This window comes from Pseudoalteromonas sp. CST2, from assembly GCF_028599385.1.
GTDB classification, from domain to species: domain Bacteria; phylum Pseudomonadota; class Gammaproteobacteria; order Enterobacterales; family Alteromonadaceae; genus Pseudoalteromonas; species Pseudoalteromonas atlantica.
The window spans coordinates 1-57,671 of record NZ_JAQREO010000001.1 but is presented as its reverse complement, the minus strand read 5'-3'; the positions used below and the strand labels follow the sequence as shown (position 1 = coordinate 57,671).

52 protein-coding genes, 1 tRNA gene and 2 rRNA genes (1 of these 55 running past the window's edge) are annotated in these 57,671 nt (G+C 41.5%); 22 read left to right on the top strand and 33 right to left on the bottom strand.

What is annotated here, in order from left to right; all coding sequences use genetic code 11:
• The 6 genes from PSH41_RS00275 to PSH41_RS00250 form a co-directional block, all read right to left on the bottom strand.
• A protein-coding gene (locus PSH41_RS00275; RefSeq protein ID WP_273589343.1) for an efflux RND transporter permease subunit crosses the window boundary here: on the bottom strand, positions 1-1,033 show its start. Its footprint begins 2,090 nt before the window's first position; 1,033 of the gene's 3,123 nt are visible here — the first part of the coding sequence; the start codon lies at positions 1,031-1,033; its stop codon lies off the left edge, out of view.
• Positions 1,030-2,565, bottom strand: coding sequence for an efflux RND transporter periplasmic adaptor subunit (locus PSH41_RS00270; RefSeq protein ID WP_273589342.1), 1,536 nt, complete (start codon positions 2,563-2,565; stop codon positions 1,030-1,032). The genes PSH41_RS00275 and PSH41_RS00270 overlap by 4 nt, the downstream gene beginning before the upstream one ends.
• A gap of 4 nt (positions 2,566-2,569) precedes the next feature.
• Positions 2,570-3,892 carry a TolC family protein gene (locus PSH41_RS00265; protein ID WP_273589341.1) on the bottom strand — a complete coding sequence of 441 codons (1,323 nt, stop codon included), beginning with the start codon at positions 3,890-3,892 and terminating at the stop codon, positions 2,570-2,572.
• 262 nt (positions 3,893-4,154) lie between these two features.
• Positions 4,155-4,520 (bottom strand): hypothetical protein, encoded by a 366-nt coding sequence (locus tag PSH41_RS00260; RefSeq protein ID WP_024031447.1) that lies wholly within the window; start codon positions 4,518-4,520, stop codon positions 4,155-4,157.
• Positions 4,521-4,583: 63 nt separating this feature from the next.
• On the bottom strand, positions 4,584-5,192 hold the full coding sequence (locus PSH41_RS00255) for a paraquat-inducible protein A (RefSeq protein ID WP_064386994.1): 609 nt from the start codon (positions 5,190-5,192) through the stop codon (positions 4,584-4,586).
• 2 nt (positions 5,193-5,194) lie between these two features.
• The gene (locus tag PSH41_RS00250; protein ID WP_248451767.1) at positions 5,195-6,466 is read right to left on the bottom strand and encodes an EAL and HDOD domain-containing protein; all 1,272 of its coding nucleotides are present in this window, start codon (positions 6,464-6,466) and stop codon (positions 5,195-5,197) included.
• 145 nt (positions 6,467-6,611) lie between these two features.
• On the opposite strand from PSH41_RS00250, the gene PSH41_RS00245 reads away from it, so the two are divergent.
• The 3 genes from PSH41_RS00245 to PSH41_RS00235 all read left to right on the top strand — a co-directional run bounded on the left by PSH41_RS00245 (position 6,612) and on the right by PSH41_RS00235 (position 8,938).
• Positions 6,612-7,370, top strand: coding sequence for a substrate-binding periplasmic protein (locus tag PSH41_RS00245; protein ID WP_273589340.1), 759 nt, complete (start codon positions 6,612-6,614; stop codon positions 7,368-7,370).
• Between the two features lie 69 nt (positions 7,371-7,439).
• Positions 7,440-8,006: a PhnA domain-containing protein gene (locus PSH41_RS00240; RefSeq protein ID WP_273589339.1), complete on the top strand. Its 567-nt coding sequence runs from the start codon at positions 7,440-7,442 to the stop codon at positions 8,004-8,006.
• Positions 8,007-8,122: 116 nt separating this feature from the next.
• A complete protein-coding gene (locus tag PSH41_RS00235; protein WP_273589338.1) occupies positions 8,123-8,938 on the top strand; it encodes an META domain-containing protein in 816 nt (271 codons plus the stop codon).
• Positions 8,939-8,981: 43 nt separating this feature from the next.
• Here PSH41_RS00235 and PSH41_RS00230 read toward each other — a convergent pair whose 3' ends face one another.
• Complete coding sequence (locus PSH41_RS00230) at positions 8,982-9,821, bottom strand: 23S rRNA (adenine(2030)-N(6))-methyltransferase RlmJ (RefSeq protein WP_273589337.1); 840 nt, start codon at positions 9,819-9,821, stop codon at positions 8,982-8,984.
• A 238-nt stretch (positions 9,822-10,059) separates the two neighbouring features.
• Between PSH41_RS00230 and zapB the strand changes: the two genes are divergently transcribed.
• The 8 genes from zapB to PSH41_RS00190 all read left to right on the top strand — a co-directional run bounded on the left by zapB (position 10,060) and on the right by PSH41_RS00190 (position 15,774).
• Entirely contained in the window at positions 10,060-10,290 is a 231-nt protein-coding gene (zapB, locus tag PSH41_RS00225; protein WP_024031454.1) for a cell division protein ZapB, read from the top strand.
• Positions 10,290-10,592: a cell division protein ZapA gene (locus PSH41_RS00220; RefSeq protein ID WP_004587640.1), complete on the top strand. Its 303-nt coding sequence runs from the start codon at positions 10,290-10,292 to the stop codon at positions 10,590-10,592. Before zapB ends, PSH41_RS00220 begins: the two co-directional genes overlap by 1 nt.
• 62 nt (positions 10,593-10,654) lie before the next feature.
• Positions 10,655-11,677 carry an MBL fold metallo-hydrolase gene (locus tag PSH41_RS00215; protein ID WP_273589336.1) on the top strand — a complete coding sequence of 341 codons (1,023 nt, stop codon included), beginning with the start codon at positions 10,655-10,657 and terminating at the stop codon, positions 11,675-11,677.
• 36 nt (positions 11,678-11,713) lie between these two features.
• Positions 11,714-13,192, top strand: coding sequence for a LysM peptidoglycan-binding domain-containing protein (locus tag PSH41_RS00210; protein ID WP_273589335.1), 1,479 nt, complete (start codon positions 11,714-11,716; stop codon positions 13,190-13,192).
• A gap of 67 nt (positions 13,193-13,259) precedes the next feature.
• Positions 13,260-13,748 (top strand): FKBP-type peptidyl-prolyl cis-trans isomerase, encoded by a 489-nt coding sequence (locus PSH41_RS00205; protein ID WP_273589334.1) that lies wholly within the window; start codon positions 13,260-13,262, stop codon positions 13,746-13,748.
• A 26-nt stretch (positions 13,749-13,774) separates the two neighbouring features.
• Complete coding sequence (locus tag PSH41_RS00200) at positions 13,775-14,503, top strand: SDR family NAD(P)-dependent oxidoreductase (RefSeq protein ID WP_054983248.1); 729 nt, start codon at positions 13,775-13,777, stop codon at positions 14,501-14,503.
• 10 nt (positions 14,504-14,513) lie between these two features.
• On the top strand, positions 14,514-15,356 hold the full coding sequence (locus PSH41_RS00195; RefSeq protein ID WP_273589333.1) for an amidohydrolase family protein: 843 nt from the start codon (positions 14,514-14,516) through the stop codon (positions 15,354-15,356).
• A gap of 46 nt (positions 15,357-15,402) precedes the next feature.
• Positions 15,403-15,774 carry a hypothetical protein gene (locus PSH41_RS00190; RefSeq protein WP_064386990.1) on the top strand — a complete coding sequence of 124 codons (372 nt, stop codon included), beginning with the start codon at positions 15,403-15,405 and terminating at the stop codon, positions 15,772-15,774.
• A gap of 139 nt (positions 15,775-15,913) precedes the next feature.
• Here PSH41_RS00190 and PSH41_RS00185 read toward each other — a convergent pair whose 3' ends face one another.
• From PSH41_RS00185 to PSH41_RS00170, 4 genes are all read right to left on the bottom strand, one after another.
• Positions 15,914-17,089 carry a mandelate racemase/muconate lactonizing enzyme family protein gene (locus PSH41_RS00185; RefSeq protein WP_054983246.1) on the bottom strand — a complete coding sequence of 392 codons (1,176 nt, stop codon included), beginning with the start codon at positions 17,087-17,089 and terminating at the stop codon, positions 15,914-15,916.
• Positions 17,090-17,114: 25 nt separating this feature from the next.
• A complete protein-coding gene (locus tag PSH41_RS00180) occupies positions 17,115-17,882 on the bottom strand; it encodes a class II aldolase/adducin family protein (protein WP_024031462.1) in 768 nt (255 codons plus the stop codon).
• Positions 17,883-18,048: 166 nt separating this feature from the next.
• On the bottom strand, positions 18,049-18,372 hold the full coding sequence (locus PSH41_RS00175) for a c-type cytochrome (RefSeq protein ID WP_273589332.1): 324 nt from the start codon (positions 18,370-18,372) through the stop codon (positions 18,049-18,051).
• 160 nt (positions 18,373-18,532) lie between these two features.
• A complete protein-coding gene (locus PSH41_RS00170) occupies positions 18,533-19,072 on the bottom strand; it encodes a DUF2058 domain-containing protein (RefSeq protein WP_004587650.1) in 540 nt (179 codons plus the stop codon).
• A gap of 199 nt (positions 19,073-19,271) precedes the next feature.
• Here PSH41_RS00170 and PSH41_RS00165 point away from each other — a divergent pair, with 199 nt between their 5' ends.
• Positions 19,272-20,417: an MFS transporter gene (locus PSH41_RS00165; protein ID WP_273589331.1), complete on the top strand. Its 1,146-nt coding sequence runs from the start codon at positions 19,272-19,274 to the stop codon at positions 20,415-20,417.
• On the opposite strand, the gene PSH41_RS00160 is transcribed toward PSH41_RS00165, so the two are convergent.
• Together PSH41_RS00160 and PSH41_RS00155 are read right to left on the bottom strand one after the other, a co-directional pair.
• A complete protein-coding gene (locus PSH41_RS00160) occupies positions 20,384-20,884 on the bottom strand; it encodes a prolyl-tRNA synthetase associated domain-containing protein (protein WP_273589330.1) in 501 nt (166 codons plus the stop codon). The two genes, PSH41_RS00165 and PSH41_RS00160, sit on opposite strands and share 34 nt — an antisense overlap.
• Before the next feature lies 1 nt (position 20,885).
• Positions 20,886-21,287 carry a hypothetical protein gene (locus tag PSH41_RS00155; protein ID WP_024031465.1) on the bottom strand — a complete coding sequence of 134 codons (402 nt, stop codon included), beginning with the start codon at positions 21,285-21,287 and terminating at the stop codon, positions 20,886-20,888.
• Between the two features lie 164 nt (positions 21,288-21,451).
• Between PSH41_RS00155 and PSH41_RS00150 the strand changes: the two genes are divergently transcribed.
• The 4 genes from PSH41_RS00150 to PSH41_RS00135 all read left to right on the top strand — a co-directional run bounded on the left by PSH41_RS00150 (position 21,452) and on the right by PSH41_RS00135 (position 28,445).
• Positions 21,452-21,527, top strand: a tRNA-Ala gene (locus PSH41_RS00150).
• Positions 21,528-21,681: 154 nt separating this feature from the next.
• The gene (locus PSH41_RS00145; protein WP_273589329.1) at positions 21,682-22,944 is read left to right on the top strand and encodes an ABC transporter substrate-binding protein; all 1,263 of its coding nucleotides are present in this window, start codon (positions 21,682-21,684) and stop codon (positions 22,942-22,944) included.
• Positions 22,944-26,162: an ATP-binding protein gene (locus PSH41_RS00140; protein WP_273589328.1), complete on the top strand. Its 3,219-nt coding sequence runs from the start codon at positions 22,944-22,946 to the stop codon at positions 26,160-26,162. Before PSH41_RS00145 ends, PSH41_RS00140 begins: the two co-directional genes overlap by 1 nt.
• 57 nt (positions 26,163-26,219) lie before the next feature.
• A complete protein-coding gene (locus PSH41_RS00135; RefSeq protein ID WP_096042390.1) occupies positions 26,220-28,445 on the top strand; it encodes a two-component system response regulator in 2,226 nt (741 codons plus the stop codon).
• A gap of 45 nt (positions 28,446-28,490) precedes the next feature.
• On the opposite strand, the gene PSH41_RS00130 is transcribed toward PSH41_RS00135, so the two are convergent.
• Both PSH41_RS00130 and proB read right to left on the bottom strand, forming a co-directional pair.
• Positions 28,491-29,738 carry a glutamate-5-semialdehyde dehydrogenase gene (locus tag PSH41_RS00130; RefSeq protein ID WP_096042391.1) on the bottom strand — a complete coding sequence of 416 codons (1,248 nt, stop codon included), beginning with the start codon at positions 29,736-29,738 and terminating at the stop codon, positions 28,491-28,493.
• The gene (gene proB / locus PSH41_RS00125) at positions 29,735-30,841 is read right to left on the bottom strand and encodes a glutamate 5-kinase (protein WP_004587658.1); all 1,107 of its coding nucleotides are present in this window, start codon (positions 30,839-30,841) and stop codon (positions 29,735-29,737) included. Before proB ends, PSH41_RS00130 begins: the two co-directional genes overlap by 4 nt.
• Positions 30,842-31,692: 851 nt before the next feature.
• On the opposite strand from proB, the gene PSH41_RS00120 reads away from it, so the two are divergent.
• Positions 31,693-33,543 (top strand): cation:proton antiporter, encoded by a 1,851-nt coding sequence (locus PSH41_RS00120; RefSeq protein ID WP_024031470.1) that lies wholly within the window; start codon positions 31,693-31,695, stop codon positions 33,541-33,543.
• An 81-nt stretch (positions 33,544-33,624) separates the two neighbouring features.
• Here PSH41_RS00120 and PSH41_RS00115 read toward each other — a convergent pair whose 3' ends face one another.
• From PSH41_RS00115 to cutA, 15 genes are all read right to left on the bottom strand, one after another.
• On the bottom strand, positions 33,625-34,263 hold the full coding sequence (locus tag PSH41_RS00115) for a tetratricopeptide repeat protein (RefSeq protein WP_029772606.1): 639 nt from the start codon (positions 34,261-34,263) through the stop codon (positions 33,625-33,627).
• 112 nt (positions 34,264-34,375) lie between these two features.
• Positions 34,376-35,689, bottom strand: coding sequence for an adenylosuccinate synthase (locus tag PSH41_RS00110; protein WP_004587661.1), 1,314 nt, complete (start codon positions 35,687-35,689; stop codon positions 34,376-34,378).
• 216 nt (positions 35,690-35,905) lie between these two features.
• On the bottom strand, positions 35,906-36,784 hold the full coding sequence (gene hflC, locus PSH41_RS00105) for a protease modulator HflC (RefSeq protein ID WP_004587662.1): 879 nt from the start codon (positions 36,782-36,784) through the stop codon (positions 35,906-35,908).
• 5 nt (positions 36,785-36,789) lie between these two features.
• A complete protein-coding gene (hflK, locus tag PSH41_RS00100) occupies positions 36,790-37,962 on the bottom strand; it encodes an FtsH protease activity modulator HflK (RefSeq protein WP_004587663.1) in 1,173 nt (390 codons plus the stop codon).
• Between the two features lie 100 nt (positions 37,963-38,062).
• On the bottom strand, positions 38,063-39,352 hold the full coding sequence (gene hflX, locus PSH41_RS00095; protein ID WP_273589327.1) for a ribosome rescue GTPase HflX: 1,290 nt from the start codon (positions 39,350-39,352) through the stop codon (positions 38,063-38,065).
• 15 nt (positions 39,353-39,367) lie between these two features.
• Positions 39,368-39,631 (bottom strand): RNA chaperone Hfq, encoded by a 264-nt coding sequence (gene hfq, locus PSH41_RS00090; protein WP_004587665.1) that lies wholly within the window; start codon positions 39,629-39,631, stop codon positions 39,368-39,370.
• A 77-nt stretch (positions 39,632-39,708) separates the two neighbouring features.
• The gene (gene miaA, locus PSH41_RS00085; RefSeq protein WP_029772607.1) at positions 39,709-40,626 is read right to left on the bottom strand and encodes a tRNA (adenosine(37)-N6)-dimethylallyltransferase MiaA; all 918 of its coding nucleotides are present in this window, start codon (positions 40,624-40,626) and stop codon (positions 39,709-39,711) included.
• Between the two features lie 10 nt (positions 40,627-40,636).
• Positions 40,637-42,499: a DNA mismatch repair endonuclease MutL gene (gene mutL / locus PSH41_RS00080; protein WP_273589326.1), complete on the bottom strand. Its 1,863-nt coding sequence runs from the start codon at positions 42,497-42,499 to the stop codon at positions 40,637-40,639.
• A 34-nt stretch (positions 42,500-42,533) separates the two neighbouring features.
• Positions 42,534-43,877, bottom strand: coding sequence for an N-acetylmuramoyl-L-alanine amidase (locus PSH41_RS00075; protein WP_031289362.1), 1,344 nt, complete (start codon positions 43,875-43,877; stop codon positions 42,534-42,536).
• A gap of 170 nt (positions 43,878-44,047) precedes the next feature.
• On the bottom strand, positions 44,048-44,524 hold the full coding sequence (tsaE, locus tag PSH41_RS00070) for a tRNA (adenosine(37)-N6)-threonylcarbamoyltransferase complex ATPase subunit type 1 TsaE (RefSeq protein WP_054983237.1): 477 nt from the start codon (positions 44,522-44,524) through the stop codon (positions 44,048-44,050).
• A gap of 125 nt (positions 44,525-44,649) precedes the next feature.
• Positions 44,650-45,990: an acetyl-CoA carboxylase biotin carboxylase subunit gene (accC, locus tag PSH41_RS00065; RefSeq protein WP_024031477.1), complete on the bottom strand. Its 1,341-nt coding sequence runs from the start codon at positions 45,988-45,990 to the stop codon at positions 44,650-44,652.
• Positions 45,991-46,015: 25 nt separating this feature from the next.
• Positions 46,016-46,477, bottom strand: a complete 462-nt coding sequence (gene accB / locus PSH41_RS00060) for an acetyl-CoA carboxylase biotin carboxyl carrier protein (protein ID WP_004587671.1) — start codon at positions 46,475-46,477, stop codon at positions 46,016-46,018.
• Positions 46,478-46,509: 32 nt separating this feature from the next.
• A complete protein-coding gene (aroQ, locus tag PSH41_RS00055; protein WP_024031479.1) occupies positions 46,510-46,962 on the bottom strand; it encodes a type II 3-dehydroquinate dehydratase in 453 nt (150 codons plus the stop codon).
• Between the two features lie 228 nt (positions 46,963-47,190).
• Positions 47,191-49,005, bottom strand: coding sequence for a protein-disulfide reductase DsbD (locus PSH41_RS00050; protein ID WP_273589325.1), 1,815 nt, complete (start codon positions 49,003-49,005; stop codon positions 47,191-47,193).
• Positions 49,005-49,325, bottom strand: coding sequence for a divalent-cation tolerance protein CutA (gene cutA, locus PSH41_RS00045; RefSeq protein WP_029772613.1), 321 nt, complete (start codon positions 49,323-49,325; stop codon positions 49,005-49,007). Before cutA ends, PSH41_RS00050 begins: the two co-directional genes overlap by 1 nt.
• Before the next feature lie 188 nt (positions 49,326-49,513).
• On the opposite strand from cutA, the gene PSH41_RS00040 reads away from it, so the two are divergent.
• From PSH41_RS00040 to PSH41_RS00020, 5 genes are all read left to right on the top strand, one after another.
• Entirely contained in the window at positions 49,514-49,990 is a 477-nt protein-coding gene (locus tag PSH41_RS00040; RefSeq protein ID WP_004587675.1) for an FxsA family protein, read from the top strand.
• A 109-nt stretch (positions 49,991-50,099) separates the two neighbouring features.
• Positions 50,100-50,387, top strand: coding sequence for a co-chaperone GroES (locus tag PSH41_RS00035; RefSeq protein WP_004587676.1), 288 nt, complete (start codon positions 50,100-50,102; stop codon positions 50,385-50,387).
• Positions 50,388-50,435: 48 nt separating this feature from the next.
• Positions 50,436-52,085, top strand: a complete 1,650-nt coding sequence (groL, locus tag PSH41_RS00030; protein ID WP_004587677.1) for a chaperonin GroEL — start codon at positions 50,436-50,438, stop codon at positions 52,083-52,085.
• Positions 52,086-52,221: 136 nt separating this feature from the next.
• The gene (locus tag PSH41_RS00025; protein WP_084554425.1) at positions 52,222-52,488 is read left to right on the top strand and encodes a hypothetical protein; all 267 of its coding nucleotides are present in this window, start codon (positions 52,222-52,224) and stop codon (positions 52,486-52,488) included.
• 224 nt (positions 52,489-52,712) lie between these two features.
• Complete coding sequence (locus tag PSH41_RS00020) at positions 52,713-53,105, top strand: VOC family protein (protein ID WP_273589324.1); 393 nt, start codon at positions 52,713-52,715, stop codon at positions 53,103-53,105.
• A gap of 4 nt (positions 53,106-53,109) precedes the next feature.
• On the opposite strand, the gene PSH41_RS00015 is transcribed toward PSH41_RS00020, so the two are convergent.
• The 3 genes from PSH41_RS00015 to PSH41_RS00005 all read right to left on the bottom strand — a co-directional run.
• Positions 53,110-54,582, bottom strand: a complete 1,473-nt coding sequence (locus tag PSH41_RS00015; protein ID WP_273589323.1) for an NAD(P)H-hydrate dehydratase — start codon at positions 54,580-54,582, stop codon at positions 53,110-53,112.
• 484 nt (positions 54,583-55,066) lie between these two features.
• Positions 55,067-55,181, bottom strand: a 5S ribosomal RNA gene (gene rrf / locus PSH41_RS00010).
• A gap of 202 nt (positions 55,182-55,383) precedes the next feature.
• A 23S ribosomal RNA gene (locus PSH41_RS00005) occupies positions 55,384-57,671 on the bottom strand; the annotation flags it as partial.

Below are 57,671 nucleotides of genomic sequence, written 5' to 3'. Positions count from 1 at the left end.
CTTCAAACAATTTACTACTTAGGTTATCGACCGCGCTTTTTATTAACGTGGAGCGGTCATAAACCGGAATTACTTCAACCCCTTCGGGTAACCCTTGTTTTAAAGACTCAAGTTTTGCTTTTACCCGAGAAATCGTTTCTTGGGCGTTTTCGCCATAACGCATCACCACAATGCCACCCGCAACCTCGCCTTCGCCATTTAGCTCTGCAATGCCTCTTCGCATTTGAGGACCTAAGCGTACATTTGCTACATCTCGTAATTGTAATGCACTTCCTTGGGCGTTAATTCCTAATGGAATGGCTTCTAAGTCGGCGACACTTTTAATATAACCTGTGCTGGTTACCATGTATTCGGCTTCAGCCATTTCGATTACTGAGGCGCCAGTTTCTTGATTACCTTGGCTAATTGCAGTTTGTATCAAACTAAGAGGAAGGCCATAAGCACGCAACTTAACGGGGTCTACAACCACTTGGTACTGCTTTATCATGCCACCTACAGCGGCTACCTCAGATACACCTTCAACGCTTTGCAGTTCAAATTTTAAAAACCAGTCTTGCAAGCTACGAAGCTGGCTAATATTGAGCTGATTTGTTTTATCGACTAACGCATATAAATAAACCCAACCCACTCCTGTGGCATCGGGCCCAAGTTGTGCCTTTGCACTTGCCGGCAAGCGGCTTTCTACCTGACTTAAATACTCTTGAACGCGGCTTCTTGCCCAGTAAATATCGGTATTTTCATCAAAAATAATATACACATACGAGTCGCCAAAAAACGAAAAACCACGCACTGTTTTAGCGCCAGGCACAGACAGCATTGCCGTGGTGAGCGGGAAGGTAACTTGGTCTTGCACTACTTGGGGTGCCTGGCCTGGGTAGCTGGTTTTAACAATTACCTGTACGTCCGATAAATCCGGAAGCGCATCAACGGGTGTCTGTTTAACACTGTAAATACCCGCGCCAAATACAATAATACTCAGTAACAATACGAGAACACGATTAACGACCGACCAGCGAATAACAGCAGCTATCATAATGACTCCCCATGCATTGAATGATGAACTGCGCCTTCGTCAGTAGGGTGCTCAGCAATTTTGCTTATTACAAATTCGCCCTCAATAATGCTAAACGTAAAATGAACCTGCTGTTCAGGGGAAAGCGCACTAATATCAAGCTCTTTAGCAAGTATAAAGTCCATAGTAGCAGGGCCTCTGTTCCATTTAGCGATAGCCTCTCTGCTAATATTAATAACCCGCTGCGCTGCGTTTATATTATTTATGGTTCCCATTACTGTAGCTGTTTGAACCGCTTCAGCCTTGTCCATTCCCATGTTAGGCATGTCGCTCATGGCGTGAGTGCTTGGCGCGCTCATACGCTTAAAGTCCGAGTCTTTACTCGATTCAGAGTCTATTAAAAACTGCGCAGCAGTCACAACATGGTCTTCTTTAGTAATGCCCGATAGAATAGCCACCTCATGTTGGCTAATTTGCCCTACTTTTACCGCCACCGATTTAAAACGCCCATCGCCTAGAGCAAGTACTACTCGGTTTTGTGCACCTGTACGAATAAGCGCTTGCTTAGGTATAACGAGTTGCGGTGAATCACTGTGAGTGTGAATACTTACTTGGGCAAACATATTAGGCTTAAGTAGTCCTGCGGTATTTTCAAAACGCAGCCTTACACGTAAAGTGCGATTTTGAGCATTAAGCGCTGGATAAATGTAATCTACTACGCCCTGCCACTGCTTACCTTTAATGTAATCAAGGGTCATTGTAACGGGGAGCCCTTTGCTCACTAAAGCTGCTTGGCGCTCAAATACTTCTGCCTCTACCCATACTTGATCTAATTTAGCGATGCTCATCATTGAGGTGCCGGGCTTAACATAAAAACCTTCACGTATATTAAGCTCATCAAGCACTCCACTTTGGCGCGCGTAAAATGTAATGTTTTGCATCACTTTTTTATTTTTTTCTAAGCGCTTAATAAAGCCATCAGACACATTTAGCGACTCTAAACGCGCTTTAGCAGCACGAATCAATACGCTGTTTTTTCTATTTACTGCGAGTAAAAATTCTTCTTGTGCGTTCACAAGCTGAGGAGAGTAAAGCGTGTAAAGAGGCTCACCGGCACTAACGGGCTCTCCTTGCGCTTTTACAAATAAAGTTTCTATCCACCCTTCTACGCGAGGATGAATATGGGTTAACTGATCTTGATTGTATTGCACATAACCGATTGTTTGGATATCACTTTGCAGTGTTTTAACTTGCACTTTACTGGTTTTAACGCCTAAGTTGTTAACCACTTCAGGTGATATTTTTATAGTACCTGGGCTGTCGTTTTCAGCGTTTGCATATACAGGCACCAGCTCCATCCCCATTGGTGATAGCCCTGGTTCATCGCGCCTATAGTTACTGTCCATTGGCGCAACCCAATACAGCGGCTTCGTTTTTTTATTATCAGCGGTTGTGGCTAAGTGCTCAGTGTCATCAATCAACCAGCGATTAGCAATAAACATTAACGCGGCACCAATAAGCAGCGCTACAAGGTATTTTAAGTTAGTTTTCATTGTTTTATCCTTGTAACTCAGCCATTACTAGCGAGTCTAAACTGGCTGCGTAATAATTTAAGCGAGCAATAATTATGTGTTTGTCTATTTGAATATTAAGGGCATCTATTTTGGCGTTTAGCTCACTAATACGCGCGCGCATAACATCAGAAAAGTCGCCATCGTCACGGGTATACGCGTTTAAAGTAGCCTGAGCTTGTTGCGACATTTGCGGTAATAACGTGTTTTGATAAAGCCTATTGCGCTGCTCAATTCGCTCAAGCTGACTAACCTCTTTAAAGTACTGTCCTTTTAGGTTTTGTAGCGCCACGCGTTTGTCGGTTTTAATGGCCTCTGCATTAGCAATAGCCGCATTAACTTGCTGATCTTGCCTGTTGTCGGTGAATAAAGGTAAGTCAATACTCACCCCCACCGAAAGCAAATCAGCACGCGATTCACCAGCTTGGTTATCAGCGCGGTAGCCATAACCCATATTTACGCCAAGTTGTGGCTTATAACTTTGTTTAGCAAGGCTCACTTGTGTGCGTTTAGCGGCTATACGTTGATCTATAGCCACTATAGAGGGATGCGCCATAAGTAACTTAATGAGCTCATCAAAGTCTAAGCTATTAAATTGGGTAAGCGGGGCTGGCGCTGTAAAAGTTAGGCTTAATGGTTGGCGTAATATGCTCTGTGGTAACCACTGGGCTAACCCTTGTTTAGCGGCATCTAGCTGCTGCGCTAATACAATCAGTTTATCTTCAAGGCGTGTGAGCTCCAATTGTGAGCGAATAATATCTTGCTGACGGGTTTTACCTAAACTACTGGAGTAACTGGCTTCGGTAACTTCAATTAACTGGCTAAACAATGCTTTATCTTGTTCAATTAACGCAATACTTTGCTGCGCTCTGTAGGCATTTAACCACAGCTCCATTACCCTCGCTTTTACTTGCGCTTTTCGCTGGGCCCTAAGCCACGGCTGCTCAAGTGCTTCTTCTTTTATTGCTTGTTGGCTAAGTGCTAGGCTATTACCACGGCTAAAGCTTTGGCTTATACCCACTTTTAACTGCGTCATGTTTTCTTGATCAAACGCAAAGCCATCTACGGGTACACTTTGCAAACCTATGCTTAATACGGGGTCTGGTAGAGTACCTGCAGCAATACTTTGCGCTGTGGCGGCGGCTTGCTTTTGCTCACTGGCGCTCAGCCACGGCTCGTTATTGAGCGCCAGGTTTATGGCATCCGTTAAATTAAGGGTTGATGCTTTTGCTATGGCATCACTATTAAATACAGCACCAAATAAGGTGGCGCTCAGTAATACAGCTTTAAAAATTACAGTGCGGGTCATTGCCTGCTCCATCTAAAATTAAAAATAAAATCTTAAATTAACAAGCAGAACAGGCGCTTTGAGCGAATATAGCTAAATTTCACTCATACCAATGGTGTTAAATTAGTCGTTATTTATAGCGACAGTTAAATAGAGTGATAACAAGGCATAAATATTGGCATGTAGTTGTTCTACATAAGATATTTATAACGCTGTTAACGCTTTATTTGGCACGCTAAATGACTAAATAATCAAGTCGATTGGTATCACACCTATCCTGCGTTTAAGCAAACATAGGAGGGCGATATAAAGTATTACTAGGTGGGGAGGAAATACCGCTATTAAGCTGGGTAACTTTTTCACTCGATAACGAAAAAGCAGTAAATAAGGCCGGGGACGTTAAAATAGAGCTGCTTCCACAGCCATTTATTGGGCAATGACAATCATTTTGAACATCTGCTTCATCACTGCAGCAATCCATTTCCATCATACCTGTATGCAATTTACTCTCGCTCATTACATGCGTGGCATGCTTTGCTGATAGGCTCATATGTGGCATTTCGCACTGCTGATTTACAGACGCAACGGCTTGCCCCACAAACGTGAGTAGCATCACGACAACGAGTAAATTTGAGTAAAAACGCTGCAAAACAAAGCCTATTAAGTAAATTACCCAGTAATAATATTTGAGTTATTGAGCTAACTCAAATAATTAATTTTCTTTTTTAGGTGGTGTAATTAAGCTACTCGCTAAAATAGCAAAAATACAATAAGCACTAAAATACCAAAATCCCTCACCAAAAGTGCTATGCATAATTAGTAAATCGCTACTTTGGCCATGTGCATTGCCTGCCAAATAAGTCACTATTAACGCAATAACAAACACATCCACCATGCTCCACTTGCTCAGTGCGCAAATAACCACAGCTAACTTATTTTTAAATCCGCTGGCCGACAAGCAGCAATACAGTAATTGCAGCAGTAATTTTAAGCTTGGGATCACAATAGAGAACAACCCAACTAACGCCGCTACAAATAAATTATTATTATTAGCTAGCTCGTTTACGGTTCCCCAAATGCTTTGTGTTTTGCTATACGCGTTTATTTCACCCTCTAATTTATCAAGTCCTAACATGCTAGAGAACATCATTAACATACTGCGGGTACGGCCATCGCCTTCCTCAGCCAGCATTTCTATGCCTGCTTTGGCGAGTTGCGATTTATCAATGTTGCCCTCAATCGATAATACAGGTTTGGTAACACCAGGAAATAACAGCCCTAATGCAACCACAATACTTAAAATAGATAACCAATTACGCATATTTATTCTGCAATAGCCTCAATAATTTCGTCACTATACAACAGTGCATCAAGAACATAATTAAAAATATGGCCTATGTGCAAATCACTGTTTATTGCTGGCATTAACACCGCTATTTTATCCATTTCATCTATTTCAAACGCCCTAATAAGCGCAAGGCTTTGCCCTAAAATGCCCTCATTGTTTAATAATGCCTGAGCAATACTTTCATCTAGCGAAAACTCTTTAACAATCGCTTCAAGGTTTGTATCTAAAATTGCATCCATCACAGAAAACAACCCAACCAAGTAGCCCTGACCAACCAGTTCTGCGTGGTTTTGCCCTAGCAATAGCGCAATAAACTGCGCTCTGGTTAAGGCAAGTTTTGTGAGTTCTGAGGGCTTATCGGCGCCTAATTCGCTCAGCGCCAGCACGCGTACCAGTTGCCTTATGCTGTCCTCTCCTAAATACACAACCGCTTGCGAAATAGAGGTAATGGTTAATTTAGTACTGCCCGAGCGTGCGTTCGCTAATTTCAATACACGTGCTGTAATTGCCACATCTCTGGCTACTTGTTTTTGTATTTCATCAAAGCATAAAGATTCTTTTGCAGTAAAACGCAGTAAATCAAACACAATCACCTTACCCGGCTCCACATCTTTGTAAGTGATCATCTCTGGGCGGGCAAAAAAGTAACCCTGAAATAAATCGCAACCCGCTTGTTTTAACGAGTGAAATTGGGCATGGGTTTCTATGCGCTCAACAATAATTTTTGCATGCGGATTAGCGCGTTTAATTTTTTTTATGCGCATATTGGTTTTAATTATTACATCGTCCATTTCAATTTTAATGTAATCTACATGCGCAAGTAATGGCGCCCATTTATCGTCGCCATCGTAATCATCTAGGGCAAACTTGTATCCCTCTTGCTTAAGCGCTTTCACGCGCTGAGTTACCTCAGCTATTTTGTTCGTACGCTCAACGATTTCTAACACACAACTTTGTGGTACTAACAATTTAGGAAAATTTTCTAAAATAGTGGCTGAAGAAAGGTTAATAAACGCTAAATGATGCGCTGTAAGTTTGTCTGGCCCTAGCATCATCAGCGTATTAAAAAACAAACGGCTGGTTGCTTGCTCATCAGATGTTCCCACAGGAAATGCATTCTGGGCTGAATCACGATAAAGCAGCTCATAAGCAAACACATTCTGCTGCGCATCAAAAATAGGTTGCCTTGCAACAAACTGTGTTAGTGTTAGCTTTTGCCCGTTCTGTAAAATATTTGTGGGATTCACTTAATAAAAGCCTATCTAATTTGACGTTGTTTATTACAATTAGGTTATACACTGTAATTCAACTGCTATGAAGATTCTAGAATCATTGCAAGCGGAGTTAAATTACATAATACACAAGGTTAAAAGTTTAGCAGAGGTTGCGTATTTGTTTTTTTTAAAGTTGTTTTTATCCTTATTTATTTTGCATCTTGCTACGTTTGCTCATGCCCAGCAAAACCAGCCAGAACTAAATTACAATGTCAGTGCGTCAGGTAGTCACTACCCTTTTTACACCAGCAACCCTGAAAAACCCGGCATTTTGCCAGAAATAATCACCGCTTTAATGGCGCAAGCAAATATTACCGCCAATCACGTTGAGCTTCCCACTAAGCGAATTACCAAATATTTAGAAAACGGCTTTATTGATTTTGATGTAATTTCTTTAAAATGGTTAGCGCAAAGCGAGCGAGATAACCCTTACTATATTTTTTCAGAGCCGCTGATCCCCGCAACCGAAATGATTGTTGCACTGCCTGATAACGTCGCGCAGTATCAAACTAAGCAAAGTTTATACTCTAAAGAGGTTGGTACAGTACTTGGCTACTACTACCATGATGATGCAAAATTTAACCGCGTCGATTTTCCCTCTGAAAAAGAGCTAATGATTGCATTATCTAAAGCGCGTATTGATATTGCCATTATGGGTACTCATACCGCAGCGTATTGGTCTAAACAATTAAATATTAATGCTGAGTTTGGCGCCCAGCATTCGCATGGTTATTTAAGAGTGCGTTTACTTGCTAAGCACAAAGCGTTACTGCCTAAAATTAACCAAGCCCTTGCGCTCTTACATAGTAGTGGTTACATAAAACGCATAGAAGATAAATACATTAACCCAATACCCGCACAAAATTTAAGGGATTAGTATCGCCGCCTACCTTTGCTAGGGTATAATACGGCCAAATGTAAACCTCTTCCTATATAAGAACGCCTTATGAGTATTGAAAAAGCCTTAATCGAGCGCAGTAATAACCAGTGTGAATTATGCAGCGCAACCGAACACTTATCTGTTTACGAAGTGCCTCCTGTTACCGAAACCCATTCAGACAAATGCATTTACACCTGCCAAACCTGTAAAGATCAAATAGAAAACAACAGCGAGCTTACCCCAACACATTGGCACTGTTTAAACGACAGCATGTGGAGCCAAACACCTGCCGTACAAGTAGTGGCTTACAGAATGCTAACGCGCTTAGCTGTTGATAATGGCTGGGCACAAGATGCGCTCGACATGATTTACCTAGAAGAAGACACCCTTGCTTGGGCCAAAAAAACCCCTGCTGAAGATGACGATATAAAACACGTAGACAGTAACGGCGTAGTGCTACAAGCTGGCGATACGGTTACTTTAATTAAAGACTTAGACGTTAAAGGTAGTAGCTTGACCGCCAAACGCGGCACAGCAGTACGCAATATAGGCTTAACAAATAACCCTGAACATATTGAAGGGCGAGTAGACGGCCAACGTATTGTTATTTTAACAAAGTTTGTAAAAAAATAGCGTTAAAGCATTATATTAAGGCGCATTAGCGCCTTTTTTGTGCCTAAAAAAATTAAGCCATGATTAAGCTCCTCCCCCCTACACTTACCAGCAATATAGGAATAAGGAGCGCAAGCATGGCAAAGCAGCAATTTAGGTTTCAAAAACGTACATTTACTGGCTTAGGTTTATTAGCCCTAAGTGCACTCACATTAGCGGGCTGTGAAAAACCAGCTAACGAATCACAATCCACAGTACAAGAAAAAAGCGTTATGGGTTTAACCACGCAAGTGAGCTATAAAGATCGCAGTATGCCACGCCCTGGCTCACAACTAATTGTAACGCTATCTGATGTGTCAAAAGCAGATATAAAAGCCGAAATAGTTACGCAACAGGTAATTGATATAAATAAAGCGCCGCCGTATACCGTGGAGCTAGCTTATGATGACAACAACATTGTTGATAAACACCGCTATAACCTCACCGCTAGAATCATTAATAAAGACAAGGTTCTTTATACCAGCACAATGCAATACGACCCTTTTAAAAATGCAAACTCGGGGATTCTTCACGAAATTGAGCTTGAAAAAGTCGCCTCACCTAAAAGCGATGTTACCCTTACAAATACATACTGGAAAGCCGTTACAATTAACGCGCAAACTGTCAGTATAAGAACAAAAGAGCCATTTATACAATTTGATAAAGATAACCGCGTTAACGGCTTTTTAGGGTGTAATAATGTCAGTGGTAGCTATAGCACAGAGCAACATTCAATTTCGTTTAGCCAATTGGCAAGTACAAAAAAAATGTGCTCACAAAGCATGGAGCAAGAAGCGGCTATGTTAAATATGCTCAATAACACGCAAAAGTGGGCTATAGAAGGCGAGTCTTTAGAATTAAAAGATAGCAGTGGCAACACACTTGCCACCTTTAATGCGGTTTATTTTAATTAAGTAAATGCCCAGCTGGGCTTTTAATTTACATAATGGCAGGCAGTTATTCGTCGACTAACTGCTCGCTTCTATAAAATCCGCTAGGCTCACTTAAAAGCTCAACTAATTCAGGTAATATGCTGTCCATAGTTTGTTTTAATTTCCACGGTGGGTTAATAACAATCATGCCTGATGCCGTCATACCGTGTACGTCAGTATCCGCTTGCGTGCCTAACTCAAATAATTGAATATTACGCATTCCCGAGTCAATCAACCCTTGCTCCATTGTATTGATTCGCTCTCTATCAACAACGGGATACCAAATCATATATGTGCCGGTTGCAAAGCGCTGGTGCGCCTTAACTAGTGTGCTTACTACAGTATCGTAATCGTCTTTTATCTCATAAGGTGGGTCAATAAGTACACATGCACGGCGCGAAGCTGGCGGAAGTAGCCCTATTAATCCGGCAAAACCGTTTTCACCACGTACGCGAATAGAGCGCTTACCTTGCATGTTTTGCTCAAGTAACTGCAAATCGCGCGGGTGTAATTCAAAAAACCAGCCTTTGTCTTGACGACGTAAGTAATGCTCAGCAATTTTTGGCGAACCGGGGTAAAACACCAGTTCATCCCCATCATTAAACGATTTAATTAATGCAATATAATCGTTTAGCGCCTCGTGTTTACTGCTATGTTGCCAAAGCTTAGCAATGCCCTCTTTGTATTCTTGTGTTTTTTGGGCATCAGATGAACTTAACTCAAAAAATCCCGCACCAGAGTGGGTATCAATATAATCAAGAGGTTTATCTTTAATGGTTTGATATTGAAGTACCTGTGCAAGTACTAAATGTTTAAGCACATCGGCAGGGTTACCTGCATGAAAAGAGTGTCTGTAACTAAGCATTGTTAATTTTCGCTATACGCAATTTAATATCGGCAGTGAACCATAAGCTCTGTATTTTGGCAACCTATACACCGCTTTGCGAGCAGTTAAGTGAACCATTTATGAACAAAAAAGCCGCCACCCTGAATTATCACTTAATAAACAATAAAATTGTGCTAAAACCACCGTAAATGCTGGCAAAACAACACACTTTGCTTTACATTTGCATGACATTAATTACAGTTATATGAGCGCCTTTATGAACAACACAACTCTTCAACAACTCGAACAACTGATTGACTCGCTTATCGAGCGCAACAACCAATTACAAACAGATGTTGCTAGCTTAAAAGAGCAAAACGCAAAACTAAGCGACGAAAACGAAATTTTACAACTAGAAGCCCTTGAAAACGAAGAAAAGCAAAAAGATGCCAGCTCTACGTTAACAGGCTTACTTGATAAACTACAAAGCGCACAACAGGCAAGCTAATGTCTGAGCTGCAAAACCAGCGGGTCACAGTTGAGTTGCTAGGTAAAGAGCAGCAGTTTGCATGCCCGGTTGGGCAAGAAGATGCATTAATAGCAGCAGCACAAAATTTAAATGACTTGGTTGAGCAAACAAAGCAACGCTCATCAGTTCGCAACGAACAACAGGCGATACTTTTAGCAGCACTTACACTTAGCCATGAGTTGCTAGAAGCTAAAACGCATGCCAGTGTAGAGCAACAGCAACAAGATCAACTCATTGATAAACTCAGCCAATGCTTGGCGAGTGACCCAATAAAAAAATAAAAAGCGCCCCGTGCGCTTTTTGTTTATTATAAGGGTAAATAAATGCTGCGCAGAGACACACAATGACATTAAAACCCCTTTTAGTAACTGTAATCCCCGCCCTTTTTATTACCCTTAGCCTATTTTCTCACTCTAGTAAGGCAGCGGTTACTTGGCAGCAAATAAACGAAAATGTACAATTTTTAAAACAACAAGATAAGTTACGTTTTTACGATTCAAACCAAGTGCTCATAGAGGGCGAGCAATGCGCACTCATGGTAGATGCAAGCGGAAACTTTGCAGCCGTTGAAGCACTGGCAAAACAGTTAAAAAAACACCTTAAAACCCCGCTCTGTTATTTAGTTGCAACTCACTTTCATGACGACCATTTACTCGGCATGGCCGTATTACAAAATGCCTTCCCAAAAGCGCAGCTAATAGTGCATAAACAGGTAGCCGATAATTTTGCCACATACCAACAGGCTTATGATGATAAGTTAGCAGGCTATGAAAAAAGTATAGAGCTGAGCTATCAGCGCTTAGCCACATTACCCGAGCAACAGCAAGCACAGTGGCGCGAAAAGCTCTCTTTAGCTAAACAACGTTTTTTACGTTGGAAAAACTATCACTTAAAATCACCTAGCACCGTAATCAGCGAGCAACAAAGTATTGATTTAGGTAGCTTTGCGGTACAAATAATACCCGAAAAAGCCCACACAAACGGCGATTTAACACTTAGTACCAATAATGGCACGCTGCTAATAGGCGGCGATATTGTTGACTGGCTACCCTACCCAGGCCACGGCCAGTTACAAAATTGGCAAGCCTTGCTCAAACGCTATATTAATCAGCCTAATTTGCGTACAATACTTCCCGGCCACGGCGGGGCGCTTGAAAAAGCACAACTTAAGCAGCCTTTATTGTTTTTAACAAATTTAATAACCCATGTGAAAAACAATAAAAAACAAACGCTTGAGCAACTTACTGAGAGTTTCCCTGCGGATGTTTTAGCACCATATAAACAAGAAGCGTTAAATACAAAGTCGAGCCAGTTATTTTTACAGGCTGGGCTTAAGCGCGCCCAGTTAATTGAGCACGCGCAGTAGTGTTATAAAATAAAGGATTGTAGATAAGAGATGAAGATGCGTGGATTGCTTGTCATTTGTGTAATTATTTTTTTGTATGGCTGTAACAGCACACAAACACAACCCGAAACAGACGCACCACAAATTTTTACTCACTTTGAGCCAAGCTACGAAAATCAAATAGAGCTTGAGCCTGTACAGCCAAAACAATTACAGCAAGCCAATACTGCGCCGCCGGTAAAGGCAAAAAAAACAATTGTAAAAAAGCGCCCCGCCAAAGCTAAAAACCTATGGGTGCATATTGCCAACAACCTACATTTTACGGTGTATCAAAATCGCGCCTTAAAAAAGCGTATTAACTGGTATTTAAAACAACCTAACTATTTACCCACGGTAAATAAACGCGCCGCGCCTTATTTGTATCATATCGTAAAAAAAATTGAGCAAAAGCGCCTGCCTATGGAGCTGGCTTTACTGCCCTTTGTAGAAAGTGATTTTAGACCCACCATTGCCTCATCGCAGCAAGCAGTAGGTGTTTGGCAGTTAGTGGCCGCCACAGCGCATCATTTTGGCATTAAATCCGATCAGTGGTATGACGGCCGACAAGATGTACTTGCCTCCACCGATGCCGCACTTGAATACCTCAGCTATTTACACAAACGCTTTGATGGCGACTGGCTACACGCCCTAGCGGCTTATAATAGTGGTGAGGGGCGTGTTAAACGAGCCATTGAGCGAAATAAAAAACGCGGTAAAAGTACCGATTACTTTTCTCTAAAGCTGCCAAAAGAAACGGCCGACTACGTACCTAAACTGTTAGCGCTAAGCTACTTAGTTAAACACCCGCAAAAAGGCTTTAAGCGCCCTAAACTGGCTAATAGACCAATAACAACGCAAATGAATGTTGGCCAACAGTTTGATTTTTCGGTCATCGCTAAGCTCTCTGGGGTTGGCTCAAAACAGTTGCACGCGCTTAACCAAGGCTATTTAAAAAATCAAAGCTCACCGAATGGTCCCCACTCATTGCTTTTACCTATCGGCCAAGAGGCACTGTTAAAAAGTCAGTTTTTTAAGTCTAATTTTGCAGGCGAATACATCGTTAAAAAAAATGATACGCTATACAGCATTGCAAGGCGCTTCAGCATGTCGGTAAGAGCGTTAAAGCAGCTCAATGGCAAACAAAATAATATGATAGGCATAGGTGAAAAGCTGCTGGTTGGACAGCCTAAAACGCTCCCCAAATCGCTCACTATAGATTATCAAATTAGTCCTTATTTAGAGCCACAAGAAGTCGTGATCCCTACTCTTGAAATAGACTATGAAGTAAAACAAGGCGATAGCTTGTGGAGCATTAGTCAGCTTTACGAAGTACCGCACAGTGATTTAGCTAAATGGAACAACTTAAGTGCCTCAAGCATTTTAAAGCCCGGTACGCAATTAACGCTATTTATTCCCCAGGCAGAAAAACCCAAACAGCCGCAGCAAAAACAAGATTTACTGCAAGATCTACAAAAATCACTTATTCAACCACGCTGAGTTTATAAAGCTCGGTATTTCGCGTAAAATCGGCTTTTAACTTAGTCAAAAACTTAAAGAGACAAGCATGCAAATTAGCAAAAATTCAGCAGTTGAATTTCATTACACATTAAGCGAAGCGGGCGAGCAACTAGAAAGCAGTTTAAACCACGCGCCTCTTAGCTATATTCATGGCAGCGAAGGCATGCTTCCTGGCTTAGAAAAAGCCCTTGAAGGCAAAGCCGCAGGCGATAAGTTTAGCGTAACACTTGAGCCAAGCGAGTCATACGGTGAGCGCGTTGACGATTTAATTCAGCGTATTCCGCTTAAGCACCTACAAGGTGACGTAAAAGTGTGGAAACCAGGTATGACTGCGATGGTGCACTCAAACCAAGGCCAACACCAGGTAACATTAGTTAAAGTAGGCCGCTTTAATGCAGATTGCGATTTAAACCACCCGTTTGCAGGCAAAACGCTAACGTTTGATTTAGAAGTGGTATCGGTTCGTGAAGCAACCAGTGAAGAGATTTCGCATGGCCATGTTCACGCTGAAGGCGGCTGTGGTCACTCTCACTAATCACACACCTTAAATTAGGAGCAAGTATGTCTAAGGTTGCTATTGTTACAGGCGGTACAAAAGGCATTGGATTAGCGGTTGTAAAACGCTTTATTGAAAATGGCTACACGGTGCACAATCTGGATATTGAGTACAGCGAGCTGGGGGTTTTTCACCAATGCGATGTGAGCAATGTTAGTGCTGTAAAAGCATGTATTACGGCCATTTGTAAACAAAGCCCACGCATAGATGTACTTGTTTCTAACGCTGGTAAACACCTCAGTGCTAGCATAGAGGATACCGATGAGCATACTTTTGATGCATTATTTGCATTGAACGTTAAAGGGGCCTATGCGGCTGTACAAAGTGTACTACCCAGCATGAAAGCGCAAAACAATGGCGCTATTATTTTAATAGCCTCAGATCAGGCAATAATTGGTAAACCTAACTCGTTTGCCTACAATCTGACAAAGCATGCTCTTGCTTCTATGGCAAAAACTACAGCACTTGATTACGCCCAATTTAATATTCGCGCGAATGCGGTATGCCCAGGGACAATAGAAACCCCTCTATTTCATAATGCGATAGATGCTTATTGTAAAAAAAGTGGGGCTAACAAGGCCGATATAGTGGCAGAAGAGGCAAGCCTTCAACCGCTAAACCGCTTAGGACAAGCTGATGAAGTTGCCGCGTTAGTTAGCTTTTTAGCAAGTGATGATGCAAGCTTTATAACCGGTAGCCTACAAAATATTGATGGCGGCTATACCACACAATGAGCACATGCCGATGAGCCTGAAAATTATTGACCCCCACGTGCATTTTTTTAACCTTGCCGAGGGGCAATATACTTGGCTGCAAGGCGAAAACCCACCAGCATGGCCAAATTTAGAGTTAATAAAACAACCTATTAGTGAAAAAAAGCTACTAGAGAGCAGTGACTTTACCCTCGCCGGCATAGTACATATAGAGGCAGGTTTTGATAACAACGCCCCCATTAACGAACTTAATTGGCTAACGGCGCATTTAAAAAAGCTTCCCTTTAAAGCCATTAGTTACGCTCAGTTAGATTGCGCACCTGTGCAATTTGCAAAAGCAATAAACGCCCTTGCCCACCCGCATTTAATAGGCATACGGGATATCACCGAAGGCGCAGATGCACAGCGATTATTAAACCCAATGTGCTTTAGTAATTTGCAAACCCTTTGCCAGCAAGGACTGCATTATGAAGCCCAGTTTGAGCTTGAAAATACCGCAATAGCCGCTCAGCTTGCTCGTTACGCTAAGGCGCTGCCTCAGCTAAAAATAATAATAAACCATGGCGGCCTACCTAATAATATTAATAACTGGCAGCAAAGCATTCGCATGCTAAGTGCGCACAATAATATAGCGATTAAGTTTTCGGGTTTTGAGCTTTTAGCGTTGAATTTACAACAGCAACAAGATTGTTTTGAAACTATGTTCTCGTACTTTGGCGAGCAGCGCATTATGTTTGCGAGTAACTTTCCGGTTTGCCAAATTAACGCAAGCTATAATGATGTTTGGCATAGCCATCAAGCCTTGTGTAAAACAAATAAAATATGGCACAACCTTAGCTACGCAAATGCTAAGCATTTTTATAACATACCCTAGATAAGCTATATTAAATTTAACCACTTACGTAAATGCGGCAATGATTATGACATTACATTCGCGATTATCAGCCCTTGGCATTTTAACTATTTTAAGTGGTTGCGCATCTAACACGCAGCCTACTCCTAAGCTGCATCATGCCTTACTTACCGAGCCAAATAGCCAAGCGGTAGAGCGTGTTATAGAACGCTTAATGCATATAAAAAACGTAACGCTTGCTGACGATATCTTTATTCACACCAGTACCTTTACTCTTAAAAACACAAACCGTAGCGATATAACGGCCAATCACCAGCTTAACTTTCCCGATCAATTTGAGTTAATGATAAACAATAATCGCTGCTATATACGCCACCTTGATAGTAAAGCCACCGCTGAGATAAAAGGCGTTACGTGTACAATTAATCTTGCCAATTAAACCCACTAACTATTCAAATGGTATTGCTCATCGGTATTAGAAAAACACAGCTATAAAAAAGCCGGTAAGTGAGTTATCACTTACCGGCTTTTACTTTAAACAATAGTATTTAAATAACGCTCTTTAAATAAAGCTTAAATTATTTAATTTCTACACGCTGCGAACGCATAACAATCTCATCATTTAATTCAATGCCTAAGCCTGGCTCTTCTGATACTTCAAAAAAGCCATTTTTTGGTTGTGGATCTTGTAAGCACAGCTCTCGGTTCCACTTTTTAATGGCATAAGTATGATGCTCATGAATCAAGAAGTTAGGAATAGCGGTTTCTAAATGAAGCGATGCAGCTGTAGCAACAGGCCCGCCACATACATGCGCCTGAATACGCACATCAAAAATATCGGCGTAGTCACATACTTTTTTAGTTTCAGTAAAGCCACCACATAAACCGATATCGGGTTGTAGTACATCAATGCTTTGATCTTCTAAATAAGGACGCACACCCCAGCGGTTGTATAAACGCTCACCGCCTGCAATTGGCACTGCCACTTTATCTGCTACTTTTGCATGTAAAGAATGGTTTAAGTAGTTAACTGGCTCCTCGTAGTACATGCAATCAAACTCTTCGGCTATTTCACCAATTTGTATTGCAGAGGTCGCGCCAGGTAAGCTGTGGCACTCAAAAATAATATCCACTTCATCTCCAACTGCTTCACGTATAGCTTGCATACGAGCACGGTATAGCTTCATTTCAGCGCGAGAAATTATTTTAGTACGGTCGTAATACGTATTGCCGTCTTTATCGTATTGGATAGGGTCAACTTTTACTGCATCATAACCTTCGCCAATCGCTTTTAACGCAGCTTCTGCGTATTCTTGCGGTTGTACTAACGCTTTAAATTCGCTGTCCCAATCAAACTGTAACTGCGATGCGTAAGTACGTAGCTTATCGTTTACTTTGCCGCCCAGTAATTGGTATACCGGTAAACCAAGTGCTTTACCTTTTATATCCCAAAGTGCTGTATCTATGGCGCTCATTGCTGCATAAACAACAGGGCCGCCACCTAAACCCCAAAAGCTTTCGCGTAACATACGCGACCATAACTTTTCGGTTTGAAACGGGTCGTGCCCAATTAAAAAAGCATCAGCCATTTCTTTTATCATTGCTGCTGCTGCGCTGTGGCCTAAATCGTAAGCTAAACCAGCTTCACCTACACCACTAATACCTTCATCGGTATGAATACGTACAAAAACCGGCGTCCAAGCTGGACGCTCTGGGCAATGAATATCAAATACTTCTACGCGATTTACTTTCATTAAAATTCCTTATTAGCCACGCAGGCTATTGTGCAAAACTGGGATCAAGGCGGTACGCTTTTCGCAGCATGGCAGGCCACGCTAATTGCCCACCTGTGCTGCCGCTATGTACCACATTAGCTTGGTTATAAATATTGTCGATAATTGGCTGCGGCACCGGAATAACCTCTTGTGAGCTGGCTTGTAATGCAAGCTGAATTTCGCAGGCACGTTGCAAGTCATAAAAACGCATAAAGGCATCGCCTACGGTTGGACCTACGGTTAAGCCACCATGATTTACCAATAGCATATGATTGGTATTGCCTAAATCATCTTGTAATACTTTGCGCTCGTCATCATTTACAGCCAGCCCTTCATAGCCATGGTACGACAGTGAAGGGAGCGAAAACATAGAGTATTGGCTTAGTGGCAATAGGCCATTTTTTTGTGTAGCAACGGCAATGGTTTCTTTTGTATGTAAGTGAATAACACAATGAGCATCTTCACGCACTTCGTGAATTGCGCTATGGATAGTAAAACCTGCCGGGTTAATGCTAAAGGGGGTGTCGTCAATAATATTGCCGTGCAAATCAACCTTTACTAGGTTTGATGCAGTTACTTCGTCAAATGTTAAGCCAAACGCATTTACAAGGTAGTGATCAGTGCCAGGTAAACGTGCTGATAAATGCGTGTATATTAAATCCCCCCAACGAAAATGCTCTACTAATCGGTAGCAAGCTGCTAAATCTACACGCAATTGCCACTCTTGCTCCGACACTTTATTTTTTAAATCTAGTTGGGGTAAATCAATCATAATCAGCCTTTTAAAATACGTACAACAACACAAGTACGAATAGATGTTTAGAAGTCTAAAGCAGTATTAATTTTATAGCAAACACAAACAAAACAGCCACACAATTGTGTGGCTGTTTACGCTGCGCTTTAATTTAAAACGATAATACGTTTTTAAACGCGGTGCTTTATTTTACCTTTGAAAGGTAGTCAGCAATTGCTTCAAACTCTTCGTCCGTTACCGTTGCAACCATTGCTTTCATTGCGGCAGTCATACCATTGCTACGCGCGCCCGATTTAATATCTTTCATTTGGGCCACTAAATAGTCTTTGTTTTGACCATTAATTTTAGGGTATACGCCCATAATAGGTGCTTTACCTTCTGCACCGTGACATGTTTGACACATTTTTTGGGTGTAAAGGGCTTCGCCATCAGCAGCGGCGGCGTTAAACGAAAAACTTGCGGCTAAACTAATACCCGCGCCTACTATTAGTGCTTTCATCTTGCTCATTATATTCACTCTTCTTTTTGACGGTTAGAAAATAGTCTATTGATTGTAGTAAACAATCTAGTAAAAAGCATACGTATCAATTTACGTTAGGCGATCAAACAAACATGACTACGTTTTCAGCCATTGTTGTTAACTTTAGCAAACAATACTGAACAGACACTTACCATACTAAATCATCTGGTACTTCAAAGTCTGCATATGGGTCGTCTTCATCTTTTGGTTTGTTTTCAGGTTCAACATGAAAAACAATGTACTTTTCATCAACTTCTGCGACTTTACGCGCCGGCTCATCATCGAGTACGTAAAACTGCCCTTCCAGTACACAAATAGCTAAACGACCACCCGATAACGCTTTTTGGGTTTTCTCGTTTACATCTATCCCTTTTACTTTGTTATCGTAAGTAAAATTAAAGGTACGCTCACCGCGGATAGAGTCTTGGTTATGGTGCTCAAGTATTTGCTTAACACGAGCAACTTGCTCACGTTGCTTAAGCTCTTCTTGGCGCGACTGGTTAAGTTCTTCAGCCTTTTTTTGCTGCTCTAATTTAGTTTGCTGTATGTGCTTTTGCAGATCGCTTGGGTTACTGGTAGCCCCTTTTTTTTGCTTTTTTTGTTGCTTACGTTTTTCTGACTTAGCAACTTTAGCTTTGTGCGATGTTGTTAACCCTGCTTGCAGCAATTGGTCTTGTAATGAACCCATGGCTTTGTTCCACTAAAAACTTATATTAGGTTTATTTTAATCACCAACGAGTACAAATAACAGTGCTATTAGCATTAATCTAGCAAAGGGCTGAATATACACTTTGATTTAGCGCAATTGTTGATGATTTAACCTATGAAATATAAGCCATTTTTCATATACTTTGGCTAACTTATCAGCTTATGTTTTAAGCCTTACAATGCGTTTTGCTCATTTACTTATTTGCTCGGTGTTTATATTTTTTGTGCTGTACGCACCTCAGCCTTTATTGAGCTTATTTGCTAGCGAATTTAACGTTCCCCCTGCGCTTGCCGGCAGCTTAATGAGCGTCACCATGCTGCCTTTAGCAATTGCACCTTTGGTTTATGGGCTATTTTTAGCCAAGCAAAACCCGCTTATTATTTTACGTATTGCTATGTTTATTTTAGGAGTGAGCTGCATACTGTTTACAGTAGCGCCAAGTTTTGAGCTATTACTTTTGGTGCGTTTTATACAAGGCTTAACCTTACCTGCCGCGCTTACCGCGATGACAAGCTTTATTGGTATACGTTACAGCGCAGATGCCTTACAAAAAAATATGACCTTATACATAGGCAGTACCATAGCTGGGGGCTACTTTGGCCGAGTATTAGCCGCTTTATTTAGTGATGTATGGCATTGGCAAAGTTTTTATTATGTTATTTCGATTGTGCTTATTGGCCTGGCTATAAGTATAAAGCCCACGGGCTTTGTGGTATCTAATCAGTCAGCACTTAAGCCGTTAACGTATATTAAGCAGCTAAAAGATGCGGCAGTACTAAAATTGTATGGCGCCGTTTTTTGTATGTTTTTTTGCTTTGCAGCCTTATTAAATTACCTACCGTTTATTTTGCAAAACACCTTTTTAATTACAAACACACGCGATATTGGCTTAGTGTACAGCGGCTACTTAATCGGTGCTTTAGCATCTATTGCAACACCTTGGCTTGCTAAAAAAGTGCCTTCAGCTTGGCATTTACTTGCTGCGGTTTTTATCGTGTATAACTTAAGCATTGTATTACTTATAAGCCAGCAACTGAGTGTGTTTTTAATCGCGTTTACGTTATTTTGTGCTGCTATGTTTGTTATACACTCAAGCGCAGCTCCACTTGTTAACAAGATTAGCAAAGCGCCTGCAAGTGTAACGAATGGCGGGTATGTATCGTTTTATTATAGTGGCGGGGCACTGGGCTCGTTATTGCCTGGTATTGTTTATCAACACTCAGGGCAAACTGCATTTATGCTTTGCTTACTGAGTGTGTGTTTTATTGGTTTAGTCTTAGTCACTTTAGGCTATCGAGAAGGTAAAAACATTACCCGAGGCTGATGCCCTGTATGCTCAAAAAAGGTATTTAAATCATTTTTTGAAAGCAGCCAAGTTTGGGTGTTTTCAAACGGGTGACAATGAAACAGCTCGTTAAACCAAATATCTTGATCAAGCCACAAAGTAACATTGCTTTGTTTATCGTTTGCTAAAGCAAGCATAGACACACACCCGGGCGCCACTTTTAAATAACGTGCTAACCGCTCGCTAGAGGCAAACCCCAACCGAGAAAGCCCCTGTTGCTTAGATAGGGTTTTTAAATCGAGCTGTTTGTCGTGTGCGGTAATTACTAAAAAGTGTTTTTTGCCCTCGTTATCACGCAAAAACAAGTTTTTAAGTCGCGTACCTGGGCGCTCCACCATAAATGCATCAGCATCTAAACTGGTATGTAACGCAGGGTGTTCTATTACATCGTAATTTATACCTAATTGCGCTAACAACTGCGCAAGCTTTACTTTATCGGCCAACATACTACAAACAACGCCCTCTTAGCTGCACACTTAAGTCACGCCATAGCACTTGTGTAATTTCGTGTTTATTTTCACAATAGTTATTTTCACTGAGGGTTTCGTTTAAAAACCTGACGGCTTCATCCTCAAGCTTAAGTTTTAACACACTAGAGTCTTCGAAGTGTTCTTGTTCTATGTAACGTTTTACATCAGAGCGGCTCGGTCTTTTTTCGCCTCGCCCGCCGTTATTTAAGTTTATGTTACTGCGATGCTCAGCCTTTACCGATACAACATAAGCAAATATTTTGTTACCTTGCTCATCCACGTTCTCATAAAACTGCTTGTTATTTATTTCATAAGGAGGCGCTTCATTACTTGCACACCCTGCAAGTAACAAAGCAAGTATACAGATACTTTTTTTCATTGTTTTTGTCGTTTCGCGAGGTATTTTTCTCGAGTCTATCAAAAATAAACGATAACAGTTAAATATTGCTAAAAAATACTTGACCAAATTTATAAAAATATTTAAAGTTCACCCCGCTTGGAACTCAGCAGCCAAGTAATTACAACTATGTAATTTAGGAATGTGGGGCTATAGCTCAGCTGGGAGAGCGCCTGCCTTGCACGCAGGAGGTCAGCAGTTCGATCCTGCTTAGCTCCACCACTTTCCTACTCTTCTATTGCTTCCTATTTTTCATCGCCTTATTATTCTTTTATCTTCTACAAAATAACTTTTATATTTGCGCATTCCTTGTTTGTTTAGTCTTTGTTGGCTATAAATTATCTCATCTGTAGCAATCATACTTTTGGCTTAAACAATGGATACCCCTAAACGCACCACGTTAAAAAAGCTCGCTGTCATCGGTTTAACCGCGGGTGTAGTTACTCATGTACCATATGTGTTTGCCCGAAAAAAAGTAACCCTAAGAGTCTTAGGAACACATGTAACGCTACAAGAAGCCATTCGTAAACAAGCAATGCTTGATTTAGGCATAAATATAGAATTTTCCCCTGCAGGTAGTGCTGCCGTATTACAAAAAGCCTCCATGGACCCTGGCGCATTTGATTTATACGAGCAATGGTCAAACAGTATTAATGTACTTTGGCGGGCGGGGTCTATTCAGCCCATAGAAAAAAAACGGCTAACCTACTTTAATGAAATAAATTCTCTTACCAAAACGGGGAAGCTCACCCCGGATGCAAAATTAGGTGCAGGCGACGCTCCCTATAAATTACTCAATGTACAAGAGGACGGCACACTAAGCGCAAACGAAAGCGATTACATTAGCTTTTTGCCCTATGTACATAATGTTGACTCTTTTGGCTATAACACCGCCAAAATAAAACCTGGTATTGCCTACGAAACTGAAAGTTGGGGCTGGTTACTTGATGATGCCCACCGAGGTAAAGTAAGCATTGTAAATGCACCCACAATTGGCTTATTTGACCTTGCCTTGGCAGCACAAAGCAAAGGGTTAATAACATTTAAAGATATTGGTGCGATTACTCGCTCCGAGCTTGACCGTTTATTTAGTATTTTAATTGACTATAAACGCCAAGGGCATTTTGCAGGTTATTGGAACTCGGTGCCAGAGTCTGTTGAATTTATGAAAAGCCAACGCGTGCACATAGAAAGTATGTTTTCCCCCGCTGTTGCCGCGCTCAATAGTCAAAATGTTAACGTGCGATTTGCCGCTCCAAAAGAGGGCTACCGTGGCTGGCATGGGGTAATGTGCTTATCGTCACAGGTTAATAATAACCAAAAAGATGCCGCATACGATTACATGAACTGGTGGCTTTCGGGGTGGGCCGGCGCATTTATTGCTCGCCAAGGGTATTACATTAGTAACCCACAGCGCTCAAAAGCAATGCTTTCACCAAGTGAATGGGATTACTGGTACTTAGGCAAGCCCACTACGGTTGACTTACTAAACACCCAAAAACAAGTCGCAGTAAAAGCCGGCGAGCAGCGAAATGGTGGTAGCTATTTAAAACGCTTAAGCAATGTAGCTGTTTGGAATAGCGTTATGCCGACTTACGATTACAGCTTACAAAAATGGTATGAGTTAATAAGCAGATAATGATAACCCGTTCAATAAAATCAAAAATAATAATTGCCCTATGCGTATTAATTACTTTATTAATTTTGCAAAGTTACCTATTCAATTATTCGCAAAAATCACTTTTTGAGCTGCAAAATGCGCAGCACAAAGCTTTATTACAAAGCGAGTCCGTTACCCGTTTAGAAAACGATGTGATTTCTTTGCAAAGCCAAGCCATTGCTTATCTAGATCATGCTAATAGCAATACCATTGAAAAGTTTAATATGCACTTAAATGCTGCAAAAAGGGATTTAGGTACGCTGAGTACACATTTAAATGAGTATGATGAAAACTATCAAAACAATATAAAGCGCCTTAACGAGTACTTAAATAATTATCAAGATACATTCAATCGCGTAGTCGTTAACAGAACCAAACGAGAGCAGCTGTACATTACACAGTTCAAACACCCTATTGAAGCGCTAAAAGCACAACTTAATGAGCTTAAAAAAAACACGCTAACCAGCAAGCAAAATAAAATAGTGAATACCCTTTTAACTATTAGCAATATAGAACAAGCAACAACCAATTATTTACACAAGCCAAATTATGATGAGGCACAAAATGTGCAAGATAACCTAGCACACTTAAATACCCTACTGGCGAGTATTGAAACCGCTAATGTTAACCTACTTAATAATACTGACGAGCTTGAGCAAGCGTATAGCCAATTAGTTATTTTAACCCGTAGCTATACGTTTTCGATAAATGTAGTTTTAACAGGAATAGAAAACGAGCTGCTTTACCTAGCCGAAAAAATTAGGGATGTAGAGAAGCAAAAGCTCACCCATACCGAGCAGCAGCTAAGAGACCACGTATTAAAAAGTACCGAAATGGCCAACCTTTTTGCCGCGCTGATCACTGTTATCATAATAGTAATTACCTTTTTTATATTTAACTCTGTCATTAAGCCCATTGCGAAATTAACTAAGCTGTTAAATGATATGAGCAATGAAAAGCAAGTAACACTAAATAGTGATGAGCATCATCAAAATGAAATTAACTCGGTTATTACCGCGGCTAATGCGCTGTATTTAAAAAACAAACAAACAAAAGAGCTACTAGCAGAAACCCAAGCGCTTAATTCTAAAATGGAATTAATGAATAAAGAGCTTACAGTTGCCATCACCCAAGCAAAAAATGCCAACCAAGCGAAAGGTGACTTTGTAGCTAATATGAGCCATGAGCTTCGCACTCCAATGAACGGTATTTTAGGCATGCTGCAGCTATTACAAAGCAGCGCTCTTCCAGCAAAACAAAAACACTATGCAGATAAAGCGTTTTCTAGTGCTCAAAACTTACTGCAAATACTTAATAACGTACTCGACTTTTCAAAGCTTGAGTCTGACAAAGTAAAGCTTGAATCAATCCCATTTACTTTGCATACCGTTGTTTCTAATGTAAAAAATTTATTTTCGGTAAATGCGAAACAAAAAGGGTTGCGCCTTAATTTTGTATTGCATGTTGATGCAGGGCTTGAGCTGATGGGCGATCCACTGCACTTGAGTCAAATTATTAATAACTGTGTAGGTAATGCCATTAAATTTACAGAGCGCGGTGAAGTAACTGTAACAATTGAGGCCACAACACAAGATGAGCAGCAAATACAGTTACGCTTTGGTATTAAAGACACTGGCATAGGCATGACGCCTGAGCAAACCGCCTCAATTTTTGACTCGTTCTACCAAGGCGATTCCAGTACAACACGTAAATATGGCGGCACCGGATTAGGTTTAACTATTTGTAAGCAACTAACCAAGTTACTAGGCGGCGAAATACAAGTACGCAGCACACCCCACGTCGGGAGTGAGTTTTATTTTACACTACCGTTTAAAATGACGAGCAAAGAAGCGCTTAAAAAGCATGCCTTACTAATTAGTCCCGATACTGAGCAAATAAAATCACTCACTAAGTTATTAAGTAGCGCTGATATTACTGCAGAAATTACCCAAGAGCCGTTGCGTGCAATTGCAAAAATGTCTCAACCGAGTAACCCTTTTAATATTGTGATCATGACGTTGTCACACAAAGAACTAAAAGATAACTTTATTTTGCAGCAACTGTACTTACAAAAACAAAAAAATAAACACAAACTGCTGCTTATTTTACTCATTAACGATCAAGAGCACCCGCAGGCAGTCCCCGATAGCGATCATATTGATATTATAACAATAGGTAATACTCACACTGATTCTCAGTTAATGCGTTTATTATTACCCGACTCAACACAGCTTAAAGAAGGAGAGTCTTACCCACAGTTTACCGGTTACACTGCACTGACAGTAGATGATAACCCTGTAAACCAAGAGATTCTTGAAGCACTATTAACCAAAATGAATATGACTGTTATCTCTGCAAGTAATGGCGAGGAAGCACTCATTAAAGTAGAAGAAAACGCAATTGATATTATTTTTATGGATATTCAAATGCCAGTGATGGATGGCCTAGAAGCGACGCGTATACTGCGTCAAAGGGGATATACAACGCCTATTGTTGCTGTAACTGCAGCTGTATTTTCTAATGATAAGAAAGCCGCCATTCGAGCAGGCATGGATGACTATTTAGTCAAGCCGTTATTATTTGGTCTGCTTTGTGACAGCATAGAAAAGCATCTAACAAAAACCCATACTTTAAGTACATTAAACCTCGATGTAGCACGGGCTAATCTTGAAGATAATGACGAACTCATTAATTCAATTTTCACTAAGTTTAATACCGATTACAGCCACTTTATGGAGGTAGCTGTAAAGCACTTGAAAAATAATGAGCATAAAACATTAGCTAGAGCGATGCATAACTTAAAAGGCTTAGCCGGCACCTTAGGGTTAGAGCTACTAGAGCAAAGCGTTAAAAAAGCAGAGTTAGAACTGAGCAGTAACGCATGCACCGATCTTAGTGTTTTTAATGAACAATTGACCTTAGCACTTTATGCAGTCAGACAGCTACTGGTAACAAACTCCTATAATCATCAGCCAGAAGCTATAAGCTCTGGACAAAATCCAGATACATTAATTGATGAAATTTATTCTTTAGCGTTATCTGCCCGCCCTATTCCTAGTAAATTAATTAGAGAAATTGCGCTTCAAAAATTCGAACATTCCCATCCATTGTTCAAGCTAAAAGAGGCAATAGATAATTTTAACTACGCTTTAGTGATTAAACTTATTGATAAATACAGAAATAACTATAAAAACTAGACAATTATGGCAACTATAAACTAACTTTAAGGGGTTATTAAAGAATAAGGATTTAGTGTGCATTCAACCTTTCTCGCTAACAATAATGAAACTGCAGTAACTCAACCGCGAAAGCCTTTGATACTCATTGTTGATGACGAACCTAGCAACCTACATGTATTAGTTGAAGGCTTACTTGCAGACTACGATGTACGCATTTCAACAAGTGGCGAACAAGCGCTTGTGTTTGTTGAATCCACGCGCCCAGATTTAATTTTACTCGATATTATGATGCCAGGCATGGATGGCTATGAAGTATGTCAAAGATTAAAAGCTAAACAAAATACCAAAGGCATTCCCATTATTTTTGTCACCGCACTTACTGAAGAAGAGTCTGAAGAGAAAGGCTTTGCAATGGGTGCCATTGATTATATTCATAAACCCTACAAATTAGCTTTGGTAAGAGCGCGTATACGTACACATATTACTTCGCAAGGCATGCTAGACAGGCTCATTGAAAAAAACTTTGACTTACACGACAAATTACTCGAAATAGAAGCTCTTGCAAAAGAGTTAAGCCAACGCGAGGAAGAGCTAAAGCAGCTGTCATCTAAGCAAAAGTTATTTTACCAGGCACTTACCAGTACCGCCGATGGTGTTGTAATTACTAATAGCGATGGCAAGATTATCGCGGTTAATCCATCATTTTGTAGAATTACCGGCTATTGCGAAGCCGAATCGCTGGAAATGGATTTAAAAGAGATCAAACAAAATAATCACCCAAGTATTAGCTTTGATGAAGTGTGGAAACACGCTAACGAAGCGGGCTACTGGAGCGGTGAGCTTGTAACACGAAGAAAAAATGGCGAGCTATACCCTGAGCTATTAACGCTTAGTAAGGTAAAGAGCGAGCAAGATACCAATATTCACTACATTGGCGTTTTTAGTGATATTTCAAGCGTAAAAGTAACGCAAGAGCGCATAGATTACCTAACTTGGCATGACGAGCTTACTAAATTGCCTAACCGTAATGGCTTTTTAAAACAGTTAGAGCAACAACTGCAAGAGTGCAGTAGCAATAAAACATGTGCCTATATTTATATTATCGACATTGACAGCTTTCACTCTATTAATGATGGCTTAGGGCTTTTAGCAGGGGATAATATTTTAAAGGAGCTTGCTCAGCGTATTCATGCCAATGTAGATAAAAAAGATATTATTGCACGCTTAGGCAGTGATGAATTTGCAGCCTTATGTAGCGTAGATAAAGGAATTGGGCGTACTCGTGCGCAATCAATCGCCGAAAACAAAGCGCAAGAGCTTTTAAACGTAGTCAACCGCCCTTTTGAGGTTGATGGGCAAGAGGTTAGCTTAACAATTAGTATAGGCACTTATATTTTCCCGCGTGACGATGTGTGGGAAAGTGCTATTGAGACAATCAGAAATTGTGAAGCAGCCTGCTATAAAGCCAAAGAAAAAGGCGGAAACAGAGTTACTTTTTTTGATACCACATTTGGCGAGCAAGCTAAACGACGCTTTGAAATTGAACAAGACTTAAGAAAAGCTATCCCGCAAAATGAGCTATCCATATTTTTACAGTCGCAATTTGATAGTAAGCAAACGTTAAAAGGCGCAGAAATACTGCTGCGCTGGGAGCACCCTAAAAAAGGCTTTATAAGCCCAAGTGAGTTTATATCAATAGCTGAAGAATCAGATATTATTTTTGAATTAGACTGCTGGGTTACGACTAATGCACTTAATTTACTTACCAAGCTTAAATACAGTCACCCAAGTTTGAATATTTCGGTAAATATAAGCGGTCGACATTTTCATGAACCGCGATTTTTAAACTTTATGAGCGAGCAAATTAAGAGTGTTGATATTAATCCTCAGCAACTCACCATTGAGATAATAGAGGGAACGCTACTTAATCACATGGAAGCGGCCATTGAAGCCGTACACTACCTTAAAAAGCTAGGCGTACGTGTATCAATAGATGACTTTGGCACGGGCTACTCAAGTTTAACCTACTTAAAACAGTTACCTATTCATGAGCTAAAAATAGATCGCTCATTTGTGCTTGAAGCCCCCACTAATAACAACGATAAATTAATTATTGATATGATTGTCAGCCTTGGCAGGTTGTTTCAATTAGAAGTGGTAGCGGAAGGAGTCGAGAATCAATCGCACTTTGACTTATTACAAGAGTACCCTGAGGTTATACTACAAGGATACCATCTGCACCGGCCTGAGCCATTAGAAAGCTGGTTAGAAAAACTAAACCATACTTTGCAAAATGCATAAAAAAACGCCGATTAAACAATCGGCGTTTTTTATATGTGAAGTATATTACTTACGTACTTGGCCTTCGCCATTAACTAAATACTTTTCAGTTGTAAGTGACTCAAGCCCCATAGGACCATAAGCATGTAGTTTAGTTGTAGCTATACCAATTTCGGCACCTAAGCCTAATTGCGAGCCATCTGAGAAACGCGATGATGCATTTACCATTACTACCGATGCATCAACACTGCGTTGGAAAAGCTCAGCCGCAGTATCGTTTCTAGTACAAATAACCTCAGTGTGGTTTGAACCAAATTGAGCAATATGCTCCACAGCAGCACTAAAGCTTGGGACCACACGAATAGCAATCTCTAAATCTAAGTATTCTTCACCAAATTCATTATCAGCAAGTACTGTAGCATTATCGAAGTATTTTGCGGCTTGCTCATCTGCATTAATTTTCACACCTTCTTGGCGCAATACAACGGCACATAAATTTAAAAATTCATCAGCAACGTCTTGGTGAACCACTAGCCCTTCAAGCGCATTACATACGCCTGTGCGCTGTGTTTTACCATTTAATAGTAAATTAAGTGCAACCTCTAAGTCGGCATCTTTATCTACGTATAAATGACACACCCCTTTAAAGTGCTGAATAACAGGAATAGTACTGTTTTTTGTAACAAAGTTAATTAAGCCTTCGCCACCACGAGGGATGATTAAATCAATACTTTCGCGTTGCTGCATTAGTTCCATAAGCAATGCACGGTCTGGATCAGGAATAACTGAGATCAGCGCTTTAGGTAAGTTATGTTTTTCAAGTACACCGTGCATTACACTTGCAATGGCTTGCGAGCTTTTAAGGGCTTCTTTACCGCCGCGTAAAATAACACCATTACCTGATTTAAAACACAATGCGCCTGCATCCGCAGTTACATTAGGACGCGCTTCGTAAATCATACATACAACACCTAATGGCACACGCATTTTACGTATTTTAATGCCATTTGGGCGCTCTGTAATGTCGCGTAGCTGACCGACTGGATCATCTAAACTTACAATAACTTCAATACCCTCTGCCATTGCTTCAATGCGCTCTTCGTTAAGCGTTAGGCGGTCGATCATCGAAGCGGCTAAGTTATTATCGCGTGCTGCGCTTAAATCACTTTCGTTTTCTTTAATTATAAATGCTTTTTCTGCGCGTAATGCTGCTGCCATTTCGGTTAACACTTGGTTTTTGGTCTCGGTGTCGAGTAAAGCAAGTGTGTTTGCAGCTTTTGCTGCCTGGCGTGAAATATCCGTAATCAAACTCATGACTTCTCCAATAATGCGATATCTTTTTCTGAAATAACAGGACCAATAGAATCCTGCATTTTTTCGCTAAATTCACTTTGCTCGTTATCTGCAATAAAGCTTAACAAGCAACTACTATAATTTGCGGTGGCTTTTGCTAAACGAGTGCCATCCTCGCTTCTAACTAAAATGGTATCGCCAATGGCAAACTCACCATGAACTTCCATTATTTCGTCGCCACGTATGCAACCGTTTTCACCTTCAAGAGACTCATCAAACGAGCCATCTACAACTACTTCACCTTGCTCATTGGCTGTATGCGTCATCCAGTGCACAGCTTCTTGCATTGGTTTTTCATAAGGGAGGAAAACACTACCAGGGTTGTCACCTGCCAATAATCTATTAAAGGTTTCTTCTTTAAAGCCATTAATAATATAAGTAGCAATACCGTGAGACGTTGCTTTTTCGGCAGCTTCAATTTTGGTTTTCATGCCACCGGTTCCTACAGAGCTTGTAGCACATCCTGCCATAGCATAAATAGACTCATCAATTGATTTTATTTCAGGCAGTAAAACTGCATCGTCGTGCAAATTTGGGTTTTTATCATACAGACCATCCACATCAGAAAAAATCATTAATGCATCTGCATCAGCGGCCGCCGCTACCATGGCTGATAAGTTATCGTTGTCACCTACTTTTAAGTCATCCGTTGTTACAGCATCATTTTCGTTAATGATAGGCAGTACACCATGCTCTAACAAAGTAAAAATAGTTTCGCGAATACTTTCATAGCGCTCACGGTCACGTAAATCACCATGGGTTAATAATAATTGCGCTGATGGAAAATCGAAAAAGCGATCCCACATAGCCATCATTTCAGTTTGACCTGCTGCTGCCATCGCTTTTTTCATCACAACTGAACGTGGAATGTCAGATGGGAATAAGTGTGAGCCTGCAGCTACTGAGCCTGAAGATACTAAAATAACTTCAATACCACGAGCACGACAGCGAACAATAAATTGCGCAATGGTTAATAAGTAGCGTGAACGGCACCCATCTTGATCTGGAGCAATTAATGCACTACCTACTTTTAAAACAATACGACGCCAATTTAACTTTTGCATAAAATCTCAACTTTCCATTTTATCTGCATTCACATAGTGTGAACTAAAACTAGGTAATTGCGTATAAAATACGCAATTTCGAATAGGTTGTTTGTTTATACACTTTTTAAACGCACGCAAATACACGACCTAAAATTGCTTTTAGATTTGTAAAGACATGAAACAGCACCAACCAAAATAAATGGAGGTCTATTAAATATAAAAATAAAAAGTGTTGTTTATGTATCGCTGTAAAAAGCTGTGTGCGGCCTTTTTGTTAACAACATACATAGAGCCTCTAAAGTCAGATACACCAACAGATAGGGTGATGACTTAAGGACCGAGATTTAGCCGCCACGATGGGAGCTAAACATTGAAAGTAATAGTTCAACTCAAACATTTATTTACTTAATTGCTTAAATAAACTTGTTTGAAAAAACCATACCAAGATATTCAATAATACAATAGCTACTAATTAATGGTAAAAATAGCGTACAAATCTATTATTACAGGGCAAATATGACGCTAGTATTAATACATACCGTTATTTTGCAAAATTATATTTAGATGACTAATTGTTTGAACTCTAAATATAATACGACATTTCAAGGGGTAAGATCAAGGCTAAAAATCACTCTAATGTAGAGCTACGCCTGACTTCTAAGCAGTTAATCATTTAAAATCAAGGAGTTATATTTATTTTTGAGTTTTAATTCAATTTTTATAAATAAATCAATAAGTTTAACCTACAATTTTTGTATTAAGCGCTAAAATTTTATTAGCATATTAAACATTTCACGTGTATACCCCTGTATTAATATTTAACAAAAGTTATACTTTTCACATTGTGATAAATAAGGAATTCTTAATTTATGTCAGCAATTTATATAGCCGGTATCGCACTTTGTTCGGTGCTTGCCCAATGGGTAGCGTGGGCGTTTAAAGTACCCGCTATCTTGTTCTTATTGCTTACCGGTTTATTGCTAGGGCCGTTTAGTGGTGTATTAGACCCTGATGCTTTACTGGGTGATTTATTATTTCCTGTTGTGTCACTGAGTGTGGCTGTCATTTTATTTGAAGGCTCCCTTACTTTGCACTTTAGAGAGTTAAAAGGCATAAGTAAGGTCGTACGTAACCTGTGCTCTATCGGCATGATCACCACCTGTGTGGTAATAAGCTTAAGTGCCTATTGGTTACTGGAGCTTAACTGGCGGGTGGCTGCAGTATTAGGCGCTGTACTAGTAGTAACAGGGCCTACGGTAATCGCCCCTTTACTTAATTCGATGCGCCCAACACAAGATATTGACCGTATATTACGATGGGAAGGCATTGTAATTGACCCAATCGGTGCTCTTTTTGCTGTGCTTGTATTTGAAGCAGTCATGCTGGTAGGCCAAGGAGAAGTGCTTAGCCACACTATTGTTGCACTTGTTAAAACAGTCGGCGTAGGGCTTTCTATCGGTGTTGTTGCGGGCTGGATCACCACACAGCTTATGCGCCGTGAATGGCTACCGTTCGAGTTACATAAATTTGGCATACTTGCCTTGGTGCTTATTAGCTTTTCGGTATCTAATCACTTAAGTCATGAATCGGGATTATTGGCTGTTACCGTATTTGGTATTTGGCTTGCTAATCAAAATGATTTAGAAATCGATTCTGTACTTGAGTTTAAAGAAGACTTATCGATGATTTTAATATCATCACTGTTTATTTTACTTGCTGCACGGCTACAGCTTTCTGACTTGATGATGTTAGACAGCGACGTATTTATATTCCTTGCAGTGGTGTTATTTATAGCGCGTCCATTGTGTATTGCCATATCTACTTTTGGTACTGACCTGCCAATGAAATCGCGCTTGGTGCTATCGTGGATAGCCCCTAGAGGTATTGTTGCAGCTGCTGTTGGCTCGGTATTTGCGCTAAGTATGATGGAAGCTGGCGTAGCTGATGCAGAAAAAATGGTGCCGTTAATATTTACCGTTATTATCATCACTGTGGTATTGCAAAGCTTAACCGCTATTCCTGTTGCTAAACTATTGGGCGTGCGCCAACCTTCTCCAAATACCATACTGATTATTGGTGCAAACCATGTATCTCGCGCTATAGGTAAAGGCTTACAAGAGCAAAGCATTCCTGTTCATCTATCAGACCCCGCATGGGAGAACTGTAAAATGGCTCGTATGGACGGCCTTGCCTGTTATTATGGTAACCCACAATCAGAGCATGCTGAGCGTTACTTGCCGCTCACAACAATAAGAACGGTATTAGCACTTTCACCAAACCGCCACCATAATGCGCTTGGTGTACAATATTTTTCTCACTTGTTGAATGAAAAAAATGTATTTTCACTGCGCTCCTCTACATCGCATGCTAAAGCGAACAAAGACAGTGCAACATTCCTATCTAGACAAATTTTGTTTGGTGAAGATGGCTCTTACGCTCGCCTAAGCAGTATTATTGCTAAAGGCGGTAAAGTAAGTGCGACGCGTATTTCAGAAGAATTTGATTGGGAAAAATACCAAGAGATGAACCCTGAAGCGATCCCGTTGTTTATTTTAAAAGGTGATAAAGACAACGACGACGATACGCCAGTAAAGCTTCGCCCATTTACCAGTAATATGGAAAAGCCACCGCAGGAGGGAGAGCGTATTTTTGCACTTCAGCCGCCAAAAATGTCGGTGTTAAAAGACCCCGCTAAAACAAAAAATAAAGAAGAGAGCTAACCTCTTCCAGTTATTGCAAAAAAGCCCTAATTAAATATTAGGGCTTTTTTATTTTATAAAAATAGCGTGCGTTATCGGCACTTACATGGGTAATCTCGCGCGGGCAACAACACTATCGGGCATTTTTTTAGCGAGTAAGCTAAGCGCACGCTCAATTTTTTTATGGGTTGCTTTATCTGCCACCATGGCATTGAATAACCACCGATACGCATCTTCAAAGTCACGTGGGCTTCCGTAGCCTGCATTAAAAAGCTTAACCAGCCTTAGCTGTGCTTTTAAGTTCCCTTGCGCTGAGGCCTCTCGTAAGTAGGTAATGGCCATAGCTTTATCTTGCTGCACTAAGCGACCCGTGTCGTAATAACGTCCAAGCTGCTCTAATGCTGCCGCTAAGCCTTGTTCAGCCGCTTTACGCATGTAGTACACACCTAATTCCACATTGCGCTCAACACACACGTTATATGCCAGCATATCGCCATATAAAAATTGGTAAGATGGCAGCGCCATTTTATTGGCCCTTGCCTCTATATCTTGTACTAATTGGCAATCGTCTGCCTTTACACGCTGCAAATGTGTATTTTTATTTATTAGTGCAATCAGCTCCGGTTCGGTATAAAGCGGCACCGCAGCGGGCGTTTCTTCAGCTAACACATTGCTACTTATAGATAAAAGTAACGGAGTGAGCAAAGACGCTAGAAAAGTGTTACAGGTAGATAGGCGCATGTTTACCACGTATAAAATAAAACTTATCAAATAATATACAAAGATCGTTCCAAGGTGAATTTTAGGCATAAAAAAAGCTGCAAAAAGCAGCTTTTTTTTAAACTAATGGTGATTAAGCAAACGGGTTGCGAAGTACCATTGTTTCTACACGATCTGGGCCGGTAGAAATAATATCAACAGGTACACCTGTGATTTCTTCGATACGCTTGATGTAGTCAATCGCAGCTTTTGGTAAGCCTTCAAGGCTAGTTACACCAACTGTGTTTTCAGACCAACCTGGCATCTCTTCATATACTGGTGTTACTTTCTCGTAACCCTCAGCAGCTAATGGCGTTACATTAGTCACTGTGCCATCTTCAAGCTGGTAACCAGTACAGATTTTAAGCGTTTCTAAACCATCTAAAACATCTAACTTAGTTAAACAAAAACCAGAGATGCTATTGATTTGAACTGCGCGGCGCATTGCCACAGCATCTAACCAACCAGTACGGCGTAAACGACCTGTTGTCGCGCCAAACTCATGACCTTTATCACCTAAGTGCTTACCCACTGGGTCTTGTTTTTCAAGGCCATCGTAAAGCTCTGTAGGGAAAGGACCAGAACCAACACGTGTAGTGTACGCTTTAATAATACCTAACACGTAATCAAGGTTTAATGGACCAAAACCAGCACCAGTCGCAACGCCACCAGCAGTGGTGTTTGAAGAGGTTACATAAGGGTAAGTACCGTGATCGATATCAAGTAATGTACCTTGTGCACCTTCAAATAAAATGTGTTCGCCCGCCAAACGTGTTTGATCTAAAAGCTCAGTTACATCAACAACCATTGCTTTTAAGATGTCTGCAACAGCCATTGCATCATCAAACGTTTTTTGGAAATCAACAGCATCTACTTTGTAGTAATTAACTAAAGTGAAGTTATGGTATTCAAGTACTTCTTTTAGTTTAGCTGCGAATAATTCTGGATTGAATAAGTCACCTACGCGTAAACCGCGACGGGCTACTTTATCTTCGTACGCAGGACCGATACCACGGCCAGTTGTACCAATTGGCTTGTCGCCGCGAGCAGTTTCGCGAGCTACATCTAATGCAACATGGAAAGGCAGAATTAACGGACATGCTTCACTAATTAAAAGACGCTCACGTACAGGTACGCCACGCTCTTCTAACATGCCAATTTCTTTCATTAGCGCTTCTGGTGATAAAACCACACCATTACCAATCACACATTTAACATTGTCACGTAATACACCCGATGGAATAAGGTGTAGAACTGTCTTTTCACCGTCAATAACTAAAGTATGGCCCGCATTGTGGCCGCCTTGGTATCGAACTACTAAAGATGCTTTGTCTGTAAGGAGATCAACAACCTTACCCTTACCTTCGTCACCCCATTGGGTGCCTAATACAACAACGTTTTTACCCATTGTAAATTCACTTCGAGAAAATTAGGACGAGATTTTACCAGAAAACGGAAGTAAAGATCACCCCTGTTCAGCTTATTTTTTCTGCGCGTATTTTTTAGGCCATCACACTTTTTAAATAACCACATATATAACAGTAATTTAAAGTTTTAAATTATGCTTAACAAAAAGCCCCGCATAGGCGGGGCTTTATAACTTTTTGAATGATTAAGGCATCGCTTATTGCGCTGCAGCGCCTTTCATATATTTAAAGAAGTCACTATCTGGCGAAAGTACCATAACATCTTGTTTATCTTTAAAGGTCTTTTTATACGCCTCTAAAGAACGAACAAAACCAAAGAACTCTGGATCTTTGTTGTATGCTTTAGCATAAATAGCGGCAGCTTCTGCATCACCTTGACCACGTACTGAGCGCGCATTACGCTCTGCATCAGCAAGCATTACCGTTACACGGCGGTCAACATTTGCACGAATAGTTTCCGCTTTTTCTTGACCTTCCGAGCGGTGCTCTTTTGCAACAGCTGTACGCTCAGCGCGCATACGTTGGTAAATAGAGCTACTCACTTCTTGTGGTAAGTTAATTTGCTTAACACGCACATCAAGTACTTCAATACCTAACTCGCGCGCACTTTCAGAAGCTTGTACTAACGCCTCTTCCATTAGCTCACTACGCTCACCCGATACAATCTCGCGAATGGTACGCGTACCAAAGTTAGTACGCAGACCATTATTAACTTTTTGCTTTAGTAGTGTTTCAGCGTATTGCTTATCACCACGAGCACGAAGGTAAAATGCGCTAAAGTCGTTTACGCGCCATTTAACAAACGAATCAACAATTAAGTCTTTTTTCTCGCTTGTTACAAAGCGGTCTGGCGTGCCATCTAGCGTTTGAATACGTGCATCAATACGACGTACTTGGCTAAAAAATGGTACTTTTAAGTGAAGGCCTGGGCTGTATACAACGGCTTTGTCTTCACTGTCTTTTTCAACTTTGCTAAATAGCAACACAATCGCTTTTTGCCCTTCTGGTACTACAAATACCGCAGAGAAAGACATAACAATGGCAGCTAATAGTATGACTAAACTAAAGTTTTTCATTACGCTTATCTCCCGTTATTGTTAAAGCGATCGCTGTTAAAACGGTCATTACCGCTATTCACAGTGCTATTTCGTGATGTATTTACTTTATTGCGTAAATCTTGAATATCACTTGAGCTTGGTAAAGCTACACGTGTTGCAGTGCCTTGCTTTTCCATAATTTTATCAAGTGGTAAGTACATCATGTTGTTACCGCCTTTAACATCAACAATGACTTTAGAACTGCTGCTAAGCACCTCTTCCATAGCATCAATGTATAAACGTTCGCGCGTTACTTCTTTAGCTGCTTGGTACTCAGGTAATAGCTTTTCAAAACGAGCCACTTCACCTTGTGCTTCAAGTGTAATGCGTTCTTGATAACCTTCTGCTTCTTGCGTCATACGTGTTACTTGACCACGCGCGCGCGGTTCAATTTCACGTGCATACGCTTCTGCTTCACGGATGAAACGCTCTTCATCTTCTTGTGCGGCAATAGCGTCATCAAATGCATCTTTTACTTCAGTTGGTGGACGTGAATCTTTAAAGTTCACATCGGTCACAATTAAACCTAAGTTATACGGTTCGATGATTTTATTAAGCTCATCCCACGTATTTTGACGAACAACTTCACGGCCATTAGTCAGTACTTGGTCCATTTTTGCATGGCCAACAACGTAACGTAACGCGCTATCAAGCGCTTCTTCTAAGCTGTTATCAGCATTAGTTACGCTAAACTTGTAAAGGTACGGGTCAATAACACGGTATTGCACTTCAAACTCAACGCTTACTACGTTTTCATCTTCCGTTAGCATAAACCCTGATGCAGATAATGAACGTACAGCTTCAATATCTACCGGAATAACCGTTTCAATAAAGGTCATTTTCCAGCGTAGGCCTGGCTCTGCAATACGGTCATACTTACCAAATTGCAGTACCACACCACGTTCGGCCTCTTTAACCGTATAAATACCACTTAACGCCCACACAATTGCGGCGATAATGAGGATAAATGAAATACCGGCTCCGCCAAGTCCACCGCCACTATTATTGCCGGATTTTTTTCCGCCAAATATGCCGCCTAACTTGTTGCTAAACTTACGGAACACCTCGTCTAAATCAGGTGGGCCTTGATCACGTCCGCCTTTATTGTTCCACGGATCTTTGTCATTGCCATTATTACCCGGTTCATTCCAGGCCATAGCTATACTCCATTGTTATCTAAATAAATTAGGAAATTGTGTTAAATCTATCAAATCTACCGCGTTTCTCATACAAAAACCGACATTTATATGCCAATTTTTAATCGCGATTGATAAAACCTTCAATTTCAGGACCAAACTCTTTAATTAATCGGTTCCATTCAACCATAGGTAAACGTACATCCAACAACCAGTTACCATGTTCATCAAAGCGCTCTTCATGGACTGCACTTAAGCTAAATAAAGACGCTCTTAAGCGGCCATATTGAGGGGCAAGTAATAACGTACCACTAAGCATTTTCTTAGCAAGCAGGTCACTTATTGCCTCACTAAGTAGCTCACACCCTTCGCCGGTTTGTGCAGATAACCATACTCTTATAGGCTGTCCTTGGTCATCCCGATCAATTCGTGGGCTTACATCATCAAGCGCATCAATTTTGTTATAAACTAATAATTGCGGTACTTCATCAGCTTCAATCTCTTTTAAAACCGACTGTACTTCCTCTATGTTTTCGCGTCTGCGCGGGTCTGCCACATCAATTACATGTAATTGTAGGTCGGCTTCACGCGTTTCTGTTAGTGTTGCTTTAAAGGCTGCCACTAAGTCATGCGGTAAGTGGCGAATAAATCCCACTGTATCGGCCAAAATAACCGAACCAACATCACCTATATCCAGTTTACGTAGTGTTGGGTCAAGCGTGGCAAAAAGCTGATCCGCTGCGTATACATCTGAGTCTGTTATACGGTTAAACAGGGTTGATTTACCCGCATTGGTATACCCTACAAGCGACACGGTAGGAATTTCGTTACGCGTACGCGCACGTCTACCCTGGTCACGTTGTACAGCCACTTTGGCTAATCGGGCACGAATATTTTTAATGCGCGCGCGCAATAAACGTCTATCGGTTTCAAGCTGTGTTTCGCCTGGGCCTCGTAAACCTATTCCCCCTTTTTGGCGCTCAAGGTGAGTCCACCCTCGGATTAATCGAGTAGACATATGCCTAAGCTGGGCAAGCTCTACTTGTAGCTTACCTTCGTGGGTACGGGCTCTTTGGGCAAAAATATCAAGAATAAGTGTTGTTCTATCAAGTACACGACATTGGCAAACGCGCTCTAAATTACGTTCTTGAGACGGACTTAATTGATGATTAAAGATGACAACATCTGCATTGTGGATTTTGACAATCTCAGCTATTTCTTCTGCTTTACCGGTACCGACGAATAGTTTCGGATGTGGTGCTTGGCGGCTGCCTTGCACAACCGCCAAACTACTAACACCAGCAGAAGATACCAACAACTCTAATTCATGAAGATCTTCACGATCGCCATCTTTAGGTAAGTCGATATGAACTAAGACTGCCTGTTCGCCGGATTCATAGCGGTCAAACAAGCATTACGCTCCTAATTAAATATTTCCTGGTTCTTGCTCTTCAGTGTCATCGCTCCCTTGAACACCTTGGAAGTTGACTGCACGAGCAGGTACAACTGTTGAAATTGCGTGTTTATACACCATTTGGTTTACAGTGTTTTCAAGTAAAATAACAAATTGGTCAAATGACTGAATTTTACCTTGTAATTTTATGCCATTTACCAAAAAGATTGATACTGGAATGCGCTCACGACGTAGTGCATTCAAAAATGGGTCTTGTAACGATTGGCCTTTTGCCATGTTATTGTTCCTTCGTTCTAGGTGTTATTATAATTTAAGTAGCTGAACTTATTTAATTAAATAATTCGCAACTACTACTAGCTTAGCGAACTTACTACGCGATGCAAGTTTTCTTCATCGTCTGTTGTTAACCAAGTAACATCAGGCCAACTCCGTAACCACGTTAGCTGACGTTTTGCCAGTTGACGCGTTGCAGCAATGCCGCGAAAAACCATCTCATCATGGTCTACTTCACCCGCAAGATAATCCCACATTTGTCTATAACCTACACAACGAATAGAAGGCATATTGGGGTGTAAATCCTTACGTAGATATAGGGTCGAAACTTCTTTTTCAAACCCCTGTTCTATCATTATTTTAAACCTTTTTTCAATTCGCTGATGTAATTCACTGCGATCATCAGGCGCAATCGCAAATTGATGAAAAGTATAAGGTAACGTTGGCTGCTTTTGCTTTTGCAATTCAGTCATTGTTTTACCACTAATACGGTAAACTTCCAAAGCTCGATTTATTCTTTGTGAATCATTTTCACTTATTTTGTCGGCCGCTTGCGGATCTACTTTAGCCAGCTCTTGATGTAAATGTGGCCAGCCAAATTGTTTTGCTTGCGCTTCAAGCTCAGCCCTAACTACTGGGCAGGCTTCAGGCAGTGGCGATAATCCATCAATTAAAGATTTAAAGTACATCATGGTGCCACCCACTAATATTGGTACTTTACCTTGTTGATGGAATTCATCAATTTTTTTTATCGCATCACGTCTAAAATCGGCGACCGAATAGGTTTCGCTCGGATCGAGTAAATCAATTAAATGATGCGGAGCACGAGCAAGCTCTTCTGCATCGGGCTTTGCCGTACCTATGTCCATACCTTTATACACTAACGCTGAATCAACGCTGATTATTTCTGTATTTAAGTGCTCACACAGTGAAATTGCCAACGCTGTTTTACCAGCTGCGGTTGGGCCCATTAAAAATATGACCGGTAAATTGCTCAACACGGGTACCTTAATTTAATTGCGTTAAATAGTGTTCTAGGTCTATTTTAACTGCTTTTTCTTTTAAACGTTCAATTGTTTGCGGATTATTTTGTAAGCTAATTTGTAATTCAATAAATACATTACTTTCATAAAAGCGTTCTGGTACACAACTAAGCTGCCATGTAAGCCACGCTTGTAACTCGTTGAGCTGTGTTTTACATGCGCCAAGCAAGCTTTCAACCGCGGCTGATACTTCAAGTAAATATAAACACGTGGGTAGCTTTTTAACCATCACAAACTGTTTTTCAATAACTAGCTCAAAGCCTAATAAAGTAAACCACGATTGCTGCTGAGCTATTAGTTCGCAGTCAGCTTTTTCAAGGTTAACCCTTACGGGTAGTAGCAAGGCTTTACCCTCTAAATTACCCAGCTCTTTTATTTGTGCATGCCAGTAATCAACAAGTGCATGCTTATAGTGTGAGCAAAATAACTGCTGCTGCTGAGTAAATACACACACGCCTTTATTTACATTTAATACCTGCACACTTTTTAATGTGTGTGCAGCGCTTTCATCAGTAACGGGCTGCGCTACTACACTATGCTCAAAATGAGCGGCTTGTTGCTCACTCACCCCTTGATAAAATGCATTTACATCGTGATGATTTGCACCATGTTTTTGAGACGGTGAAGCATACCCCGCAGCGCCACCCCCTGACCCTGCACGATTAGAGGGGGCACGACTAGTAAAACCACCGTTTTGTGAATCTATTGGCTGCAACTGTGACTTAGGGTAATCATACCCCTGCTGAACTGGCTGGTTATTAGCCGCATGACTTGGCTGCTCAATAAACGCCGAGGATTGGTAATCGTCTGTGGGCGCTTGATTAGTTGCAAATTCGCCTTGTAGAGGCACAACTACTTGCTTAATCGCCTGTAATATAAAGTCGTGCACTAACCGGCCTTGATGAAAACGCACCTCGTGCTTTGCAGGATGAACATTTACATCCACTTGCCTTGGGTCAATATCAATATAAATAACAAAACCAGGGAGTTCTTGCGCTCCACTTACCTCTTCAAACGCCTGACGAATAGCATGTAAAATTAGCTTATCGCGCATCATGCGATTATTTACATATGTATATTGCGTGGTATTAGCTGATCCCACTGGCAATACCCAACCATGTAGCTGCAAACCACTTTCGCCAGATTGAATATGTAATCCTTGCTCAGCAAAGGCTTTACCTGCAACTTGCGCAACCCGAGTAATCGCTTGATTTGGCTCCGTTTTAGCACGGTACTGCCTAACTACCTTTTGGTTATGCGTCAGTGTAATCGACACATCAAAACGACTCAGTGCAATACGCTTTATAAGCTCATCAATGTGGCTAAATTCGGTTTTTTCGGTGCGTAAAAACTTGCGCCTTGCTGGGGTGTTAAAAAATAAATCTTTAACTTCTATCGTTGTGCCATCTGGGTGGGCTACCGGCTTAACTTGCACGTCCATATCGCGGCCCTGTGCAAACGCTTGCCACGCGGCATCTTGTGCTTTGGGCTTTGAGCTAAGCGTTAAACGCGATACCGAACTAATAGATGCAAGCGCTTCCCCTCTAAAGCCTAAGGAGCAAATGTTTTCTAAATCATCGAGTGATTTAAGTTTACTTGTTGCATGGCGAGAAAGCGCTAAAGTGAGCTCATTTTTGCCAATACCTGAGCCATTATCACGAATACGAATAAGCTTGTGACCGCCCCGCTCTATGTCTATTTGCACACGCGTAGCGCCCGCATCTAAGCTATTTTCTACTAATTCTTTAACCACTGAAGCCGGGCGTTCAACCACTTCACCTGCCGCTATTTGGTTAGCTAATCGTGCAGGTAATATTTCAATACTCATGAGGCCCCTAATACGTGTACAGGTTTAATAAACATCAACTCTGCGGTATGTCCAGCTCTTGACCTATAAACAAGGTGTTTGAGCGTAGTTGATTAACTTGCTTTAATTTGGCTACCGATACGCCATACCGACTCGCTAATAGGCTTAGCGATTCACCTGGGCGAACTTTATGCTTAGTTGGGTACTGCGATTTAAGCTTTGCAAATAACGAATCATCAGGTGGATTTTTTAAGTAATAATTTTTTATAGACGTAAACATCGCTTTAGCTAAGCGTTCCTGATGATTAGCGCTTTTTAACATGCGCTCTTCACGGGGGTTTGAAATAAAACCTGTCTCAACCAAAATGGAAGGGATATCTGGCGACTTTAATACGGCAAGACTTGCATGTTGTGGATCTTTTTTATGTAATTTAGCGACCTTTTTTAGCTCTTTTACTACTTCTTCGGCCACACTAAGCCCTGTTTTCATTGAGTGGTCCATCGACATATCGAGCAGCGCTTGCGCGAGGTATTTTTCGTTAGCAGCATCTTTAATTACATCGGCTGCACCACCTAAAAGCTCTGAGTGTTTTTCTTTATCTTCTATCCATTTACCAATCTCAGAATTAGCGCGACCAAGCGATAACACCCACACCGAAGCACCATTTGGCCCAGGGCTGGTAAATGCATCAGCATGAATTGACACTAAAAAGTCGGCTTTTTTCTGGCGTGCTCGGTTGGTACGGGTATTAAGCTTAACAAAGTAGTCGCCACTTCTTACCATGCGCGAAATCATGCCACGTTCGCCGTCAATCATACGCTCTAAACGTTTAGCTATTTGTAGAGTAATGGTTTTTTCATACGTACCAGAGGGGCCAATAGAACCAGGGTCTTCTCCGCCATGGCCCGCATCAATTGCAATAACAATGTCTCGCTCTTGGCTTAACTGGCGCTTTTTAGCTGCTTTTTGAGCAGGTGTAGTGCTTACTGCGGGTTCACTTTTATTATATAAATCCACAACCAGCCTGTTTTTGTACGGGCCAGTAGGTGCCAGCGCAAAAATAACCGGCTTAATAGGCGCGGTTAGCTCAAATACAAAACGTACACTTTGTTTATTTTTAGGTTTTGAATAGCGCAGCTTGCTTACAATTTTGTGCTTAGAAGGAATACTCGGTAATACTTTTAACCCTTTGGTGTTTTCAAGGTCGACCACTAAGCGACTCGGGTTTTTAAGCATAAAATAGCTGAAATCGGGCTTATCATCTAAATCAAATACCACCCGCGTGCTATCTGGCGAGGGCCATACTCGTACACTATTTATGGTATTTTTTGCCCACAACGGTAAGCTCACAGCGAAAACTATGAAACAAATAAAAAGTTTAACTACACCTCGATTCATTATAACTACCATTGCCTTAACTATTTATTATTATGAGAGCGGGCGCCTTAACCCGCTATTAGCTTATTAACCTAAACGTTGGATAGTAAATCTACCTTAAGCCGCTATTTTGTACGCCAACTAAAAAGGTAACTTTGATGCTTTTATATTTCAATGTGTTAGTAACTATATTAACTCGGGTTTAGGTTAGTAAGTTTTTCGACAATTGCTATTCCGCGCTCGCTTGCACTATTCATAACAATTTTGCGCTCATCGCCAACGTAACTTAAGGTAATGTCTAAATCGGGAACTGGTATAAATTCTCCCCCTTTTTCTGGCCACTCAACAATACAAATAGCCTGCTCAGAAAAGTAATCTCTTATACCCATGTACTCAAGCTCTTCAGGATCGCCTAACCGGTATAGGTCAAAATGATATACATTAGCACGTGTCAGTTCGTATGGCTCTACCAGCGTATAGGTTGGGCTTTTTACCTTACCAGTGTGGCCAAAGCCTTGCACTACACCACGCGTAAATGTTGTTTTACCTGCACCTAAATCGCCGTGTAAATAAATTACTGCACCTTGCTCTATAATAGCAGCCACTTTGTTACCCATTGCTACTGTGGCTATTTCATCATTTAGGTGAGCTTCAAAACTACGCGTCATTGTTACCTCAAAAATTTACTAAAAGCGCATCTTTGCTAATCATACCAGAATATTTCTTGAAGGCGATAAATTGGCGTTTTAGGCATAAAAAAACCGGCCTAAGCCGGTTTTAATTAACTGGGGCTTTATAGCCCTAGTTTTTTCTCAAGGTAGTGGATATTTGTACCACCACTTTGGAAGTTTTCGTCTGCAAGAATTTTCTTATGTAATGGCGTGTTTGTTTTGATGCCATCAATAACTAATTCGTTCAACGCATTACGAGCACGGGCAATAGCCACATCACGGTTTTCACCGTAAGTAATAAGCTTACCAATCATCGAATCGTAATGTGGAGGTACTGTATAGTCAGCATAAATATGGCTATCCCAACGAATACCTAAACCACCTGCAGGGTGGAAACGTGTAATTTTACCCGGCGACGGGATAAACGTTTCTGGGTCTTCTGCGTTAATACGACATTCAATTGCATGGCCGCGGATAACCACGTCATCTTGCGTGAAAGATAGCGGTTGCCCAGCAGCAATTTTTAGCTGCTCTTTAATTAAATCAACACCGCTTACCATTTCAGTCACTGGGTGCTCAACTTGAATACGGGTGTTCATTTCGATGAAGTAAAATTCGCCGTTTTCGTATAAAAACTCAAACGTACCTGCACCACGGTAACCAATTTCGATACATGCACGTGTACAGCGCTCACCAATAAATTTACGCACTTCTGCCGTTATACCTGGAGCAGGCGCTTCTTCAACTACTTTTTGGTGACGACGTTGCATAGAACAGTCACGCTCACCTAAATGAACAGCATTACCTTGTCCATCAGCAAGTACTTGAATTTCGATGTGGCGAGGGTTTTCAAGGAATTTTTCCATGTAAACCATACTATTACCAAAAAACTGTTTCGCTTCTTGTTGAGTAAGTGCGATTGAATCAATTAATTCAGCTTCGCTACGTACTACACGCATACCACGGCCACCACCGCCACCAGCGGCTTTAATAATTACCGGGTAACCAATGCGCTTTGCAATTTGCATGTTGCGTTCTTTGTCATCCGATACCGGACCGTCAGAACCTGGTACACATGGTACACCAGCTTTGCGCATTGCATTAATTGCCGATACTTTATCGCCCATAAGACGAATAGTGTCGCCTTTTGGACCAATAAATACAAAGCCGCTTTGCTCAACTTGGTCAGCAAAATCTGCATTTTCTGAAAGAAAACCATATCCTGGGTGAATCGCTACAGCGTCTGTTACTTCAGCAGCCGCAATAATGCGCGGAATATCTAAGTAACTTTCAGTGGCTGGAGGTCTACCGATACAAATGGTTTCATCTGCAAGTAATACGTGCTTAAGATCGCGATCCGCCGTTGAATGCACAGCAACCGTTTTGATCCCAAGCTCTTTGCAGGCGCGCAATACGCGAAGTGCTATTTCACCTCGGTTTGCAATGACTACTTTATCTAACATAAGAGTTGGCCTTTAGGTTACTAAATTATTCAATGATGAATAGAGGTTGATCAAATTCTACTGGTTCGCCATTTTCAACTAAAATAGCTGTAACTGTACCCGCTTTATCTGACTCAATTTGGTTCATCATTTTCATTGCTTCAACGATACATAAAGTATCACCTACTTTTACTTGAGAACCTACTTCTACGTATGCTGGCGCTTCTGGAGAAGCTGCTGAGTAAAATGAACCAACCATAGGTGATTTAACTTGATGGCCTGCAGGCGCTGCTGGTGTAGCATCAGCTTCAACGGCTGGCGCAGCTTGTGCTGGTGCCGCAGGTGCTGGAGCAGCAAATTGCTGTGGTGCGTACTGAGCGTAAGCAGGACCTGCGCTCATGTTGTTACGGTTAATACGTACTGATTCTTCACCTTCAGTGATTTCTAGCTCAGCAATACCTGATTCTTCTACTAATTCGATTAGCTTTTTGATCTTGCGAATATCCATGAACGACCCGCCTATAAGTTTGTTAGTTTAAATTAATTCGAGTTTTGCAACCGGCTCACGGCAGCGTTCAATGCTGCGTGGTAACCCATTGCACCTAATCCACATACCACACCTTGCGCCACATCAGAAAAATACGAATGATGACGAAATGCTTCACGTGCATGCACATTACTTAAGTGCACCTCAAAAAAAGGAATATCAACGCTTAACAATGCATCACGTAAAGCGACGCTAGTATGCGTAAATGCAGCAGGATTAATAATTATGTAATCAACTGCCTGCCAAGCATCGTGTATTCTTTCAATAAGGGCTTGCTCACTATTACTTTGAAAATGCGTAAGCTGAACATCTAGACCCTCTGCGGCAGTCGTTAGTTCGCTCATAATTTCACCAAGAGTGTGCAAACCGTACTTTTCTGGCTCACGCTTTCCTAGCATGTTTAAATTTGGACCATTTATAACTAAAAGTTTAAATTTTGCAGCCATAATACGCGATATATCCTCTAAGTAATGAGTTAAGCCGTTGCGAGCTAATTTTGTACACTAAAGTAAGTATAAAAAACAAAAATTGCAACAAATTCTCACGTTAGCCAACTATTATAGTCAGTTCGATGTAAATAGCAGCAAAATACTGGTCTAATCTCTGGAGGTGTAATAAATATGACGTAATTGGAGGCAAGCCACTTGGTAAGCCCAAGCGGCTAAATTGCACTATTATTGTGCACTGGCGCGCACTGCAGCTAGGTGGGTGGCAAAATCATCGGCGTTTAAAAATCCTGTAACGCGCTCTGAACTTAGCTCTTGCCCTTGGGTGTTAAAAAACAAAATACTGGGTAAACCAAACACGGTGAACTCTTCCATTAGCTCAATGGTGGTGTCATCACTTTGCGTTAAATCGATTTGAATTAACTGATAGTGACTAAACTCGCTCTGTACTTTGGCATCTGGAAATGTGTAATGCTCAAACTCTTTACATGCCACACACCAATCGGCGTATAAATCAACCATCACCAGTTTGCCTTGCTGATTAGCTTCAGCAACAGCGTTTTTTAGCTCGGTTAAATTAGCCACTTGTTTAAACTCATTAATTTGCTGACTAACCTGCTCAACCTGTTGCTGCGGCCAAATAACGTTTTTAGCTAATGTAAAACCAGTAACTACTAAAAATGTAGCACTAAACCAAAGCGCTGTTTTAAGCTTGCTTTGTGGCTGCGCACTCTGCCAATAGTGTAAATAAATAGCCGTTGCCAGTGCTAAAATACCCGCCATAAGTAAAATAATGTCGGCGCTTATTATTCGCTCCAATAAAATAAGTGGCACAACAAGCATAATAAAACCAAATAAAGTTTTAACTTGCTCCATCCAACCGCCTGCTTTAGGAAGCAATTTGCCACCAGATGTACCGAGTAATAAAAGCGGTAGGCCCATTCCTAAACTTAATACATACAGGGTTAAACCACCGACAAGGTAGTCACCACTTTGCGCTACAAATAATAGCGCAGCAGACAACGGAGCTGTGGTACAAGGTGATGCAATTAAGCCCGACAATACCCCCATTAAAAACACACCTAGGTAATTGCCGCCTTTTTGGTTATTACTGACTTGCGTTAGCTTGCTCATCATGGCGCTGGGTAACTTAATTTCGTACCAGCCAAACATCGACATTGCGAGCAATATAAACAGTAAACTAAAACTAATAAGTACATAAGGGTGTTGTAAATACCCCTGCACTTGCCCGCCTAAGGCCGCCACTACTAACCCTAATGCTGCATAAGTAAGCGCCATACCTTGTATATATACAAACGACAACGCAAACGCTTTTTTAGTAGATAAATTTTGCTGCCCTGCAATTAAACTCGATAAAATAGGAAACATAGGGAACACACACGGTGTAAACGCAAGCCCCACCCCAACAGCAAAAAATATGAGTAAATTGGTTACTAAACTTTGACTTGCTAATCGCTCTGTAAAACTTAAATCTTGAGTGGTTGTATTACTTTGGCTACGTGTTGAGTCTACAGGAGGAGTTAATGCGTTTAATGTATCAGCGGCATTAGCAGATGAGTTATTACCTTGCGCTTGCTCTGAGGCAATAACACTTAAAGGGATACTAATAACCTCAGGCGGATAACACAGCCCTGCTTTGGCACAGCCCTGATAGCGCACCTTTACAACAGCACCCTCTGTAACATTACTGAGCTTACTTATAACACTCACACTATTGAAAAAAACTTCGGTTTTGCCAAAAAACTCGTCTTCAATTATTTCGCTAGTACCGGCATCGCCCACCTTTATGTTGGCGCCTTTGGCGATAATTTCTATTTTCTTTTTATAAAGGTAATAGTCAGGGGCTATATCCCATCCCACAAATAAAGTGCTACCTTGCTGATCAAAATCAAATACAAACGCTTGGTCTACGGGTAAAAAGGTTTGCTGTGGCGGGGCAAGTAAATCACCTAGCACATTATTGGTGTTTGCCTTTGCCGGAAGCGCCAGCAAGCTAACCAATAATAAAAAGAAAAACCGCATTAATTTAATACCTCATCCATCCAATGAAAATAAGCCAAATTACCAGTGGCCACATCAACCACTTGAATTTCGGGTACTTCGTAACTGTGTAAACTTTTGATGGTTTCAAAAACATCATTCATTTTTTCTGATTTTGTTTTAATCAGTAGCTTTGCTTCTATCTCTTGGGCAACATCGCCTTCCCACATATAAACTGAGGTCATATTTGGTAAAATATTTACACACGCCGCTAATTTTTGCGCTACAAGTGCTTTTGCTAAAGTGCGTGCTTCAGCCTCATCTTTGCACGTGGTAAATATCAATTTAAATTGCGTAGTCATAATTAACCTTTACTAATTTATAGGGAACTAATGCAATAGTATCTGATAGCTAGTGTAATGTGTAGGCGATGAATAATTGTAGATATTAAGCAATTATTAATCACTTTAAGCTCAACCTTGAAAATAGACCCTTTCACCCTCACTTATATTTCATCCACTCTTTTGAGTGCCATTATTTAGAGAGCCCTATGTTTAGATTTTTATTTGTGTTGTTTATTATCATTCCTATCATCGAAATTGCGCTACTAATACAGGTTAGCGATGTAATTGGTGGTTTTGCGACTATAGCCCTAGTGATTGTTACGGCTATTTTGGGCGCCAGAATGGTTAAACAACAAGGTATGGGTGCATTACAAAATGCACAAAGCCAAATGGCCCAAGGACAAATGCCAGCTAAAGAATTATTTACCGGTATTTGCGTGATCATTGCGGGTGTTTTATTGCTAACCCCAGGCATTATGACCGATGTATTCGGCCTACTATTATTAACCCCCTCAATACGCAATAAACTTGCTGCAGGCCTTGCAAGTCAAGCAACGGTTCGCATGAGCACAGGTGCACAGCAAGGCTCTTCGGCCTTTACACAACACCCACATTCGCAGCAAGAACAACAGCATGTAAATAAACCAACTACCATTGATGGCGAGTATGAGAGAAAAGATTAAAAATTTATCGATTTTTCTCTTGGAATTTTACACTCTACCCCCATTAATGAATGCAAATTAGAAAAGCTTTTTTCTGTACTGTTCAGAAACTGTTAGGAGAACTAAAAAAATGAACATTCGTCCTTTACAAGATCGCGTAATCGTTAAGCGTCTAGAAGAAGAAACCAAGTCTGCTGGCGGTATTGTATTAACTGGCTCTGCAGCTGAAAAATCAACTCGCGGAGAAGTTATTGCTGTTGGCAATGGTCGCGTTCTAGATAACGGTGACGTTAGAGCTTTAGAAGTAAAAGCCGGTGACACTGTGTTATTTGGCTCATATGTTGAAAAAACTGAAAAGATCGAAGGTCAAGAGTACCTGATCATGCGTGAAGACAACATTTTAGGCATTGTAGGCTAACCCTACTTTTCGTTTAACAAACATTTAAGAATTTAGAGGAAATTAAAGATGGCAGCAAAAGAAGTACTTTTTGCAGGTGACGCACGCGCTAAAATGCTAACAGGCGTAAATATCCTAGCAAACGCAGTAAAAGTGACTTTAGGTCCTAAAGGCCGTAACGTAGTACTAGATAAATCATTTGGCTCTCCAGTGATCACCAAAGATGGTGTATCTGTAGCAAAAGAAATCGAACTTGAAGACAAGTTTGAAAACATGGGTGCACAAATGGTGAAAGAAGTTGCATCTAAAGCAAATGATGCAGCGGGTGACGGTACTACTACCGCAACTGTACTTGCGCAATCTATTGTAAACGAAGGTCTTAAAGCGGTTGCTGCGGGTATGAACCCAATGGATCTTAAGCGCGGTATTGATAAAGCAATTATCGCTGCAGTAGAAGAGCTTAAAGCGCTATCTGTACCATGTGCTGATACTAAAGCTATTGCACAAGTAGGTACTATTTCAGCTAACTCTGATAAAGAAATTGGCGACATCATTGCACAAGCAATGGAAAAAGTAGGCCGTAACACAGGTGTTATTACTGTAGAAGAAGGTCAATCACTAGAGAACGAACTAGATGTTGTAGAAGGCATGCAGTTTGACCGTGGTTACCTATCTCCGTACTTTATCAATAACGCTGAAAAAGGTGCTGTTGAGCTAGACAACCCGTTCATTCTACTTGTAGATAAAAAAGTATCTAACATTCGTGAGTTACTACCTACATTAGAAGCCGTTGCTAAAGCAAGCAAGCCACTATTAATCATTGCTGAAGACCTAGAAGGCGAAGCACTTGCAACGCTTGTAGTTAACAACATGCGCGGTATTGTTAAAGTATCAGCAGTTAAAGCCCCTGGTTTTGGCGACCGTCGTAAAGCAATGCTACAAGATATTGCCGTATTAACTGGCGGTACTGTTATCTCTGAAGAAATTGGTTTAGAGCTTGAAAAAGCAACTATCGAAGACCTAGGTACTGCTAAGCGTGTAGTAATCACTAAAGATGATACAACTATCATTGATGGTGCGGGTGAAGAAGATGGCATTAACGGCCGTGTTGCTCAAATTAAAGCACAGATTGAAGAAGCAACGTCTGACTACGATAAAGAAAAACTACAAGAGCGTATGGCTAAACTTGCCGGCGGTGTTGCAGTAATTAAAGTAGGCGCAGCGACTGAAATTGAAATGAAAGAGAAAAAAGACCGTGTTGAAGATGCATTACATGCAACTCGTGCAGCGGTTGAAGAAGGCGTAGTACCTGGTGGTGGTGTTGCTCTAGTACGTGCTGCTAGCAAGCTAGTTGAGCTACTTGGCGACAACGAAGACCAAAACCATGGTATTAAAGTTGCACTTCGTGCGATGGAAGCACCACTTCGTCAAATCGTAACAAATGCAGGCGACGAAGCGTCAGTAGTAATAAACGCTGTTAAAGGTGGCGAAGGTAACTACGGTTACAACGCAGCCTCTGGCGAATACAACGATATGCTTGAAATGGGTATTCTAGATCCAACTAAAGTAACGCGCTCTGCACTACAATTTGCAGGTTCGATTGCGGGTCTAATGATCACTACCGAAGCAATGGTTGCTGAAATCCCTAAAGAAGAAGCTGCTGGTGCCCCTGATATGGGTGGCATGGGCGGAATGGGTGGTATGGGCGGCATGATGTGATCATCCTCCTTTAAGCACCTTGCTTATATAAAACCCAGCTTCGGCTGGGTTTTTGCTTTTTAGTACAAGCCTATTGTTATTGCTTAATTTATCTCCATATCTATACCATGAGTTATTGGATTAAAGGTAAAAGGATTTGCTTAATAATAATGAATTAATCACCTTCTTTATTTTGGTATCACTTATAACAGGGTTAGTGGTATTTATTGCCTGGATTATGCTTAAGCTCGTTATATGGGGTAAGAGCATGTCTAAAGGAGCGTATTTATTTTTAGCGTTCTTTCCACTAATTTCACTTATGCCTATTCCACCCCCTACTTATGAAAATGTTCAAAAGGCCAAGCAAGAGCAGCGTAAACGAAAAGAAGACTCAGGTGACGACCCTACTAATGAAGATGAGTAAGCCAGTTTAGCTACGTAAATTAAAACACTCTTTAAGGACGCTTTAAGCATGCTCTAAGGTTTAAAATAGAGTGAACCCTTTTACTACTAACCCTATATGCGAAGCCAATGTATAACGTACAACCCCCCTTAAAATAAGCTTTAATAAACATTTACCTATACTATTCAACCCTGTATTGATATGTGAAAATACACCGACATAAAACAACTTTAGGTTTTTAAGTTATGCCAAAGCAGCATATAGGTAGTATTGCTCTTGTTGTAAAAGACTATGACGAAGCAATCGCATTTTATACAAAAAAATTAAGCTTTGAATTAGTGGAAGATACGGATTTAGGTGATGGAAAACGCTGGGTGTTAATAACTCCACCCAACTCAAACGGCACACATATATTACTTGCACAAGCCACAGAGCCTGAGCAGTTTAACGCTGTTGGCAATCAAGCAGGTGGCCGTGTATGGCTATTTTTAAACACTGACAACTTTTGGCGCGACTACGAAAGCATGCTAGAAAATGGCGTAGTATTCCATGAGCAGCCTCGTAATGAGTCTTACGGTACGGTGGCCGTATTTGAAGATCTCTATGGTAACAAATGGGATCTTATTCAACAGAGCTAAATACTTAGTTGATTAACGACCTGACTATTTGAAATAAATCCGAGGGTAGCAAGCCGCGCTGCCCTTGCTCTTCAGCCGCAACCTCACCTGCTCGAGCATGAAGAGTTACCCCGTATCGCGCTGCCTCATCGATACTAAGCCCTTGAGCAAGCAATGCACCAATAATACCTGTAAGTACGTCGCCACTCCCTCCCACGGCAAGTGCTGCATTACCATTTTCACACACCCAAGTGTTTTTACCGTTATCAATTAAAGAGCCAGCGCCTTTTAATATGCAAGTAGCATTATACCGTTTTGCGCATAATCGCACGCTATCAAACCTATTTGACTCTATTTCAGATGTATTTTTGCTAATGAGCCGAGCCGCCTCATCAGGATGCGGAGTAAGAACACATTGAGCCAACGTATAAGCACTTGCATTTTCAGCTAATAAATTAAGTGCATCAGCATCAAGTACGAGCGGCGTATTGTGCTCTTGGCAATAGTGCATTACTGTGCAAAACGTTTTTTTAGCCCATTCATCCTGCCCAAGTCCAGGACCAAGTACAACACAACTTGCCCACTCTAAAGCCTGTTCAAGGTTTTCACTCATGACCATTAATTCTGCCCTACCTATGCTTATTGGCATAATAGAGCTTTGATGCGTATAAACCTTCACCATCCCCGCGCCTGCTCTTAGCGCAGCTTCACTACTGAGCCTAATTGCTCCCGCAGTACCTTGGTTGCCACCTACGCATAATAACTTGCCATGATTGCCCTTATGGCTATTTAAAGCCCGAGAGCCCAAACGTTTAAAGCTGTCTATATTTATTAAATGAGCAGAAGGTGAAGCGAGTTGACTAAAAGTATCTTCAATTGCTAATTCATCGAGAATCAACTCACCGGCATGCTGTTTACCTGTCCCTGTAGAAAGGCCTTGTTTAATCGCAATAAAAGTAAGTGTTTTTGTTGCCTGAATAGCTGCGCCTAATACTTCACCTGTATTTGCATCAATCCCTGAGGGAACATCAATACTTAAAACAGGCTTTTCGCTTTGGTTGATGGCTGTAATAATCTCACAAAAATTTTCGCGAACAGGTGAATTAAGCCCAGTACCTAGTAACCCATCAATCACACAGTCGCAGCAATCTAAATCACTCTTTGCAAACTCGTTAACTATGCCACCATTATCAAGCCATAGCTGTTTCGCTTTAGCAGCGTCACCACTGAGTGTTTTAGCAGGGTCTATAGCGCAAACTTTAACCTCTGCACCAGAGTCCTTAATTAAACGCGCGGCTATGTAAGCATCACCCGCATTATTGCCATTACCTGCAATAATTAAAGTAAGCTTAGCGTTAAAAGACTGCCACTGCTTGTATACGGACTCTCCCGCTCGCTGCATTAAAGTAAATAAATCTATTCCACATTGCTTAGCCGCCTCTCCCTCATAAGAGCGAATCTGCTCTTTTGTGTAAATATGCCTTTGTTTATTTAACATAGAAACTCGCCATAAATAAGTGTGTAGATGCTCTATAACTATAGCTTGGGATAAAAGAGCACTTTTCAATAGCGGATTTAGCATGCTAAACAGCTATTAAAACTGAAATTGAAGGCTTTAGTACAAAGAGTGTGAGTTCTGTAGTGTGTTTTATCCGCGGGTTTCGTGATACTCAACCCACGCTACGGAGGTGGTGGAGACTGTGCGAATAATATCTGGAATGTATTTTTCACTTTTCTGTAGACGTAAAAAAGCCCGGCTCTTTCGAATCGGGCTTTCTTGTATTTCGAGCCTGGCGATGTCCTAGTGCCCTCAGCGGTGGAGAGTCACATAGCAAATCCACATTATCATTGCGTCGGGAGTCGCTACGCTCGCCCGACCTACATTCTAGAAGTAGATGAGTGTGCATTAATTGTCCGCATTTCACTTGTCTGCAGACGTAAAAAAGCCCGACTCTTTCGAGTCGGGCTTTCTTGTATTTGGAGCCTGGCAATGTCCTACTTTCACATAGCAAATGCTACACTATCATCGGCGCTGTTTCGTTTCACTACTGAGTTCGGCATGGGGTCAGGTGGGTCCAAAACGCTATGGTTACCAAGCAAATTAGGTGCAAAGGATTAATGACAAGCACGTAGTGCTTCTTTTTCCTTTGCGCAAGGTGCCTCAACTTTAACGCTACGCGCTAAGAGTCACCTCATAAATTTGGAAAACTCTGATAATATTTTTTAAGTCTAAGTATCTATCTACTCTAGCTATTAACTTCTGTCGCTTGTTTCTGTCACAAAACGCGTTTGGCGTTGTATGGTTAAGCCTCACGGGTAATTAGTACAAGTTAGCTTAATGGCTCACACCACTTCCACATCTTGCCTATCAACGTTGTAGTCTTCAACGGCCCTTCAGAGACTTTAAAAGTCTAGTGAGAAATCATCTCGAGGCCTGCTTCGCGCTTAGATGCTTTCAGCGCTTATCAGTTCCGAACGTAGCTACCGGGCAATGCCATTGGCATGACAACCCGAACACCAGCGGTTCGTTCACTCCGGTCCTCTCGTACTAGGAGCAACCCCTCTCAATTCTCAAACGCCCACGGCAGATAGGGACCGAACTGTCTCACGACGTTCTAAACCCAGCTCGCGTACCACTTTAAATGGCGAACAGCCATACCCTTGGGACCGACTTCAGCCCCAGGATGTGATGAGCCGACATCGAGGTGCCAAACACCGCCGTCGATATGAACTCTTGGGCGGTATCAGCCTGTTATCCCCGGAGTACCTTTTATCCGTTGAGCGATGGCCCTTCCATTCAGAACCACCGGATCACTATGACCTACTTTCGTACCTGCTCGACGTGTCTGTCTCGCAGTTAAGCTGGCTTCTACCATTACACTAACCGTACGATGTCCGACCGTACTTAGCCAACCTTCGTGCTCCTCCGTTACTCTTTGGGAGGAGACCGCCCCAGTCAAACTACCCACCAGGCACTGTCCGTAACCCCGATTCAGGGGCCAACGTTAGAACATCAAAACTACAAGGGTGGTATTTCAAGGACGACTCCACAACAACTAGCGTCGCTGCTTCAAAGTCTCCCACCTATCCTACACATGTAGGTTCAATGTTCAGTGCCAAGCTGTAGTAAAGGTTCACGGGGTCTTTCCGTCTAGCCGCGGGTACACAGCATCTTCACTGCGATTTCAATTTCACTGAGTCTCGGGTGGAGACAGCGTGGCCATGGTTACACCATTCGTGCAGGTCGGAACTTACCCGACAAGGAATTTCGCTACCTTAGGACCGTTATAGTTACGGCCGCCGTTTACCGGGGCTTCGATCAAGAGCTTCGTCCGAAAACTAACCCCATCAATTAACCTTCCGGCACCGGGCAGGTGTCACACCGTATACGTCATCTTGCGATTTTGCACAGTGCTGTGTTTTTAATAAACAGTCCCAGCCACCTGGTCACTGCGGCTCCCGTCCGCTTAGAGAGCAAGTCTCATCACAGATAGGAGCGTACCTTCTCCCGAAGTTACGGTACGATTTTGCCTAGTTCCTTCACCCGAGTTCTCTCAAGCGCCTTAGTATTCTCTACCTGACCACCTGTGTCGGTTTGGGGTACGATTCGGTATAATCTGAAGCTTAGAGGCTTTTCCTGGAAGTATGGCATCAGCAACTTCACACCCTTGGGTGCTCGTCTCGTGTCTCAGCCTAACAGCAACCCGGATTTACCTAAGTCACTAGCCTACTCACTTTCACATGGACAACCATCGCCATGCTTGCTTAGCCTTCTCCGTCCCCCCATCGCAATTATACCAAGTACGGAAATATTAATCCGTTTCCCATCGACTACGCCTTTCGGCCTCGCCTTAGGGGTCGACTTACCCTACCCTGATTAACATGGGATAGGAACCCTTGGTCTTCCGGCGTGCGGGTTTTTCACCCGCATTATCGTTACTCATGTCAGCATTCGCACTTCTGATACGTCCAGCATACCTCCCGGTACACCTTCAACCGCTTACAGAACGCTCCCCTACCACTCATCCTAAGATGAATCCGCAGCTTCGGTGCATAGTTTAGCCCCGTTACATCTTCCGCGCAGACCGACTCGACCAGTGAGCTATTACGCTTTCTTTAAAGGATGGCTGCTTCTAAGCCAACCTCCTGGCTGTCTGGGCCTTTCCACATCGTTTCCCACTTAACTATGACTTTGGGACCTTAGCTGGCGGTCTGGGTTGTTTCCCTCTTCACGACGGACGTTAGCACCCGCCGTGTGTCTCCCGGATATTACTTTACGGTATTCGGAGTTTGCAAAGGGTTGGTAAGTCGGGATGACCCCCTAGCCTTAACAGTGCTCTACCCCCGTAAGTATTCGTCCGAGGCTCTACCTAAATAGATTTCGGGGAGAACCAGCTATCTCCCGGTTTGATTAGCCTTTCACTCCTAGCCACAGGTCATCCCCTAACTTTTCAACGTTAGTGGGTTCGGTCCTCCAGTTGATGTTACTCAACCTTCAACCTGCCCATGGCTAGATCACCGGGTTTCGGGTCTATACCTTGCAACTATTCGCCCAGTTAAGACTCGGTTTCCCTACGGCTACCCTAA

Coding starts and splice junctions, on each gene's coding strand:
- PSH41_RS00270 (WP_273589342.1), bottom strand. CDS start 2,565: ATGAAAACTAACTTAAAATACCTTGTAGCGCTGCTTATTGGTGCCGCG.
- PSH41_RS00265 (WP_273589341.1), bottom strand. CDS start 3,892: ATGACCCGCACTGTAATTTTTAAAGCTGTATTACTGAGCGCCACCTTA.
- PSH41_RS00255 (WP_064386994.1), bottom strand. CDS start 5,192: ATGCGTAATTGGTTATCTATTTTAAGTATTGTGGTTGCATTAGGGCTG.
- PSH41_RS00240 (WP_273589339.1), top strand. CDS start 7,440: ATGAGTATTGAAAAAGCCTTAATCGAGCGCAGTAATAACCAGTGTGAA.
- PSH41_RS00235 (WP_273589338.1), top strand. CDS start 8,123: ATGGCAAAGCAGCAATTTAGGTTTCAAAAACGTACATTTACTGGCTTA.
- PSH41_RS00230 (WP_273589337.1), bottom strand. CDS start 9,821: ATGCTTAGTTACAGACACTCTTTTCATGCAGGTAACCCTGCCGATGTG.
- zapB (WP_024031454.1), top strand. CDS start 10,060: ATGAACAACACAACTCTTCAACAACTCGAACAACTGATTGACTCGCTT.
- PSH41_RS00220 (WP_004587640.1), top strand. CDS start 10,290: ATGTCTGAGCTGCAAAACCAGCGGGTCACAGTTGAGTTGCTAGGTAAA.
- PSH41_RS00215 (WP_273589336.1), top strand. CDS start 10,655: ATGACATTAAAACCCCTTTTAGTAACTGTAATCCCCGCCCTTTTTATT.
- PSH41_RS00210 (WP_273589335.1), top strand. CDS start 11,714: ATGCGTGGATTGCTTGTCATTTGTGTAATTATTTTTTTGTATGGCTGT.
- PSH41_RS00205 (WP_273589334.1), top strand. CDS start 13,260: ATGCAAATTAGCAAAAATTCAGCAGTTGAATTTCATTACACATTAAGC.
- PSH41_RS00200 (WP_054983248.1), top strand. CDS start 13,775: ATGTCTAAGGTTGCTATTGTTACAGGCGGTACAAAAGGCATTGGATTA.
- PSH41_RS00195 (WP_273589333.1), top strand. CDS start 14,514: ATGAGCCTGAAAATTATTGACCCCCACGTGCATTTTTTTAACCTTGCC.
- PSH41_RS00190 (WP_064386990.1), top strand. CDS start 15,403: ATGACATTACATTCGCGATTATCAGCCCTTGGCATTTTAACTATTTTA.
- PSH41_RS00185 (WP_054983246.1), bottom strand. CDS start 17,089: ATGAAAGTAAATCGCGTAGAAGTATTTGATATTCATTGCCCAGAGCGT.
- PSH41_RS00180 (WP_024031462.1), bottom strand. CDS start 17,882: ATGATTGATTTACCCCAACTAGATTTAAAAAATAAAGTGTCGGAGCAA.
- PSH41_RS00175 (WP_273589332.1), bottom strand. CDS start 18,372: ATGAGCAAGATGAAAGCACTAATAGTAGGCGCGGGTATTAGTTTAGCC.
- PSH41_RS00170 (WP_004587650.1), bottom strand. CDS start 19,072: ATGGGTTCATTACAAGACCAATTGCTGCAAGCAGGGTTAACAACATCG.
- PSH41_RS00165 (WP_273589331.1), top strand. CDS start 19,272: ATGCGTTTTGCTCATTTACTTATTTGCTCGGTGTTTATATTTTTTGTG.
- PSH41_RS00160 (WP_273589330.1), bottom strand. CDS start 20,884: ATGTTGGCCGATAAAGTAAAGCTTGCGCAGTTGTTAGCGCAATTAGGT.
- PSH41_RS00155 (WP_024031465.1), bottom strand. CDS start 21,287: ATGAAAAAAAGTATCTGTATACTTGCTTTGTTACTTGCAGGGTGTGCA.
- PSH41_RS00145 (WP_273589329.1), top strand. CDS start 21,682: ATGGATACCCCTAAACGCACCACGTTAAAAAAGCTCGCTGTCATCGGT.
- PSH41_RS00140 (WP_273589328.1), top strand. CDS start 22,944: ATGATAACCCGTTCAATAAAATCAAAAATAATAATTGCCCTATGCGTA.
- PSH41_RS00130 (WP_096042391.1), bottom strand. CDS start 29,738: ATGAGTTTGATTACGGATATTTCACGCCAGGCAGCAAAAGCTGCAAAC.
- proB (WP_004587658.1), bottom strand. CDS start 30,841: ATGCAAAAGTTAAATTGGCGTCGTATTGTTTTAAAAGTAGGTAGTGCA.
- PSH41_RS00120 (WP_024031470.1), top strand. CDS start 31,693: ATGTCAGCAATTTATATAGCCGGTATCGCACTTTGTTCGGTGCTTGCC.
- PSH41_RS00115 (WP_029772606.1), bottom strand. CDS start 34,263: ATGCGCCTATCTACCTGTAACACTTTTCTAGCGTCTTTGCTCACTCCG.
- PSH41_RS00110 (WP_004587661.1), bottom strand. CDS start 35,689: ATGGGTAAAAACGTTGTTGTATTAGGCACCCAATGGGGTGACGAAGGT.
- hflC (WP_004587662.1), bottom strand. CDS start 36,784: ATGAAAAACTTTAGTTTAGTCATACTATTAGCTGCCATTGTTATGTCT.
- hflK (WP_004587663.1), bottom strand. CDS start 37,962: ATGGCCTGGAATGAACCGGGTAATAATGGCAATGACAAAGATCCGTGG.
- hfq (WP_004587665.1), bottom strand. CDS start 39,631: ATGGCAAAAGGCCAATCGTTACAAGACCCATTTTTGAATGCACTACGT.
- mutL (WP_273589326.1), bottom strand. CDS start 42,499: ATGAGTATTGAAATATTACCTGCACGATTAGCTAACCAAATAGCGGCA.
- PSH41_RS00075 (WP_031289362.1), bottom strand. CDS start 43,877: ATGAATCGAGGTGTAGTTAAACTTTTTATTTGTTTCATAGTTTTCGCT.
- tsaE (WP_054983237.1), bottom strand. CDS start 44,524: ATGACGCGTAGTTTTGAAGCTCACCTAAATGATGAAATAGCCACAGTA.
- accC (WP_024031477.1), bottom strand. CDS start 45,990: ATGTTAGATAAAGTAGTCATTGCAAACCGAGGTGAAATAGCACTTCGC.
- accB (WP_004587671.1), bottom strand. CDS start 46,477: ATGGATATTCGCAAGATCAAAAAGCTAATCGAATTAGTAGAAGAATCA.
- aroQ (WP_024031479.1), bottom strand. CDS start 46,962: ATGGCTGCAAAATTTAAACTTTTAGTTATAAATGGTCCAAATTTAAAC.
- PSH41_RS00050 (WP_273589325.1), bottom strand. CDS start 49,005: ATGCGGTTTTTCTTTTTATTATTGGTTAGCTTGCTGGCGCTTCCGGCA.
- cutA (WP_029772613.1), bottom strand. CDS start 49,325: ATGACTACGCAATTTAAATTGATATTTACCACGTGCAAAGATGAGGCT.
- PSH41_RS00040 (WP_004587675.1), top strand. CDS start 49,514: ATGTTTAGATTTTTATTTGTGTTGTTTATTATCATTCCTATCATCGAA.
- PSH41_RS00035 (WP_004587676.1), top strand. CDS start 50,100: ATGAACATTCGTCCTTTACAAGATCGCGTAATCGTTAAGCGTCTAGAA.
- groL (WP_004587677.1), top strand. CDS start 50,436: ATGGCAGCAAAAGAAGTACTTTTTGCAGGTGACGCACGCGCTAAAATG.
- PSH41_RS00020 (WP_273589324.1), top strand. CDS start 52,713: ATGCCAAAGCAGCATATAGGTAGTATTGCTCTTGTTGTAAAAGACTAT.
- PSH41_RS00015 (WP_273589323.1), bottom strand. CDS start 54,582: ATGTTAAATAAACAAAGGCATATTTACACAAAAGAGCAGATTCGCTCT.